Origin of the sequence: Pseudoxanthomonas gei, from assembly GCF_010119615.1 — a bacterium.
GTDB lineage: Bacteria > Pseudomonadota > Gammaproteobacteria > Xanthomonadales > Xanthomonadaceae > Pseudoxanthomonas_A > Pseudoxanthomonas_A gei.
The window spans coordinates 1-56,081 of record NZ_QOVG01000003.1 but is presented as its reverse complement, the minus strand read 5'-3'; the positions used below and the strand labels follow the sequence as shown (position 1 = coordinate 56,081).

General features: G+C 65.0%; 54 protein-coding genes and 1 riboswitch (1 of these 55 running past the window's edge). Of the genes, 35 read left to right on the top strand and 19 right to left on the bottom strand.

Annotated elements, in window-relative coordinates:
- Together DT603_RS05280 and DT603_RS05275 are read left to right on the top strand one after the other, a co-directional pair.
- A protein-coding gene (locus tag DT603_RS05280; RefSeq protein WP_162348824.1) for a M48 family metallopeptidase crosses the window boundary here: on the top strand, window positions 1–1,440 show its 3' portion. 471 nt of this gene lie to the left of the window's left edge; the window shows 1,440 of its 1,911 coding nt (coding positions 472–1,911); its start codon lies beyond the left edge, outside the window; its stop codon occupies window positions 1,438–1,440.
- Between the two features lie 62 nt (window positions 1,441–1,502).
- On the top strand, window positions 1,503–2,417 hold the full coding sequence (locus DT603_RS05275; protein WP_246191592.1) for a DMT family transporter: 915 nt from the start codon (window positions 1,503–1,505) through the stop codon (window positions 2,415–2,417).
- Here DT603_RS05275 and DT603_RS05270 read toward each other — a convergent pair whose 3' ends face one another.
- Window positions 2,418–4,025: a choline dehydrogenase gene (locus tag DT603_RS05270; RefSeq protein WP_162348823.1), complete on the bottom strand. Its 1,608-nt coding sequence runs from the start codon at window positions 4,023–4,025 to the stop codon at window positions 2,418–2,420.
- Between the two features lie 214 nt (window positions 4,026–4,239).
- On the opposite strand from DT603_RS05270, the gene DT603_RS05265 reads away from it, so the two are divergent.
- The 3 genes from DT603_RS05265 to DT603_RS05255 all read left to right on the top strand — a co-directional run bounded on the left by DT603_RS05265 (window position 4,240) and on the right by DT603_RS05255 (window position 6,710).
- Window positions 4,240–5,577 (top strand): MFS transporter, encoded by a 1,338-nt coding sequence (locus DT603_RS05265; RefSeq protein ID WP_162349111.1) that lies wholly within the window; start codon window positions 4,240–4,242, stop codon window positions 5,575–5,577.
- Window positions 5,578–5,594: 17 nt separating this feature from the next.
- On the top strand, window positions 5,595–5,975 hold the full coding sequence (locus DT603_RS05260; protein WP_162348822.1) for a DUF1761 domain-containing protein: 381 nt from the start codon (window positions 5,595–5,597) through the stop codon (window positions 5,973–5,975).
- 381 nt (window positions 5,976–6,356) lie between these two features.
- The gene (locus DT603_RS05255; protein WP_162348821.1) at window positions 6,357–6,710 is read left to right on the top strand and encodes a DUF1304 domain-containing protein; all 354 of its coding nucleotides are present in this window, start codon (window positions 6,357–6,359) and stop codon (window positions 6,708–6,710) included.
- A gap of 182 nt (window positions 6,711–6,892) precedes the next feature.
- Here the strand turns inward: DT603_RS05255 and DT603_RS05250 are convergent, their stop codons facing one another.
- From DT603_RS05250 to DT603_RS05240, 3 genes are all read right to left on the bottom strand, one after another.
- Window positions 6,893–7,369 (bottom strand): hotdog fold domain-containing protein, encoded by a 477-nt coding sequence (locus tag DT603_RS05250; RefSeq protein ID WP_162348820.1) that lies wholly within the window; start codon window positions 7,367–7,369, stop codon window positions 6,893–6,895.
- Window positions 7,370–7,557: 188 nt separating this feature from the next.
- Window positions 7,558–10,038 (bottom strand): acyl-CoA dehydrogenase, encoded by a 2,481-nt coding sequence (locus DT603_RS05245; RefSeq protein WP_162348819.1) that lies wholly within the window; start codon window positions 10,036–10,038, stop codon window positions 7,558–7,560.
- Entirely contained in the window at window positions 10,035–11,027 is a 993-nt protein-coding gene (locus DT603_RS05240) for an alpha/beta fold hydrolase (RefSeq protein ID WP_162348818.1), read from the bottom strand. The genes DT603_RS05245 and DT603_RS05240 overlap by 4 nt, the downstream gene beginning before the upstream one ends.
- A gap of 152 nt (window positions 11,028–11,179) precedes the next feature.
- Here DT603_RS05240 and DT603_RS05235 point away from each other — a divergent pair, with 152 nt between their 5' ends.
- The 7 genes from DT603_RS05235 (at window position 11,180) to DT603_RS05205 (ending at window position 19,921) form a co-directional block, all read left to right on the top strand.
- Window positions 11,180–11,788 carry a TetR/AcrR family transcriptional regulator gene (locus DT603_RS05235; RefSeq protein ID WP_162348817.1) on the top strand — a complete coding sequence of 203 codons (609 nt, stop codon included), beginning with the start codon at window positions 11,180–11,182 and terminating at the stop codon, window positions 11,786–11,788.
- A gap of 130 nt (window positions 11,789–11,918) precedes the next feature.
- Window positions 11,919–12,497 (top strand): RNA polymerase sigma factor, encoded by a 579-nt coding sequence (locus tag DT603_RS05230; RefSeq protein WP_162349110.1) that lies wholly within the window; start codon window positions 11,919–11,921, stop codon window positions 12,495–12,497.
- A complete protein-coding gene (locus DT603_RS05225) occupies window positions 12,494–12,982 on the top strand; it encodes a hypothetical protein (RefSeq protein ID WP_162348816.1) in 489 nt (162 codons plus the stop codon). Before DT603_RS05230 ends, DT603_RS05225 begins: the two co-directional genes overlap by 4 nt.
- 10 nt (window positions 12,983–12,992) lie before the next feature.
- Window positions 12,993–13,898: a DUF4097 family beta strand repeat-containing protein gene (locus tag DT603_RS05220; RefSeq protein ID WP_162348815.1), complete on the top strand. Its 906-nt coding sequence runs from the start codon at window positions 12,993–12,995 to the stop codon at window positions 13,896–13,898.
- Between the two features lie 374 nt (window positions 13,899–14,272).
- Window positions 14,273–16,057 (top strand): phosphoenolpyruvate carboxykinase (GTP), encoded by a 1,785-nt coding sequence (locus DT603_RS05215; RefSeq protein WP_162348814.1) that lies wholly within the window; start codon window positions 14,273–14,275, stop codon window positions 16,055–16,057.
- Between the two features lie 289 nt (window positions 16,058–16,346).
- The gene (locus DT603_RS05210) at window positions 16,347–18,854 is read left to right on the top strand and encodes a TonB-dependent receptor plug domain-containing protein (RefSeq protein WP_162348813.1); all 2,508 of its coding nucleotides are present in this window, start codon (window positions 16,347–16,349) and stop codon (window positions 18,852–18,854) included.
- Between the two features lie 83 nt (window positions 18,855–18,937).
- Window positions 18,938–19,921 (top strand): class I SAM-dependent methyltransferase, encoded by a 984-nt coding sequence (locus DT603_RS05205; protein WP_162348812.1) that lies wholly within the window; start codon window positions 18,938–18,940, stop codon window positions 19,919–19,921.
- Window positions 19,922–19,937: 16 nt separating this feature from the next.
- Here DT603_RS05205 and DT603_RS05200 read toward each other — a convergent pair whose 3' ends face one another.
- The 4 genes from DT603_RS05200 to DT603_RS05185 form a co-directional block, all read right to left on the bottom strand.
- The gene (locus DT603_RS05200; RefSeq protein WP_162348811.1) at window positions 19,938–21,710 is read right to left on the bottom strand and encodes a tetratricopeptide repeat-containing sulfotransferase family protein; all 1,773 of its coding nucleotides are present in this window, start codon (window positions 21,708–21,710) and stop codon (window positions 19,938–19,940) included.
- Window positions 21,711–21,880: 170 nt separating this feature from the next.
- On the bottom strand, window positions 21,881–22,738 hold the full coding sequence (locus DT603_RS05195; RefSeq protein WP_162348810.1) for an XOO1806 family protein: 858 nt from the start codon (window positions 22,736–22,738) through the stop codon (window positions 21,881–21,883).
- Between the two features lie 102 nt (window positions 22,739–22,840).
- Window positions 22,841–23,731 (bottom strand): Hsp33 family molecular chaperone HslO, encoded by an 891-nt coding sequence (hslO, locus tag DT603_RS05190; protein WP_162348809.1) that lies wholly within the window; start codon window positions 23,729–23,731, stop codon window positions 22,841–22,843.
- Window positions 23,728–25,098, bottom strand: a complete 1,371-nt coding sequence (locus tag DT603_RS05185; RefSeq protein ID WP_162348808.1) for an aspartyl/asparaginyl beta-hydroxylase domain-containing protein — start codon at window positions 25,096–25,098, stop codon at window positions 23,728–23,730. The genes hslO and DT603_RS05185 overlap by 4 nt, the downstream gene beginning before the upstream one ends.
- 6 nt (window positions 25,099–25,104) lie before the next feature.
- Here DT603_RS05185 and mtgA point away from each other — a divergent pair, with 6 nt between their 5' ends.
- From mtgA to DT603_RS05170, 3 genes are read left to right on the top strand one after another with little or no spacing between them, the layout of a single operon-like run.
- On the top strand, window positions 25,105–25,833 hold the full coding sequence (mtgA, locus tag DT603_RS05180; RefSeq protein WP_246191622.1) for a monofunctional biosynthetic peptidoglycan transglycosylase: 729 nt from the start codon (window positions 25,105–25,107) through the stop codon (window positions 25,831–25,833).
- A 2-nt stretch (window positions 25,834–25,835) separates the two neighbouring features.
- Window positions 25,836–26,864, top strand: a complete 1,029-nt coding sequence (locus DT603_RS05175) for a glycosyltransferase family 2 protein (RefSeq protein ID WP_162348807.1) — start codon at window positions 25,836–25,838, stop codon at window positions 26,862–26,864.
- Entirely contained in the window at window positions 26,824–27,252 is a 429-nt protein-coding gene (locus DT603_RS05170) for a CBS domain-containing protein (RefSeq protein ID WP_162348806.1), read from the top strand. Before DT603_RS05175 ends, DT603_RS05170 begins: the two co-directional genes overlap by 41 nt.
- Before the next feature lie 96 nt (window positions 27,253–27,348).
- Here DT603_RS05170 and DT603_RS05165 read toward each other — a convergent pair whose 3' ends face one another.
- Together DT603_RS05165 and trhA are read right to left on the bottom strand one after the other, a co-directional pair.
- Complete coding sequence (locus tag DT603_RS05165; RefSeq protein ID WP_162348805.1) at window positions 27,349–29,313, bottom strand: AsmA family protein; 1,965 nt, start codon at window positions 29,311–29,313, stop codon at window positions 27,349–27,351.
- Window positions 29,314–29,381: 68 nt separating this feature from the next.
- Window positions 29,382–30,023, bottom strand: a complete 642-nt coding sequence (trhA, locus tag DT603_RS05160; protein WP_162348804.1) for a PAQR family membrane homeostasis protein TrhA — start codon at window positions 30,021–30,023, stop codon at window positions 29,382–29,384.
- Window positions 30,024–30,123: 100 nt separating this feature from the next.
- Between trhA and DT603_RS05155 the strand changes: the two genes are divergently transcribed.
- Window positions 30,124–30,750 carry a sulfotransferase family 2 domain-containing protein gene (locus tag DT603_RS05155; RefSeq protein ID WP_162348803.1) on the top strand — a complete coding sequence of 209 codons (627 nt, stop codon included), beginning with the start codon at window positions 30,124–30,126 and terminating at the stop codon, window positions 30,748–30,750.
- A gap of 1 nt (window position 30,751) precedes the next feature.
- Entirely contained in the window at window positions 30,752–31,321 is a 570-nt protein-coding gene (locus DT603_RS05150; protein WP_162348802.1) for an aspartyl/asparaginyl beta-hydroxylase domain-containing protein, read from the top strand.
- Here DT603_RS05150 and DT603_RS05145 read toward each other — a convergent pair.
- The 4 genes from DT603_RS05145 to DT603_RS05130 form a co-directional block, all read right to left on the bottom strand.
- Complete coding sequence (locus DT603_RS05145; RefSeq protein ID WP_343037722.1) at window positions 31,306–32,226, bottom strand: CPBP family intramembrane glutamic endopeptidase; 921 nt, start codon at window positions 32,224–32,226, stop codon at window positions 31,306–31,308. The genes DT603_RS05150 and DT603_RS05145 overlap by 16 nt on opposite strands.
- Window positions 32,227–32,229: 3 nt before the next feature.
- The gene (locus DT603_RS05140) at window positions 32,230–33,834 is read right to left on the bottom strand and encodes a peptide chain release factor 3 (RefSeq protein WP_162348801.1); all 1,605 of its coding nucleotides are present in this window, start codon (window positions 33,832–33,834) and stop codon (window positions 32,230–32,232) included.
- Window positions 33,835–33,915: 81 nt separating this feature from the next.
- Complete coding sequence (locus tag DT603_RS05135; RefSeq protein WP_162348800.1) at window positions 33,916–34,842, bottom strand: peptidoglycan DD-metalloendopeptidase family protein; 927 nt, start codon at window positions 34,840–34,842, stop codon at window positions 33,916–33,918.
- Window positions 34,839–35,933: an NHL repeat-containing protein gene (locus DT603_RS05130; RefSeq protein WP_162348799.1), complete on the bottom strand. Its 1,095-nt coding sequence runs from the start codon at window positions 35,931–35,933 to the stop codon at window positions 34,839–34,841. Before DT603_RS05130 ends, DT603_RS05135 begins: the two co-directional genes overlap by 4 nt.
- A gap of 110 nt (window positions 35,934–36,043) precedes the next feature.
- Window positions 36,044–36,160, top strand: a riboswitch (SAM riboswitch).
- An 82-nt stretch (window positions 36,161–36,242) separates the two neighbouring features.
- Here DT603_RS05130 and metX point away from each other — a divergent pair.
- The 3 genes from metX to DT603_RS05115 are packed head-to-tail and all read left to right on the top strand — an operon-like array spanning window position 36,243 to window position 39,621.
- The gene (metX, locus tag DT603_RS05125; RefSeq protein WP_162349107.1) at window positions 36,243–37,310 is read left to right on the top strand and encodes a homoserine O-succinyltransferase MetX; all 1,068 of its coding nucleotides are present in this window, start codon (window positions 36,243–36,245) and stop codon (window positions 37,308–37,310) included.
- Window positions 37,307–38,536 (top strand): O-succinylhomoserine (thiol)-lyase, encoded by a 1,230-nt coding sequence (locus DT603_RS05120; RefSeq protein ID WP_162348798.1) that lies wholly within the window; start codon window positions 37,307–37,309, stop codon window positions 38,534–38,536. The genes metX and DT603_RS05120 overlap by 4 nt, the downstream gene beginning before the upstream one ends.
- Window positions 38,533–39,621, top strand: coding sequence for a homoserine dehydrogenase family protein (locus tag DT603_RS05115; RefSeq protein ID WP_162348797.1), 1,089 nt, complete (start codon window positions 38,533–38,535; stop codon window positions 39,619–39,621). The genes DT603_RS05120 and DT603_RS05115 overlap by 4 nt, the downstream gene beginning before the upstream one ends.
- Before the next feature lie 27 nt (window positions 39,622–39,648).
- Here DT603_RS05115 and DT603_RS05110 read toward each other — a convergent pair whose 3' ends face one another.
- Window positions 39,649–40,383 carry a 16S rRNA (uracil(1498)-N(3))-methyltransferase gene (locus tag DT603_RS05110; protein ID WP_162348796.1) on the bottom strand — a complete coding sequence of 245 codons (735 nt, stop codon included), beginning with the start codon at window positions 40,381–40,383 and terminating at the stop codon, window positions 39,649–39,651.
- Window positions 40,380–41,774: an adenosylmethionine--8-amino-7-oxononanoate transaminase gene (gene bioA, locus DT603_RS05105; protein WP_162348795.1), complete on the bottom strand. Its 1,395-nt coding sequence runs from the start codon at window positions 41,772–41,774 to the stop codon at window positions 40,380–40,382. The genes DT603_RS05110 and bioA overlap by 4 nt, the downstream gene beginning before the upstream one ends.
- 47 nt (window positions 41,775–41,821) lie before the next feature.
- Between bioA and nudE the strand changes: the two genes are divergently transcribed.
- From nudE to DT603_RS05080, 5 genes are all read left to right on the top strand, one after another.
- Window positions 41,822–42,376: an ADP compounds hydrolase NudE gene (nudE, locus tag DT603_RS05100; RefSeq protein ID WP_162348794.1), complete on the top strand. Its 555-nt coding sequence runs from the start codon at window positions 41,822–41,824 to the stop codon at window positions 42,374–42,376.
- The gene (gene cysQ / locus DT603_RS05095; protein ID WP_162348793.1) at window positions 42,373–43,179 is read left to right on the top strand and encodes a 3'(2'),5'-bisphosphate nucleotidase CysQ; all 807 of its coding nucleotides are present in this window, start codon (window positions 42,373–42,375) and stop codon (window positions 43,177–43,179) included. The genes nudE and cysQ overlap by 4 nt, the downstream gene beginning before the upstream one ends.
- A 141-nt stretch (window positions 43,180–43,320) precedes the next feature.
- Window positions 43,321–44,097, top strand: a complete 777-nt coding sequence (mazG, locus tag DT603_RS05090; RefSeq protein WP_246191616.1) for a nucleoside triphosphate pyrophosphohydrolase — start codon at window positions 43,321–43,323, stop codon at window positions 44,095–44,097.
- The gene (locus DT603_RS05085; protein ID WP_162348792.1) at window positions 44,094–44,417 is read left to right on the top strand and encodes a YnfA family protein; all 324 of its coding nucleotides are present in this window, start codon (window positions 44,094–44,096) and stop codon (window positions 44,415–44,417) included. The genes mazG and DT603_RS05085 overlap by 4 nt, the downstream gene beginning before the upstream one ends.
- 18 nt (window positions 44,418–44,435) lie before the next feature.
- Window positions 44,436–44,738 (top strand): Mpo1-like protein, encoded by a 303-nt coding sequence (locus tag DT603_RS05080; protein WP_162348791.1) that lies wholly within the window; start codon window positions 44,436–44,438, stop codon window positions 44,736–44,738.
- Here DT603_RS05080 and DT603_RS05075 read toward each other — a convergent pair.
- Window positions 44,728–45,087, bottom strand: a complete 360-nt coding sequence (locus tag DT603_RS05075) for a DMT family protein (RefSeq protein ID WP_162348790.1) — start codon at window positions 45,085–45,087, stop codon at window positions 44,728–44,730. The two genes, DT603_RS05080 and DT603_RS05075, sit on opposite strands and share 11 nt — an antisense overlap.
- Before the next feature lie 124 nt (window positions 45,088–45,211).
- On the opposite strand from DT603_RS05075, the gene DT603_RS05070 reads away from it, so the two are divergent.
- The 6 genes from DT603_RS05070 (at window position 45,212) to DT603_RS05045 (ending at window position 51,911) form a co-directional block, all read left to right on the top strand.
- Window positions 45,212–45,913, top strand: coding sequence for a response regulator transcription factor (locus DT603_RS05070; protein ID WP_162348789.1), 702 nt, complete (start codon window positions 45,212–45,214; stop codon window positions 45,911–45,913).
- Window positions 45,914–45,958: 45 nt separating this feature from the next.
- Entirely contained in the window at window positions 45,959–47,227 is a 1,269-nt protein-coding gene (locus DT603_RS05065) for a sensor histidine kinase (protein WP_162348788.1), read from the top strand.
- Window positions 47,228–47,340: 113 nt separating this feature from the next.
- Complete coding sequence (locus tag DT603_RS05060; RefSeq protein ID WP_162348787.1) at window positions 47,341–48,873, top strand: efflux RND transporter periplasmic adaptor subunit; 1,533 nt, start codon at window positions 47,341–47,343, stop codon at window positions 48,871–48,873.
- Window positions 48,874–48,896: 23 nt separating this feature from the next.
- Window positions 48,897–49,592, top strand: a complete 696-nt coding sequence (locus tag DT603_RS05055) for an ABC transporter ATP-binding protein (RefSeq protein WP_343037721.1) — start codon at window positions 48,897–48,899, stop codon at window positions 49,590–49,592.
- Window positions 49,589–50,824, top strand: coding sequence for an ABC transporter permease (locus tag DT603_RS05050; protein ID WP_162348785.1), 1,236 nt, complete (start codon window positions 49,589–49,591; stop codon window positions 50,822–50,824). The genes DT603_RS05055 and DT603_RS05050 overlap by 4 nt, the downstream gene beginning before the upstream one ends.
- Window positions 50,825–50,954: 130 nt before the next feature.
- Window positions 50,955–51,911 (top strand): isoaspartyl peptidase/L-asparaginase family protein, encoded by a 957-nt coding sequence (locus tag DT603_RS05045; protein ID WP_162348784.1) that lies wholly within the window; start codon window positions 50,955–50,957, stop codon window positions 51,909–51,911.
- 56 nt (window positions 51,912–51,967) lie between these two features.
- On the opposite strand, the gene DT603_RS05040 is transcribed toward DT603_RS05045, so the two are convergent.
- On the bottom strand, window positions 51,968–52,432 hold the full coding sequence (locus DT603_RS05040; RefSeq protein ID WP_162348783.1) for a VOC family protein: 465 nt from the start codon (window positions 52,430–52,432) through the stop codon (window positions 51,968–51,970).
- 71 nt (window positions 52,433–52,503) lie between these two features.
- A complete protein-coding gene (locus DT603_RS05035; RefSeq protein ID WP_170295406.1) occupies window positions 52,504–53,214 on the bottom strand; it encodes an SGNH/GDSL hydrolase family protein in 711 nt (236 codons plus the stop codon).
- Between the two features lie 152 nt (window positions 53,215–53,366).
- On the opposite strand from DT603_RS05035, the gene DT603_RS05030 reads away from it, so the two are divergent.
- From DT603_RS05030 to DT603_RS05015, 4 genes are all read left to right on the top strand, one after another.
- Window positions 53,367–53,753: a diacylglycerol kinase gene (locus DT603_RS05030; protein ID WP_162348782.1), complete on the top strand. Its 387-nt coding sequence runs from the start codon at window positions 53,367–53,369 to the stop codon at window positions 53,751–53,753.
- Between the two features lie 14 nt (window positions 53,754–53,767).
- Complete coding sequence (locus tag DT603_RS05025; RefSeq protein ID WP_162348781.1) at window positions 53,768–54,511, top strand: TerC family protein; 744 nt, start codon at window positions 53,768–53,770, stop codon at window positions 54,509–54,511.
- Between the two features lie 117 nt (window positions 54,512–54,628).
- Complete coding sequence (locus DT603_RS05020; RefSeq protein WP_162348780.1) at window positions 54,629–55,282, top strand: LemA family protein; 654 nt, start codon at window positions 54,629–54,631, stop codon at window positions 55,280–55,282.
- Window positions 55,283–55,307: 25 nt separating this feature from the next.
- The coding region (locus DT603_RS05015) for a TPM domain-containing protein (RefSeq protein WP_162349104.1) at window positions 55,308–56,081 on the top strand (774 nt) is incomplete at its 3' end.

Here is a 56,081-nt window from a genome sequence, read left to right as displayed (position 1 = left end):
GACGAGCTGCAGGGCGTGATCGCCCACGAGTTCAGCCACATCCTCAATGGCGACATGCGTCTCAACATCCGCCTGATGGGCACCCTGTTCGGGATCATGATGCTGAGCATCATCGGCCAGCGCGTGCTGATGTACGGGCGCGGCGGCGGCAGAAACGGCGGCGCCATCCTGGGCGTGGCCCTGGTGGCGTTGGTAGTGGGCAGCATCGGAGCTTTCTTCGGCCGCATGATCAAGGCCGGTGTCAGCCGCCAGCGCGAATTGCTGGCCGATGCCTCGGCGGTGCAGTTCACACGCCAGACCACCGGCCTGGCCGGCGCGCTGAAGAAGATCGGCGGCCTGCATGAAGGCTCGCTGCTGACCGACAAGGGCAAGGCCGAGGAAGTGAGCCACATGCTGTTCGGCGAAGGCCTGTCGATGGCGGGCCTGTTCGCCACCCACCCGCCGTTGCTCGAACGCATCCGCCTGCTCGAGCCGTCCTTCAACGCCCAGAAACTGCAGCAACTGTCGGCGCGCTGGCTGGCGTCGCCGCCCGATGGCGCGCAGGAAGACCTGGCGTTGGGGCTGGCGGCAACGGATTCCATGCCGCCGCCGCTGCCACTGCCCGCGCGCGAGTTCAACGTCAGCCCGCCGATGGTCGTAGCCCAGGTCGGCGCGCCGGCCGAAGACGACTACCGCCGCGCCGGCAGCATCGTCGAATCAATGCCGCCGGAAGTGCGCGCGCTGGCCACCCAGCGCGACACGGTGATGCCGCTGCTGCTGGCCTTGCTGGTCGACGGCGATGCGGCCATCGCCTCCAACCAGCGCATCGAAGTGAGCGCGCGGCTGGGCGAGGCAGTGGCGGCACAGGCCTGGTCCTTGCGTGAAGGAACACTGGTCTCGCTGCATCCCATGCTGCGACTGCCGCTGGCTTCGCTCGCGTTCCCGGTGCTGCGCCTGCGCCCGCGCCCGGAGCTCGAAGTCTTCCTGGCCGCCGTGCATGCCATGGTCCATGCCGATGGCAAGGTCTCGCTGTTCGAATACTGCCTGGCCAAGCTGCTGGAAGTGCAGGTGCGCGAATCCCTTGACCCGGCGCGTTACGCGCGCTTCGGGCGGCGCAAGCCTGGCAATGTGAGGCAGGAGTTCGCGACCCTGCTGGCGGTCGTGGCGCGATCGGGCAACGACGATCCGGGGGCCGCGCAGCATGCCTACCTGAGTGGCCTGCAGCGCGTGCTGCCGCGCGATCACCTGGCCTACGCGCCGCCGCCCGAGGGCGTGCTGGCACTGGAGGGCGTGTGGGAAGGCCTGGACGCGCTGGATCCAATGGCCAAGCAGGTGATGGTGGAAGCGCTGACCGCTGCCATCAGCCACGATGGACGCGTGAGCGTGTCCGAGTCCGAACTGCTGCGCACGATCTGCGGGGTGCTGCACTGCCCCTTGCCGGCGATGCTGGAACGCCAGTGAGCCGGGCCCGTCGACCAGGGTCGCGATGACGCGCACCTGCGGCCTGCCGATCATGTACGGCCATGCGCGCCCGTGACGCAATGAAGCCAGCACGCGTGTTGCCCCGGGCCGGCGGTGGTTTGACGGTGCTCGGGCTTTCATTCGTGATGGTGTGGTGCACGGGATACATCGCCGGCCGGATGATGCTGGACCACGCCGCGCCTTTCACCGCGCTGGTCTGGCGTTTCGCCGGGGCTGCGATGGTGTTCGCCGTGCTGGCGCTGGCGGTGCGTGCGCGCGCCAGTCGCCGGGATGTGCTGCACAGCGCGGTCGCCGGCGTGCTGATGCTGTCGATGCAGTTCGGTGGCGTGTACCTGGCCATGGCCTGGGGTGCCAGCGCCGGCGTGGCCGCGCTGGTGATCGGCGCCATGCCCTTGCTGGTCGCATTGCTGGCCTTCTTCGCCGGAACCGAGCGGCCGCATCGGGCCCAGTGGTGCGGACTGCTGCTGGGCTTCGCCGGCGTGGTGCTGGTGGTGGTGGACCGCGTGGATGGTGCCACTTCAGCGCGGGCCTGGATTGGGTTGCTGGTGGGGTTGCTGGGCATCAGCCTGGGCACGCTTTACCAGAAGCGCTATTCCTCGAAAATCGACCTGCGTATTGGCCTGGCGGTCCAGAACCTGTCGGCGACCCTGGTCCTGTTGCCGCTGGCGCTGGCCGAAGGCTTCCGCTTCGAATCCGCAGCGGGTTTCTACCAGCCGCTGGCGTGGACGGTGCTGGTCAATTCGGTGGGCGGCTTTGCCCTGCTGTTCGTACTGGTTCGGCGCGACGCAGCCACGGCGGTGGCCTCGCTGTTCTTCCTCATGCCACCGGTGACCGCCCTGTTCGGCCACTGGCTGCTGGGCGAACACCTGACCGTATTGAAAGGCGCAGGGTTCGTGCTGGCGGCAGCCGGCGTCTGGCTGGCCACGCGCACGCCGCGCCGAGCCGCTGAGGACTGATCAGGCAAGCAGGGGTTTGCCCAGGACGGCCTTGCCCAGGATCAGATCGGACGCGCGCTCGGCAATCATCATGGTCGGCGCATTGGTGTTGCCGCCGATCAGGGTCGGCATCACCGAGGCATCGACCACGCGCAGTCCTTCCACGCCGTTGACCCGCAACTGGCTGTCGACCACCGCGGTGTCGTCGCTGCCCATGCGACAACTGCCGACCGGGTGGTAGACGGTCTCGGCCTTGGCCCGGATGAAGGCGACCAGCTCGCTGTCGCTCAGGTCGCTTCGTGGCGGCTGGATCGGCGCGCCGCGATAGGCGTCGAAAGCCTGCTGGGCGAACAGTTCGCGGGACAGCTTGGCGCACTCCAGCATCATCTTCAGGTCGAAGCCTTCGGCATCGCTCAGGTAGTTGCCCTCGATGCGCGCATCGGCGCGCGGGTCGGCGCTGGCCAGGCTGATGCGGCCGCGGCTGCGCGGGCGCAGGAAGCAGGCGTGCAGAGTGTAGCCATCGCCCTTGAGGCGGTTGCGGCCGTGGTCGTCGAGCATCGCCGGCACGAAATGCAGCTGGATGTCGGCGCGATCGTCAGGCGCCAGCGGCGAACGCAGGAAGCCGCCGGCCTCGGCGATGTTGCTGGTGCCCGGGCCGCTGTGGTTCCTGAAGTAATAGTTCCACGCAATGGCCACATCGCCGACGCGGTCGTAGGTCACGCGCTGGGTGGAATGCTGCAGCGTGCACACGTCCAGGTGGTCCTGCAGGTTGCGGCCCACATAAGCCGAATCCACCGCCACCGGGATGCCGTGTTCGCGCAGGTGGTCGGCCGGGCCGATGCCCGACAGCATCAGCAGTTGCGGTGAATTGATCGCGCCGCCACTCAGCAGTACTTCGCGTTCGGCGCGCACCTGCACTTCCTGGCCGCCGCTGGCATAGGCCACGCCGATGGCGCGTCCGTTTTCCAGCACGATGCGGCGCACCAGTGCGCCGGTGATCACGTCAAGGTTGGGGCGCGACTTCACCGGCTGCAGGTAGGCCACCGCCGACGAGCAGCGCGCGCCGTTCTTCTGAGTGACCTGGTACAGGCCCACGCCCGATTGCGAGGGTCCGTTGAAGTCGTCGTTGCGGGCGAAGCCAGCTTGCTGCGCTGCATCGATGAACACCGACGACAGCGGATTGGTATAGCGCAGGTCCGACACATACAACGGGCCGTCGCCGCCATGCAGGGCGTCGCCGCCGCGGGAGTTGTGTTCGGAACGCTTGAAATAGGGCAGGGCGCTGTTCCAGTCCCAGCCTGCGGCGCCACCGGCGGCCCACTCGTCGTAGTCGGCGGCCACGCCGCGGATGTAGCACATGGCATTGATGGAACTGGAACCACCGAGCACCTTGCCGCGTGGCCACCACAGGCGGCGTCCGTCCAGGTGCGGCTCGGGCGCGGTGTCGTAGTTCCAGTTCACGCCTTTCTGCCCGACCAGCTTGGCCAGCCCTGCGGGCATGTGGATGAAGGGATGCCAGTCGCGGGGACCGGCTTCCAGCAACAGCACCTTGATCGCGGGGTCTTCGGACAACCGGTTGGCCAGCACGCAACCGGCGGAGCCGGCGCCAATGATGATGTAGTCGTACACGCGCAAGCCTGTAACAGGAGTCCGGCGAAGCTAGCCGCCGGGGCTAGAGCAAATGCTCTGCGCGCGATCGCGCCGGCTAAGCAACTGAAAGCTGGTGCGCAATGCGGGCAAAAGCGCTGGAGATGTTGCAGTGCATCGGATACCGTGCGCGCTGGTGGCCTGCGAGTCCGGCATCGATGCCCGCATTGCGAAATCAGAACAGGGCCGTCCCGCGGTGAGCCAGGCATCGGCCCGCGTGGGCGCAATCACCCGTTTCCGCACTGCGCTCGGCGACTCGCCGCCGCTGGCCTGGGCCTTCCTCTATTTCTTCTGCCTGCTCAGCGGCTATTACGTGCTGCGCCCGGTGCGCGAGGCAATGGCCGCCTCCAGCGACATCGAAGCGGTGTTTCCTCCGGCGATGATCGGTTTTTTCCTGGATCGCGGTGTGGCGCTGAACGAGTTCACCCTGCAGGTGATCTTCACCCTGGTATTCGTGATCATGCTGCTGCTGCAGCCGGTCTACGGCTGGCTGGTCAGCCGCTTCCCGCGACGCGTGTTCCTGCCGGTGATCTACCTGTTTTTCATCGCCACGCTGCTGCTGTTCTATTGCATGTTCGACAGCGGCATCGCCGGTCGTGGCCTGGCCTTCATCCTCTGGATCACGGTCTTCAACCTGTTTGCCGTGGCGGTGTTCTGGAGCTTCATGGCCGACATCTTCAGCAACCTGGAAGCGCGCAACTACTACGGCTACATCGGCGCGGCCGGCACCATCGGCGCCTTCGTCGGCCCGGCGCTGACCAAGACCCTGGTCGAACGGCTGGGCATCGCCAACATGATGCTGGTCTCGGCCGCGCTGTTCTCGGTGTGCGTGCTGTGCATCCTCAAGCTGCGAAAGTGGGCGGTATTGCGCGAGGCCCAGCGCCAGCAGGCCAGTGGCGAAATCCCGATGGGTGGCAGCGTATGGGCCGGCCTCAAGCTGATCGCGCGCGAACCGCTGCTGCGCTGGCTGGCCTTGATGGTCGTGCTGGGGGTGGGTGTGGGCACGCTGCTCTACAACGAACAGAACGCGATCGCCCGCAGCCTGTTCACCACTTCCGAAGCGCGTGCCAACTACTTCGCCAGCATCGACCTGGCGGTCAATTCGCTGACCCTGGTGGTGCAGTTGCTGGTGACCCGCGGCCTGCTGTCGCGCTTCGGCATCGCCCCGGCGCTGCTGATCCCGGGCGCGGCGATCATCCTCGGCTTCTCGATCCTGTCGGCCTCGCCGCTGCCGTTGATGATCGCCCTCGTCCAGGTGGTCACCCGCGCCAGCGAATTTTCGCTGGCCAAGCCGGCGCGGGAAACGATCTATACCCGGGTCGACCGGCAATGGCGCTACAAGGCGGGTGCGGCCATCGACACGGTGATCTACCGCGGCGGCGACTTGACCTTCGTGTGGGTGCACAAGCTGCTCTCGGCCTTCGGCTCCAGCGTGGTGTTCGGCGCCGGACTGCTGGTGGCCTCTGCCATGACCTTCAGCGCCTGGCGGCTGTTGCGCGAAGCGGCGCGGCTGCCGGCCGAGCGCAAAGTCTGACCTTAAAGGAGTAATGCATGAATTACTGGGCAGTGCTGGTTGCGGCCGTATCCAGTTTCCTGGTCGGCGGCCTGTGGTATTCACCGGCACTGTTCGGCAAGGCCTGGGTGCGGGAAAACGGCGGGGCCATGCAGCAGGGCCACCCGGCAAAGGTGTTTGGCCTCAGTTTCCTGTTCTCGCTTTTGGCCGCGGCGTGTTTCGCCTGGTGGGTCGAGCCGGCGCCGGAACTGGACGCGGCGGTGAAAGCCGGCGCGGTGGCCGGATTGGGATTCGTGGCCGCCAGCTTCGGCATCAACTACCAGTTCGCCCAGCGCAGCTTCAGGCTGTGGCTGATCGACGGTGGCTACCACGCGCTGCAGTTCCTGCTGTTCGGGCTGATTTTGGGGGCCTGGCACTAGGCCAGACATCGCTCGCCGCCGGACATTGGTGCCGGATGCGCCGGCCGAACCCCACGCGCAAGCAAAAAAGACCCGGCCGCAACCCCTGAAGACTTGCGCGCGAGCCTGCAGAACCCTGCGTGCGAGCCAAAAAGCCTTGCGAATGGGAATGCCGATAGCCGCGCCAAGCCTTGTAGAGCAGAGCTTGCTCGGCTGCCCTTCGCGACCAACGCTCCGTGCTTCCTCAATCGGAGTGCGGCAGCAACAGGGCGCAAGTCGCAGGGCAGGAGCCGCCGAGCAAGCTCGGCTCCAGGGTGCGACCCGTCAGACACGGGTGGCCTGGCCGCTGCGATCGGCGGCGCTTGGGTATGCTGGGCACTGCTCCCGCTGGCGGACCCTCCAATGCTGATCCTCGCGAACGTCCTGGTGGTACTGGTCGCACTTCTGCACGTCTATTTCCTGGTCCTGGAGATGTTCCTCTGGACCCGGCCCCTGGGCCTGAAGACCTTCCGCAACTCGCCGGAAAAAGCCGAGACGACACGCGTGTTGGCCGCCAATCAGGGCCTTTACAACGGCTTCCTGGCTGCCGGGTTGCTGTACTACCTGTACCTAGGGGAATGGCAGGTAGTGATGTTCTTCCTGCACTGCGTGCTGGTGGCCGCGGTGTACGGCGCCTGGAGCGTCAACAGGCGCATCTTCTTCGTGCAGGGCATCCCGGCCATCGCCGCCATTGCGGTCATCTGGCTGGGACAATGAGACCGGCAGGAGCGACGTGCAGGTGCGCCATGCAGGTTGAAAATGTAGGAGCGACGCGAGTCGCGAAGCACGTAGCAGCTGACCTGTCCCCAGCTTCGCGACTTGCGTCGCTCCTACAACAGGTCGACGGCCGTCAGCCGTCAGCCGTCAGCGCTCAGGATTGAAGCGTGAGGCGTGAGCCCTCAGCTCCTGGCGGGTTTGGGCGAGACCCACATCGAGATGCGCGCCTTGAACACGGCCTCGCCCTGTGGATCGGTCACCACCACGTTGACCGGCAGCTCATAGCCTTCGGCTGATTGGCGCGGCGGGAATTCCGGCGTGGCCACGCCACGCTGGGTGCCCACGGCCTTCTTCAGGTATTCCACCTGCATGCCCTTTGGGATCCAGCGCATCGAGGCGGGAATGCTGACGTCGGTCATCAGCCCGCCGGTGAACTCGGCCAGGTTGCACAGCGCAATCGCATGCACCGTGCCGAGATGATTGGTGATGCTGCGACGGTGGGCGATGGTAGCCTCGGCGCGGTTGGGTTCCAGCACCGTCATGCGCGGCTTGATGCTGCCGAAGTAGGGTGCCTTGAAGCAGACTGCGCGCGAGAACAGCCAGTGGCCGAAGGGCAGGCGCGTGAGCTTGTCGTAGAGCTGCAGGACGGAGGCGCTCATCAGGTATCAGGCCTGGCTTTTTTCCCCCTCCCTTGCGAAGCAGGGGAGGGCTGGGGAGGGGTTGCTTTTGATCTTGTTGTAAAAGATCGAAGATCTGGGAGTCAGCGCCAAGAGCACCCCCTCCCAGCCTCCCCCTGCGCCGCGCAGCAAGTCCCCTTGGGGGCTGCGCAAGGGGAGGGGCAACGCCATCACGCCGCTTCGCGCGACTGCCCTTCCTGCGGACGCTGCTTGTCGTAGTAGGCCGCCGAGCGCAGCTCGTGCACGTCGAAGTCGTCCACGGTGATCGTCTCCAGGGTGATCTCGCGCAGTTCTTCCAACTGCCTGCGCTCCTCAGTGGTGATCCAGTTCTCGCGCACGCCTTCGTCCAGCTGCGAGGCGAAATCCAGGGCCTGGATGTCGCTGTTCTTCAGCGCCTTGATGAACTTGCGCTCGACCGGCTCGGCCAGGATGGCCTTGGCCAGGTAGCTGTTGATGCGGCCGCCGGGGTTGTTGGCGCACGGGGTCAGGAACACGCCCTCGGCCAGGCGGTCGCGCGCCTCGTTCGGCGTCATCAGCAGGGCAGCAACGCGGTGGCCCAGGCGATCGCTCGGCGCTTCGGCGCGGCGGCCCCACGGGAACACCAGCGCCCACAGCAGCCAGCCGACCGGGCGGATCGGGAAGTTGCGCAGTGCACCCGACAGGGCCAGTTCGATCTTGTGCACGCTGTCGTGGAAGGCCCAGGCCAGAAGCGGCTGGTCGGCGACCGGTGCGCCTTCGTCGTGGTAGCGCTTCAGCATCGCGCTGGTCATGTACACGTGGCTGAGCACGTCGCCCAGGCGGCCCGACAGCGATTCCTTGAATTTCAGCTTGCCGCCCAGCAGCAGCATGGACACGTCGGCCATCAATGCCAGGTTGGCCGAATAACGGTCGAGCTTGCGGAAGTAGCGACGGGTATAGGCGTCGCCAGGCGCCGCGCCGATCCTGGCGCCGGTCAGGCCGAACCAGAACGAGCGCACCGCGTTGGAAATGGCGAAGCCCATGTGCCCGAACAGGTTGCGGTCGAATTCCTCCAGCCCCGCCGCGTGGTCGGGATTGCCGGCCGCCTTCATTTCCTTCATCACCCACGGATGGCACAGGATCGCGCCCTGGCCGAAGATGAGCAGGCTGCGGGTCATGATGTTGGCGCCTTCCACGGTGATCGCGATGGGCGCGGCCTGGTAGGCGCGGCCGGCGAAGTTGCGCGGCCCCAGGATGATGCCCTTGCCGCCGATCACGTCCATGACGTCGCGCGAGACTTCGCGGCCCATCTCGGTGCAGTGGTACTTGGCGATGGCCGACGGCACCGACGGCACGTCGCCGCGGTCCACCGCCGCGGCGGTGGCCTGCGACAGCGCGCTGATCATGTAGGCCTTGCCGCCGATGCGGGCCAGTGCTTCTTCCACGCCTTCGAAGCGGCCGACCGACAGGCCGAACTGCTTGCGGATGCGCGCATAGGCGCCGGTCACCACGGCACCGGCCTTGGCCCCGCCACTGCCGGTGGAAGGCAGGGTGATGGAACGGCCAACGGCCAGGCATTCATTGAGCATGTTCCAGCCCAGGCCGGCCTTCTCCACGCCACCGATGAGCTGGCTGAGCGGGATGAAGACGTCCTTGCCACGGATGGGACCGTTCTGGAAGGTCGAGTTGAGCGGGAAGTGGCGACGGCCGATTTCCACGCCATCCGTATCGCGCGGCAGCAGTGCCAGGGTGATGCCGATGTCGCGGGTGTCGCCGATCAGGCCGTCCGGGTCGTACATGCGGAAGGCCAGGCCGATCAATGTGGCGACCGGGGCCAGGGTGATGTAGCGCTTGTCGAAGGTCAGCTTCAGGCCAAGCACATGCGCGCCATTCCACTCGCCCTTGCAGACGATGCCGTAGTCGGGGATGGAAGTGGCGTCGGAGCCTGCGAACGGGCCGGTCAGGCCGAAGCAGGGCACTTCCTCGCCCACGGCCAGGCGCGGCAGGTAGTAGTCCTTCTGTTCCTGGGTGCCGTAGTGGTTGAGCAGTTCACCCGGGCCCAGCGAGTTGGGCACGCCGACGGTGGAACTGACCACGCTGGAGATCGAGGCGATCTTCTGGATCACCTTGTGGTGGGCGAGCGCCGAGAAGCCCAGGCCGCCATATTCCTTGGGGATGATCATGCCGAAGAAGCGGTTCTTCTTGATGAAGGCCCACAGCTCCGGTGGCAGGTCGGCCTGGACGTGGGTGATTTCCCAGTCGTTGGTCATGCGGCACAGTTCTTCCACCGGGCCATCCAGGAACGCCTGTTCCTCGGCGGTCAACTGCGGCCTGGGCTGGTCCAGCAACTGGCTCCAGTCCGGGTCGCCGGTGAATAGCTGGCCTTCGAAGCCGACCGAGCCGGTTTCCAGAGCAATGCGTTCGGTCTGCGACAGCGGCGGCAGCACCTTGCGGAAGAACTTCAGCAGCGGCGAGGTCAGCAGCGGCTTGCGGATGCCGGGGATCAGCAGCGGCACGGCGATCAGCGCGACCAGCACGGCGGCCACGAGGGTGGCGGTGGGGTTGGCGCCCAGCAGCCAGCACGCCACCAGCAGGCTGGCGGTGATCGCGGCCCAGTAGGCGAGCCGGATGCGGTGGTAGGCGGCAAACGCACCCGCCAGCAGGAAGGCGAGGAAGGGGGCGACGATGCTCATGCGATGACTCCGGGTACGGATGTGGTGACGGCAGGTTCGCCCACGGCAGGCGTGCCGTCTGCGGGCAGTGGGGTGGCGGGAAAGGTTTCGGCGTGTTGCGCTGGCAGATCGGCAAGATATTCGAGCACGGTCTGGGTAAATGTGTCGTTGTCGTCGCCGGCCAGCATATGCGTTGCGTCAGGCAGATGCGCGTGCCTGGCGTGCGGGACCAGCGCCTGGAATTCCTCGACCGTGCGGGCCGAGACCAGGTCGCTGCGCCCCCCACTGATCAGCAGCACCGGGCAGCGCAGTGCGCGTGCGGCTTCGGCCAGGTCGTCCTGGTGCTGGGTGCAGTCGCGCACCAGTTCGACCAGGCGCGCGTCCCAGTGCCAGCGCCAGCGGCCGTCCTCGCCCTGTCGAAGCAGTTCGCGCAACTCGCCGGCATTCTTGCGCGTGCGCCGGTGCGGAAGGTAGGCGGCGATGATGTCGGCGGCGTGTTCCAGCGAATCGAAGCCCTGGGGAAACGCGGTGATGAAACCAAGGATGCGTTGCAGGCCGGCTTCTTCCCAGCGTGGGGTGATGTCGACCAGGATCATGGCGCGGAACAGACCGGGCCAGCGTGCTTCGGCGATCATGCCGAACAGCCCGCCCATGGATGCGCCAACCAGTACAGGCGGCTGCACCATTTCGCCGGCGACGATGATCAGGTCATCGGCGAACTGCGCGCCCACGTAAGGCAGGTCGATGTGATTGCGCTGCGACTCGCCATGGCCGCGCGCATCGTAGGACACCCCCGCGTAGCCTTCCGCTGCAAGGGCGACGCCGCTGCGTTGCCAGGCACCCCGGGTCTGTCCGAAGCCATGGGCATAGACCAGCGTTTCGGAACCCTGCAGCGCTGCGGAAGTAGGGAAGGCCGTGGAGGCCAGCTCCAGGCCGCCGGCACCCACCAGCATCCTTGCCTGGGGGGGCAGTGCGGAAGCAGGCGATTGCAGGGGTGCAGGAAATACCATACGGGCTAGTATGGATCGATGGATTTAGAGTAGTCAATCGGTTCGGGGACGACGTCGGCCGATATTCATCACCTCAGCGGGGAAGTTCGTCGGGGCGGCATTGCCGCATGAAACATACCGCAACAAACTCCTGCGTATGGTTAAATGCAGCCATGACCACATCGCACCCCCCCTCCCCCGTGCCTGCCCCGCCTGCTTCGCCGCGCGCCGCGCGTCTCAGCGCCGAAGATTGGGCCCAGGCAGCGCTGGACCTGATCGCCGAGCAGGGCGTGGCCGCGGTGGCGGTCGAGCCCCTGGCCCGCAGGCTGGGTGTCACCAAGGGCAGTTTCTACTGGCATTTCCCGTCCCGTGACGCGCTCCTGCAGGCGGCACTGGAACGCTGGGAAGCGATCGAGCAGGAGAGCGTGTTCGGCAGCCTGGAGGCCGTGCCCGATCCACGGGCGCGCCTGCGCGAGCTGTTCCTGCTGGTCGCCCATGAGGTCAAGCCGCATGTCATCTACAGTGAACTGCTGAAGGCGCTGGACCATCCGGCCGTGCAGCCGGTGATCAACCGTGTCTCCCAGCGCCGCCTGGAATACCTGGTGGCCTCGTTCCGCCAGGCGGGACTGGCCCGCACCGAGGCCCAGCACCGCGCCCGCCTGGCCTATTCGGCTTACCTGGGTTTCCTGCAGCTGGCCCTGCAGTTGCAGCAGCCGCGCCTGCACCTGGAAGAATTCGAAGCCTACGTCGAACACGTGATCACCACGCTGATCCCCGACTAGGCACTCGGACCAGTCGCTCGGCCAGGCGTTCCCCGGACCAGCACCGCCGTGACTTGCGGGCCGCGATCGGCGTAGCGCTTTAAACCCTGCCGCAGCCTGCGGCATCCCAGTGTCCATGTTGACCACCGCCATGACCGACGTGATCACCGATTCGACTGCCGCAGAGGTGGCCGCGGCCTGCGACGCCGAACTGGCCCGATCGGCCGCCGCCGGTGATACCGGTGCCTTCGAATCGATCTATCGCCGTCATGCCGGTCGCGTGCATGGCGTCATCGTGCGCCTGGTCGGGGTGCACGGGGTGCGTGCCGAGGACCTGACCCAGGAAGCCTTCGTCCGCGCCTGGCAGGCGTTGCCCGGATTCCGTTTCGAAAGCGCCGTCTCCACCTGGCTGCATCGGCTGGCGGTCACGACCGCATTGATGGAATTGCGCAGCCGCCGCAGCGGTCCGCGATTCGACGAAGACCAGGACGTCTTCGACAACCTGGGCCTGGCCGACTCCGCCGGCCATGGCACCGCGCTGTCCATGGACCTGGAGCGCGCCGTCGCCACGTTGCCGCCACGGGCGCGCGCGGTGCTGGTGCTGCACGACGTGGAAGGATGGAAACACGAGGAGATCGCCCGAGAGCTGGGCATGGCGGTCGGCAGTTCCAAGGCACAGCTGCATCGCGCGCGGCAGTTGCTGCGCGGACGTCTGGGAGGTGAGGCATGAACACGCACGATGACGAAGCGCTCCGCTGGCGCCTGCGTGAATTGCGCAGGGAGCAGCAACCGGGCAGCGACCTGTGGCCGGGCATCGCCACGCGCCTTGCCGAGGTGTCGCAGGCGCCCGTGGTAACGCCGCGCCGTGACAGCCCACGCAGGTTCGCGCCGTGGGCAATGGCTGCGTCTTTGCTGCTGGCAGTGGTCGTGGCCTCGCAGATGCTGCCCCAGGCCAACCGCGCCGGCCGCGATGGCAGCCCGGTCGTGCGCCAGCAGGCCGTCTCCATGAGCCTGGCCTACGAGAATGCGATAGCGCGCCTGCAGCAGGCCGATACCCGGCCCGAAATGCATGGCGCTTTCGATGAGCTTGATCGCAGTGCCGCGCAGATCCTTGCGGCCATCGATCGCGACCCCCACGCCACCTTCCTGCTTGAACAACTTCGCCGCACCTACGCACGCCGCCTGCAGTTGACGCAGCGCGCGGTCATTACCTGAGGAGATTCGCATGCGCCACCTGGCCTTTTCATCGTTGTTCCTGCTTCCGTTGGCGGCATTGTCGGTTGCCGCGGGCGCCACCACGCCGATCAACCAGACCCGTCCGCTGGACAGCCAGGGCAGCATCGAGGTGGAAAACATCAAGGGCCGGATCCAGGTCCGTGCCTGGGACCGGCCCGAGGTGAAGATTGCCGGCACGCTCGGCGACGGCGTCGAGAAGCTGGTGATCGAGGGCGATGCCAGGCACCTGGTGATCAAGGTCAAGTATCCGAGCAGCGGTGGCTGGGGGAGCAGAAGATCCGGACCCACCGACCTGCAGCTGACCGTCCCGGTGCGCGCCGATCTCGACCTGGATTCAGTCTCGGCCAATGTCGACGTGTCCGGCGTGGCGCCGGCCAGGCTGTCCATTGAAAGCGTGAGCGGCGATGTCCAGGTCGCGGCGGCGCCGGGCGAGGTTGACGTGGAGAGCGTCAGTGGCCAGCTGCGCCTCACCGTCAACAGCGCCAGCGTGGACGTCCAGACGGTGAGCGGCGACGTGCAATTGCGCGGACGCATGAATGGAGAGATCAAGGCCGAAACGGTCTCGGGCAATATCGACGTATCGGTCAATGGGGAACGCGTGCGCGAACTCTCCGCCAGCACCGTCAGTGGCAATGCCCGGCTGCGTGCCGGGCTGGCAGCGAAGGGCGAGATCAATCTGGAAAGCGTGAGCGGGGACCTGCTGCTGGTCCTGCCCCGGACGCTTTCGGCCCAGGTCTCAGGGGAAAGCTTCAGCGGCGACCTGAAGGCGCCGGGCGCGAAGATCGAGAAGCCACAACACGGGCCGGGCTCCAGCTTCAACGCGCGCTACGGCAAGGGAGAGGGCGAGATCCGCATCGAAACCTTTTCGGGCGACGGCGAGCTCAGGCTGGAATAACGGCACGGCCGACCGCCTGCACCGAGAGTCGCCCGTCCGCTGCCGCCGGACCACGCTGCGTCGATGCGCATCCGAGGCGCAGGAAGACAAGCCGGCGATGGATGGCGAGCGAGTGTGTCTTCCCTGAAGCGCTTCCGCGGATGTGATGTGCCTGTTTTTCTGTGCGAACGCAACGTTGGCTGCGCGGCATGTCGCGCGCGTCTGACTCATATGTGTACATCGCAGACCTTCCTGCTCCTGTCCTTGCGTCCACCCAGGGATTGATAACGTTTCCACAAGCATCCGGCAGGTACTGCGGTCCCACCCCGCCTACCGCCCCGCGTAAACTGTCGCCCGCATTCGTCAAGACACAGGTCGGCCTGGGAGGGCAATCAATGAACGCAGCGATTTCATCCGTGGATGAAAATAAAACAGCGCGCAGCCGCCTCGCCCGCTTGAATGACTGGGTCGCGCAAACCGCAGCCCTGACCCGGCCCGATGCAGTGCAATGGTGCGATGGCAGCGACGCCGAGTACGCGGCGCTGCTGGAGTTGATGCAGAAGGACGGCAGCCTGCTGCCGCTCAACCCCGATACCCACCCGCGCAGCTGGCTGCATCGCTCCGATCCGCGCGACGTGGCGCGCGTGGAGCATCTGACCTTCGTGTGCACCAGCGAGAAGGACGCGGCCGGGCCCAACAATCACTGGATGGCGCCTGCCGACGGTCACCGCAAGATGGATGAGTTGTTCGCCGGCTGCATGCGCGGGCGCACCTTGTACGTCATCCCGTACTGCATGGGTCCCATCGATTCCCCGCTGGCGCGCTGCGGCGTGGAGATCACCGACTCGCCCTACGTGGTGGTCAACATGCGCATGATGACCCGCATGGGCGCCGCCGCGCTAACGCGCATTGAAACCGAAGGCAGCTTCGTCAAAGGACTGCATTCGACCGGAGAGCTGGATCCGGACCGCCGCTTCATCATGCATTTCCCGGAAGAGCTGAGCATCAAGAGTTATGGCTCCGGCTACGGCGGCAACGCCCTGCTGGGCAAGAAATGCCACGCGCTGCGCATTGCATCCTGGCAGGCGCGGCAGGAAGGCTGGCTGGCCGAGCACATGCTCATCGTCGGCATCGAGAACCCGCGCGGCGAAACCCATTACATCGCCGCCGCTTTTCCTTCCGCGTGCGGCAAGACCAACCTGGCCATGCTGATCCCACCCGAAAGCTATCGCGACGCCGGCTGGAAGGTATGGACGGTGGGCGACGACATCTGCTGGATGCGGCCGGGTGCCGATGGCCGCCTGTATGCCATCAATCCGGAGGCCGGCTTCTTTGGCGTGGCACCGGGCACCTCCGCCAATTCCAACCCCAATGCGCTGGCCTGCATCAGCCACGACACCATCTTCACCAATGTCGCCCTGACCCAGGACAACCAGCCCTGGTGGGAAGGCCTGGAAGGAACGCCGGCGCTGGATTGGCAGGGCCGCGCGTACGACCCTGCCAACGGGCCGGCTGCACACCCCAACTCACGCTTCACTGTGTCGGCCCGGCAGTGCCCCAGCTATTCGCCACGTGCGGAAGATCCGCAGGGCGTGCCGATCTCGGCGATCGTGTTCGGCGGCCGCCGTCCATCGCTCGTGCCGCTGGTGTTCGAAGCGCGCGACTGGACCCACGGTGTCCTGGTTGGTGCCAGCATGGGCTCGGAGACCACCGCGGCCGCCACCGGCGCGGTCGGCGTCATGCGCCGCGATCCTATGGCCATGAAGCCGTTCTGCGGCTACAACTTCGCCGACTACTTCACCCACTGGCTGGGTTTCGAGAAGCCAGGCGCGCAGTTGCCCAAGGTCTTTCACGTCAACTGGTTCCGCAAAGGCGCCGATGGCCAGTTCCTGTGGCCGGGGTTTGGCGAGAACCTGCGCGTGCTCGAGTGGATGATCGAGCGGGTGGAGGGCAGGGTAGGCGCCGAAGAAACTGCCGTGGGAAGGTTTCCCGCCAAGGCCGACTTCAACCTTGAAGGCCTGGCGCTTTCTGCGGAAGCAGCAGAGGAACTGTTTGCCTTCCATCCGGGAGAATGGAAGGCCGAGCTCCTGGAAATCGGGGATTACCTGGCCAGTTATGGCGACGGCATGCCGCCGCGACTGCAGCAGGAAGCAAGTCATATCCTTTCAATTCTCGAATAACCCACGTCCGGACCGGTTATCCGAAGTTGGCGGTACATTCAGCCCGGATTGCGCCCCGCATATAGATGAATAGGCCAAAGCACTATCGCATCACAAAAAAGTAACAAGGTAAGTCATTGTTTTAAATGGGGTATAGCGCTAAAAAGCACGCGCTTGGCGCCACGGTATCCATCGGCGTAAAAATTGCGTTATCCTTCGGCCACCAGACGCAGCACCGTTTCGCGTCTGTTTATTTGGCTTGGGTCCCTAGCGACCTGGTCTTCAACTCGACCTTGAGAGAGAGCATCAAATGACCAACCTTAAGAAGCTGCCAGGCGCGATCCAGTTCGCGTTGTTCGCCAGCGTGGCGACGCTGGTTTCCGGAAATGTAGTTGCACAGGAAACCGAAACCAACGAAGCCAAGACCCTTGACCGCGTTGAAGTAACCGGTTCGCGCCTGAAGCGCGCTGAAATCGAAGGTGCCTTGCCGGTCGTCGTAATCGACCGCGCCACCATCGACGCCAGCGGCGACGTGTCCGTTGCCGACGTGCTGCGTGACAGCACCTTTGCTTCGTTCGGCAATTTCAAGCCCCAGTCCGGCAGCTCCGCACAGTCGCTGGCTTCGGTCGACCTGCGTGGTCTTGGTTCGGGCCGTACCCTGGTCCTGATCGACGGCCGCCGCGCCCCGACCAACCCGATGTCCGCTTCCAGCGGCACCGACCTGAACGCCATCCCGCTTGCAGCGGTTGAGCGCATCGAGATCCTGTCCGATGGCGCGTCCGCCATCTATGGTTCCGACGCGATCGGCGGCGTGGTCAACATCATCCTGCGCAAGGACTTCAACGGCGCCGAACTGCGTTACGGCGTTGGCCAGACCAAGGTCACCGGCGGCGATCTGGAAGATGGCGCCGTCACCTTCGGCATCTCCGGCGACCGTGGCAGCCTGATCGGCGGCGCATCGTTCTCGAGCCGCGGCATGGTCTTCACCCGCGACCAGATCGGTGGCGGTTCGCGCGGCGTCTCCATCTACGGCAACAACTTCTACGACAGCGCCATTGGCCGTGCACGCGCGGTTCCGGGCTTTGCTTGCAACAGCGATGGCTTCTACATGCTGGCAAACGGTCGCTGCTCGTTCGACTTCAACAGCGTCGCAGCCAACGAAGCCTCGGTGAAGAACAAGTCGGTGTTCACCCGTGGCGAGTACGAGATCAATGATGACTGGTCGGTCTACATGACCGCCAATGTCACCAAGGTCAACACCTTCGGCCGCTATGCTCCGGTTCCGGGCATCGTGCGCGTGGAAGATGGCAGCCCGCAGGACATCTACAAGGGCGACGGCGCACCGACCTATTTCTACCACCGCTTCGCCGCCGCGGGTAACCGCGATGGCCTGACCGACACCACCAACACCGATTTCCTGGTGGGCTTCCAGGGTCAGCTGAACGACAAGGTCAGCGTCGACTTCGGCATCCGTCGTACCGACTACAAGTACGGCGACGTCGGCCGTGGTTACGTGCTGGGCAGCCTGGCCAATGCGGCTGCCAACAATGGTTCCTACAACCTGAGCGATCCGTTCGGAGCCGATCCGGCCGTGCTGCAGGGCTTCACCGTCACCATCAGCCGTGATTCGCGCTTCAAGACCGAAGAAATCTTCGGCTCCGTGAATTTCGACCTGTTCGAGATGGGCGGTGGCGTGTCCAACGCCGTGGTCGGCGCGGAATATCGCGACGAGCTGTTCTACGACAAGTACGACTCCCTGTCCGAGTCGGGCACCGTGCTGGGTTCGGCCGGTAACTCGTCCGGTGGCACGCGCAACGTCTATGCCGCGTACTTCGAGTGGCTGTTCCCGTTCACCAGCAGCTTCGACATCACGCTTGCAGGTCGCTATGACAAGTACAGCGACTACGGCGCCGATTTCTCGCCGAAGATCGCTGCGCGCTGGCAGCCGCTGGACAACCTGACCTTCCGTGCTTCCTACGGCCAGGGCTTCCGTGCCCCGCAGCTCGACATCCTGACCCAGAAGCTGACCTTCTCGGCCGAACCGGTCACCGACGACATCTCTTGCGTTGCTGGTGGTGATGTTCCGGGTTGCTCGATCCAGGTCGACAGCTTCTCGATCGCGAACCCGAGCCTGTCCTCGGAGCAGTCCAAGCAGTACGGTTTCGGCGTGGTCTACGACCCGACCGATTGGCTGGACATGTCGCTGGACTACTACAACATCGAGGTCGAGGATTCCATCTCCCAGTACACCGCACAGAACATCGTCGACTGTACGCGTGACCCCGCTACCTACGGTGCATGCCCGGCTGGCCTGGGCGCGACCCTGCGTCCCGATGGCTCGCTTGATGAAATCACGACTGGCTATGCCAACCGTGGTCTGCTCAAGACCTCGGGCCTCGATTTCCGCCTGAACACGGACTTCGATTTCGGTGGCATGGGCAAGATGCGCAACAACTTGATGGTTTCCTACATCAAGAACTTCGAGGTGTCCGACCTCACCGGTCGCCTGGTTGAGCAGACTGACCTGGGTGGCGCACCGGATCTCCGTATCAACCTGGCTAACACCTGGGAATACGGTGATTTCTCGGTGGGTTTCAACACCAACTTCATCGGCTCCAACGGTGACTATGCTGGTTACGCCACCAATGACGTGCAGTTCTCGTACAAGACCCCGTGGAATGCCCGCATCTCGGTCGGCGCCAACAACGTGGGTGATCGTTACCCCGAGTTGATCGCCTACTCGGGTCGTCCGTGGAACTTCTACCTGTATGACGCCTACGGCCGCACCACGTACTTCCGTTACGTGCAGACGTTCTAAGCAACAACAGGCAAGTGTTTGAAATCGAAGGGCCCCGGTAACGGGGCCCTTCTTTTTTTTGTCTGCGACGGCACAATGTCGCCATGAACAACTCCGTTGAAATCGCACGCCAGAGGGCGTGGTCCACCTACTGGAGCGCAGGTGCCCTGCATTCCTGCGCCGACAGTTTTGAGCGCAACTATTCAGGCGTGATTGGCGAATTCTGGCGCTCGAGATTCCAATCATTGCCGCGTGAGTGCCGGGTACTGGACCTGGCGACGGGCAACGGTGCCTTGCCCCTGTTGTTGTGGGAGCTCACGCACGGCCAGAACGACGTCCGGATCGATGCGGTCGACTTCGCGCAAGTGGCGCCCAGCTGGTATCAGCCAACCCTGCATCCTGCTATCGCATTCCACCCGGGCGTGGCAATGGAGCAATTGCCTTTCGCCGATTCCACGTTTGACTTTGTCGTCAGTCAATTCGGCCTGGAGTACGCACGGTGGCCCCAGGCTCTGCACGAGATATCAAGAGTGTCCAAGCCAGGCGCGGGCGCGGCATTCGTAATGCATCATCCGGATTCGGTCATCGTTCGGGTGGGCCGCGAAGAGCTCAGGCATCTTGCATTGTTGCTGAGCACCGAAGGCTTGCTCGATTCGGCCCGGCTCGTGATGCCATGGATTGCACATGCTCGCGCTGGCAGGATTGATCTGGCGCAGGGTGATGAGGCTGCTAGGAGCAAGCAGGCGTACAACCGTGCCGCAGGCCACATCAGCGGATTGATAGACGCCAGTCCTGCGCCTGATTTGCTGATAGAGATGCGTGCATCCGTGCATTCGCTGTTGGCTGGCATCGGTGCCGGTGGTGCAGGTCCGCAACTGGCGCAGCTAGAAGAACTCCGGCAGGGGCTTTGCGCTGCAGAGCTGCGTGCCGCAGAGCTGGTCGAACACGCGGTGGACAGTCAGCGGCTCAAAGAGCTGATGGAGGTGTTCCAGGTTGCAAGGCCAGACCACAGCATCGCTTGCGAGCCGATAGCGCAAGCGGAAGGAACACTGGGCTGGGCCGTATCACTGCAGCCGTTGAATCCTTGAAGCACGGTTGCCGGGATCAGGCAGGAGGGTTGTCAAGGACGTCCAACAGCGGTGCGAGCTCTGCCTCATAGTTGCGCCAGCGCCCCACCGAACGGGTATGCATGGGTTGCTTGACCTGCCATCGACTTGGAGTCTGTACCCCGCGTCCGCTCAGGTGGAAGTCAAGACATGCTGCATCCCACTCCAGCCCTGTGAAATCAATGATCCTCCGCGCCTGTTCTTCAGGCGAAGAAACCAGGGATTCATAGCTGGATTCCAGAATGGGCAAGGGGAGGACGGCTTGCCAATGCCGCATCAGTCTTTCCTGCAGGTTGATGTAGTGCCCGATACCGGACCAGCTGGTCGCGATCTTTTCTTCCAGCGCAAAATTCTCGCCATAGATCGACACCGCGACGTCGCGGGGATCCCGCCGGCACCAGATAATCCTTGCCTGCGGGAACATCATTGCCACCAAGCCAAGGTAGTAAAAATTCAGTGGCGCCTTGTCCACCAGGCGAAGCGCAGCGGCAGGTGCATGGCGCGTGGCGGCCTGTGTGTAGCGCGCTATCGACTCCTGCAGGGTGGATTCCGTCATCGATGTCACGAACTCGGGCCATCCCGCGCGTATACCCAGTTGCACGGGGATGTTCCGGACGATCAGGGCAAGGTCTGGCAATTCGCCGCATCCATGCGCTTGTGGATGGCTTGCGATTATCTGCTCGGTAAGGGTGGTTCCACTCCGCGGCATTCCGACAATGAACACCATGCGCTGGTCCTGGCTGCCGCTCAGGCCGTGATTTGCGAAGAACTCCCGGCGGAAGAGCTCCACGGTGCGATCGACACTTGAATAAAGATGCGGGAGATCTGGTTCGCCGATCAGGCGCTTGCGTGCCGCATTGGCGTCATCCCAGCTGGCCATTGCCATGGCATGCTGGCTTCGGCCATCAAATACCTTGCCGAGCTCGTACCCGATCAACGCGCGATCCGGATCCGGGAGCATCGGGTCAGCCTGCATCTCCACCGCTCGCCGGACCAGTGCTTCGGAAGCGCCGCCGCGTTTGAGGCCCAGCAAGCCACTGACTGGAAACGCCCAGCCAGGCTTCAATTCGAGGGCACGCGAGTAGGCCTGTTCGGCTGCTTCGCGGTCATCGTTGTCTTCCTCGGCCTGGGCCAGTGCCATCCACAGGTCCGCTACCGCAGGCTGCCTTCGTAGCGCTGCCTGATATAGGGCGATTGCCTGGTCGTGAAAACCCAGGCGGCTCAAGGTCTCGCTGTTCTTGAGGCAGGCGTCGATGTCATCGGGATCGAGGCGCATCAGCTCACGGAACAAGGGCAGCGCGTCGACTGGGTAACCTATGCGGAACTCGAGGTCGGCCAACGCACGCAGCGCCTTGGGGTGGCTTGGATCGACGCGATGCGCATTGCGCAAGGCGGACAAGGCTTCCATATCCCGTTTCAATCGCAACAGCGTTATGCCCAGGAAGTACCAGCTATCGGCATGCAAGGGCATGAGCGCCGTGGTCTTCTGGAATAGCTCCAGGGCCTCCGGGTACTTGCCCGCATGGGCCCGCAGGCAGCCAAGCTGAAATTGGAGATCCGCTGAATCAGGCGCCAGGCGCAAAGCGACTTCCATATGCTCGAGGGCAAGTGCTGCCTGACCCGAGCCGGACGCATGCAGCGCCATCGCGCGGCGAATGGATGGATTCACTGGAAATTCGGCAATCATCCCGTCTAGCTGGCGACGGGCTTCCGCCCACTTTCCGTCCTGTTGAAGGATCCTTATTTGCTGGAGGCGCCGCTCAATCAACATGCATCCACGTTCCTTGATGGTTGGGCTCGCATTCCAGGCGCGCGCGAGCTGGAACGAAGGTTCCGGGGCGCCTGGGTGACTTACATCGAGTGATAGGAATGCCCACTATCTGGATACGGAAAGCAGCTTGAAAACACATCCGGGTCGAATGCAGCTCGATCGGGTCGGTGCTACAGGTCCTGCTCATAGCGGACATAAGGCACGGTGCCTTCATCGCTGTTTTCATTTGCGGGCGAGAACGGATTCTTGCCACGAGTTACGACATTCTCGGCGCCGACGGTCAGCTGGCCGCTCCATGGCGTACGCCAGGTCAGGCCCAGGCCGACGCCTTCCCATTTGCCCGGCTGGCCCGGAACGTCGACTACACGGCCAACGATATTGGCGCTGAAGGCTCCAAAACCGCCTCCGAGGCTCAAGGTCTTGCTGTTCCAGCGGTCGGCCATGGCCGGAACGTCGGCAATTGGTACCAGTCGTGCACGGGCCACTGCGCCGCCTATTCTTACGAAGCCCTCACGACCGATGTTCTTCTGGCCGAAGACCGCAAGGTCATTCTGTTCTACGCGCGCGCCGGGATTGTTGGACAGCCAGGCAGGCAGGGTGTCACGGCCTGTTCCGGCCGATACGCCGAGTTTGCCGCCGGGACGGATGAGCGAGGCAGCGGCACTGATGCGCTGGCTGCCCCCATCGTTGTCGTCGGTAAGTTCGGCTACCGCACAGTTGCTGATCAGGTTGCCGATGCTGCTCACTGCGCCATTCTGGCGATTGCAAACCAGGCCAAGCGAGTCGCCGGCTTCCAGGCCAAAAGCCGCGCCAAGCGTGTTGTTGCCCAATTTCCAGCGAGCGCCAGCGGAAGCTTCGCCGGTGGGCTCGAGAAGAAGTACGGCCTCTACCTTGCCGCTGGTGTTGTTCCACACCGGCAAGACCGTTGAATCCCGCTTGGAGGGCTGCGTCCTGGCCTGCGCATGCGCTTCGCCGGCCACGCCAAAGGCGAGCAGCAGGGCAAACGGCAGGTGAGGACGCAGTTTCATGGCTCGGTAAGACTCCCAACTCCGCTGTGGAGTTCCCCTCCCAAGGGGGTCTGATGCTATTCGGTTTATGTTTATTTAACAAGTCCAGCTAACCCAACGGGGCTACTGGAGGCGTTCTGGAGCGACCAATCCGACCAGAGGCAGGGCAAAGAGTTCCTCAATCTCCTCCTTGCTGAACAGGTAACGCCGCCCACAGAACTCACAACGCACTTCGGCCCGCTCACCGACCACCGCTGCCCGGGCTTCGGTGGGTCCAAGGGAATGCAACATGGAGCCGACCCGCTCACGTGAGCATGAACAGGCGAATTGAAGGGTGCGCCGGGCCAGGAGGCTGGGTTCTTCCTGGTGGAAGAGGCGATACAGCAGGTCTTCCGCAGGAGTGTCCAGCAGCTCCCCCGCGCCCAGGGTGTCAAATAGGGCACCGGCACGGTTCCACCCATCCCGGTCGCCTTCGTCACCTGGCAGCTTCTGCAGCATCAACCCGGCGGCGCGGTCGCCATTGGCAGCCAGCATCAGGCGGGTCGGCAGCTGTTCGGACTGGCGGAAATAGTCGGCGAATGCCTCCGAAAGCGTCGCCGCCTCCAGCGCGACCAGACTCTGGTATCGCTGCGGTGCCGACGGATCCAGCCCCGGATTCTCGATAGTGATGGCCAGCAACGCGTCGCTGCCGAGCGCTTGCAGGTCCGGCGGCGCGTCCTGGCCCTCTTCCAGCTGGGCGATGCCGCGCAAGGTACCTTGCGCAGTGCATTCGGCAAACAACGTTCGCAGGGCACGGCGGCTTCGCAGTTGCAAGGACAGGCGTCCGTTGACCTTGGCGTGGCCGGTAAACAGTGCCGCCGCTGCGCAGGCCTGGCCAAGCAGCCCGAGGGCGGTGGCAGGATAATCGGCATGAGCCAGGATGTCGCGCCAGGTGTCTTCCAGCTGCACGCAAACGCCGCGTACCCCAGCCCGTGGCAGCAGGAATCGCGTCTGGTGGTCGTAGGTGTCGCTCACAGTTCTCCCAGATCGGCGCCGTCGTCATAAAAGGCGACCATGCTCTCAACTGTATGGGCCACCAGCTCGCGTTCAAGGGGAGTAAGCATCGGGTGCCAGATGTCGAAGATCAGCACCACGCGGAGCTCGTCACTACGATTCCAGGCTTCGTGGGTGATGGTGTCATCGAATACGACAAGCTTCCCCGGCTTCCATACATGGGTTTCGCCGCCCACGCGTAGCCCGCAGTCACGAGGGACAATCAATGGCAGATGCACGGTCAGCCGGGTGTTGGTCGCGCCGTTGTGCGGCTGGATATGGGTTCCCGGCTTGAGCGCCGAGAAGAAAACGACCGGTGCGCGGTTGGCTATCGTGTTCTGCGGCGCAAGGCCCACGGCCGCCTCCGTGCGTGGGCACAGGTCGGCGTTGGCATCCAGTCGCTTTCCGTTCTTCCACAGGAAAAGCGCGCCCCAGTCCATGCTGCGATCGAGGGCGTCAAACTGGCCGGTAGGCTCACCTGGCTGGGTCTGGACGTAGGGAACGAAACGCTGGGGCTGTTCAAGCAGGACGCCCAGCTCGCGCAGGATGTCGGGGAACGCAGCCTCTACCGCAGGGGCCCATTCGAATTGGGAAGTGTCGAAGTAGGGGATGGCCGGCAGTCTTGGATAAGGCAGCACCAGCGGCCTTGCGGTGACGAACTCGCGCCTCCCGGTGACGATGTCCAGGCAATGCTGGAATCGCTCCAGCTCCTGATGGTTGCCCCTGCCTGCCGCCCCATGCAGACGATCTTCGATGAACTCCCGAAGCATGGCCTGGTTATGCATGACAGCCTTGCGGGCCTGCAGGAACATCGGCTGCAGTTGCGGTGACTGGGCGACTGCTTCCGGGACATAGGAAAGCCCGCGCGCCCAGGAGGCCGCCGCATCCCGGGTCCTGCCCAGGCCTTCCAGCAGCCTCGCCCTTTCCATATGGGCGCCCCATGCGGTGGGATCGGCCACGATCGCCGCGTTGATCGAAGCCAGCGATGCGGCGGTATCACCGCGCGCGCCGTGTACCCGCGACAGGTTCGCATGGGCCATGGCGAACCCCGGGGCCGCTGAAACCGCGCGCTGCAGGTACTCGAGCGCGACCGCCAGGTCGCCGCGCAACATGCTGTTGACCCCGATGAAATTGAGGGCTGGCGGGTAGTCCGGCTCCAGTTCAAGGACGCGCATCCAGCGGCTGACCGCGGCTTCGTGCTGGCCACGCTGTGACAGCTGGTCGGCCTGGGTCATAAGGGCGGCAATTTGATCCTGTTCTTTCATTCGCGCCTCTGCCGCTGTGCTGTCGCGGATGTGTGAAAGGTTAACATTGGGCCAGATCAAGATCGCCCACGGGTGGTCGTCCACGGGAGCCTGCATATCGAAACCGCCCTGCCAGCACGCAAAAGAAGGCGGTGGCTGCGCTGGCTGCTCGCGCTTCCATTCTTAATCGCCGCGGCCAGCATCCTGCAGGTGGCAGCCCTGCGCTTCATCGATCCCCCCTTCTCGGCTTTCATGGCGGCGCGCCAGTTCGAAGCGTGGGCTGCCGGCGACATGAAGTTCCGGATTGCCTACGACTGGCGGGACATGGATGAAATTTCCGCCAATCTGCCGGTGGCCATGGTGGCCGCCGAAGACCAGAACTTCGCGACCCATCGCGGATTCGATTTCAAGGCCATCGAAAAGGCCCGCGTGAACAATGCCAAGGGCCGCAAGGTCAGGGGCGCCAGCACGGCCAGCCAGCAGGTCGCCAAGAACCTGTTCCTCTGGCAGGGACGAAGCTGGCTGCGCAAGGGCGTCGAGGCCTGGTACACCCTGCTCATCGAGCTGCTGTGGCCCAAGACCCGCATCCTGGAGGTCTATGCCAACATCGCCGAATTCGGTGATGGCATCTACGGTGCCCAGGCGGCCGCGCGCAGTTATTGGGGCAAGGATGCACGGCAGTTGTCGCTGGCCGAGAGTGCACGCCTGGCCGCCGTGCTTCCGGCGCCGCGCCGCTACAGCGTGGCCCGTCCGGGTCCGTTCGTGCAGCGTCGCGCGAACTGGATCCAACGCCAGGTCCGCCAGATCGGCGGGCCTGCCTACCTGCAGACACTGGACTGAGCATGCCCGAGCCTTCGCAACGCCTGACGGTCATCGTGGCAGCCCGCAACGAGGCCGAAAGCCTGCCCACGCTCCATGTCCGCATTGCAGAGGTGCTGCAACGGCTGGATGGCATCGACGGCCGCGTGCTCTACGTGGACGATGGCAGCAGCGACGATACCTGGCACGCCATGCAACGGCTGGCCCGCCAGGATCCAAGCGTGTCGCTGTTGCGCCTGTCACGGAACTTCGGCAAGGAGCTTGCGCTTACCGCGGGACTGGACCAGGTGGACGAGGGCGCGGTGCTGATCCTGGATGCGGACGGGCAGGACCCGCCGGAACTGATCCCGCAGTTCGTCTCCAAGTGGCGTGAAGGCTATGACGACGTGCACGGCACGCGCATCCAGCGCCAGGGCGAGAGCTGGCTGAAGCGCGCGACGGCCGCGGCCTTCTACCGCGTGATCGGCAAGTTGTCGAAAACCCCGATTCCCGCCGATACGGGGGATTTCCGCCTGCTGTCGGAGCGCGCGGTTGCCGCGCTGCGGCAGATCAGGGAGCGCCATCGTTTCATGAAGGGTCTGTTCGGCTGGGTCGGCTTCAGGCAGGTCGCGATCCCTTACCGGCGCGATCCGCGCGTGGCCGGCCACAGCAACTTCGGCTTCTGGAAGCTCTGGAATTTCGCGCTGGAAGGCATCACCAGTTTTTCAACCGCGCCGCTTCGCGTCGCCACCTACTTCGGCCTGCTGACCGCATTCGCCGCGTTCGTCTTCGCAGTGTGGATCATCGTGAAGGCAGCGCTGTACGGAGACCCGGTGGCCGGCTGGCCCACGATGATGGTGGTTATCCTTTTCATGGGCGGCATACAGCTGATGGCCCTTGGCCTGATCGGTGAATACCTGGGTCGCCTCTATGACGAATCCAAGCAGCGGCCGCTGTACCTGGTGGACGTCTGGCAACCGGGTGCGGGAGGAGTATTCTCTACCCTGCATCCCGGCGCGAAAGGAGATACTGATGCACACGCTACGACAGTTGTTGGAAAGCAAGGCGCCTGAGATCCACGCCGTCGCCCCAGGCGATTCTGTCTTCGATGCAATCAGGTTGATGGCCGAGAAGGGCGTAGGGGCGGTGCTGGTGATGGACGGCTCCCGGCTGGCCGGCATCATTTCCGAACGCGATTACGCGCGCAAGGTCGTATTGCACGGGCGCTCGTCGTCGGACACTTCTGTACGCGAGATCATGACCGCCGAGGTCATCACCGTGGGGCCACGGCACACCGTCGAGCAGTGCATGCAGCTGGTGACCGAAAACCGCATTCGCCACCTGCCGGTCGTGGACGGCGGCGAAGTTATCGGCGTGATCTCGATCGGCGACCTGGTCAAAGCGGTGATCGAGGACCAGAAGACCCAGCTCGATCAGCTGCAGCGTTATATCGCCAGTTGAGCCGGCCTAAGGCGCGCAGAGGGAACAGCAAGTCCCGCCAGCGGTGACGACTGCACCCGGCAAAATTGCTTACTGGGCTTGCCTATTGCGTTGAGCCTACTTGGCGTATTTCCCGCCACAGCCGCTGTCCTTGCCCGGACCCAGCTCCAGTGTTGCCAGCAATGCGGCCGGTGGCGCGATGCTGCCCAACGCCAGGGCCAGTGCACCTCGTAACCCAAGTCGCTTGAAGTCGGGCCGGAAGGAGGGGTCCTTGAACGTGCCGCCAAGCACCAGCGGCGAACGCAGCGCCAGGATGCTGCGATCCTTGGGCCGCGGACGCAGTTCAAGGTCCAGGGTTTCATTCTTCAGGCTGACCTGTCCACTGCCCACGATGATCGTGTCGGCGGTATCGAAAGCAAGCGCCCGCGACTGCATCAGGCCGTCACGCACCGAGAAGTCACCGAATGCGCAGCGGATCGGCACCTTGCGGTCCTTGGTGATCAGGAACTTCAACGCTTCGGCGATATCGATGCCGGCGAGTTCCATCAGCAGATTGCTGATCTGGCCCTTGCCCATGCCCAGGGCGATGTCGCCGTCGGCGCTGCCGAGCATGGCCGCGATGGAGTTGCCGGTACCGGTCACCGCAATATCGCCACCCACCCGGCCAACGGCATCCCGGGTCAGTTTCACGTCCGGGAACAGCCTGGACAGGTCAAGCCGGCGCGCGGAGATCTGCGCCTTGGTGCGGATCGTCGATTCGCGCGCATCCATGCGGATGGTGGAGCGGATATCGCCTCCTGCCACGCCGAAATTGAGCGGCACCAGCTGCAATATCCCGGCCTCGAGCTTGAGATGTGCATCCATGTCATCGATGGGCAGGCTGGGCGCATTGATACGGTGGGCCTTGAGCCGCACGTCGGCATCCATGGTCCGCAGCTTGGTCAGGTTGTACGGCGCATCAGGCAGCACGCGTGGATCGGCCGCCAGCTTCACCGACTGCGCCTTCAGTTCCGGATTGGTCGCTTCGCTGCCGCCGGTTTGCGGAGGAGCGCCGATGAAACCGGCCAGGTCGTCGAAATCGAGTCGCTGCGAGACCAGGTTCGCCACCAGCAAGGGTCGCTCGCGACCGGTGGTCACCGCTGCGGAACCAGCCAGGTCGCTGTCACCGACGATGCCCTTGAAGCGGTCGTAGTGCCAGGTGTTCTTCTCGCGCGTCAGTTGTCCATCGAACTTGTAGGGCGGCGTAGCCGGGGTGGCGATGCCGATAAGGGGATAGAGGTCTTCCAGGTTCTTGCCCGAGAGGGCAAGACGCAGGTCGAAATCGCGCAGGCGGAACGGATCGATCAGCGTTCCACGGGCATGGGCATTGGTGGCGCCCGCGCTGGCTTTGAGATCGATGCTGAAAGGTTCGGTGTTGTTGCTCAGTTCGAGCGGCGATTCGGCCCGGCCTGACAAGGTGAACGGGTTGCCGGTCCAACGACCCTTGCCCTTGATGTCGATAGGCGGGGAGGTGTTCTTCGCGGTACCCGGGGCGCTGTTAACCGAGATATCGATGTCGGTTTTCTTTGCCGCATTGAGGAATCGCAGGCGTCCCTGCTCGATCCATATCCGCCGGAACTGCATTGGGTTGTCGCCGGACTGGTCGCCGAACACCCAGTTGCCCACGCCCTTGGGACCGGTTTCCAGGCGCACGTCCGGGGACGACAGGCGGATTTCGGGGATGCGGGCCTGGCGCTTGAAGACCAGCGGCCACAGTTCGAAATCGATCTCGGCGCGGTCGGCGACCGCCATGGCCGGTTGCTTGGACCAGGAGGCATTTCCAAACCGTACCTTGTCGGCGGTTACCGTCGTGATCCGGCCCAGGTCCACATCCAGGTCGCCCCCGATCCTGAACTCACGGCCGGTGCGCGACTGGACCGTTCTCTCCAGCGGCCCCTTTAGCCAGTTCCAGTCGAAGAGGATGACCAGCACTACAACTGCGGCCAGAAGTACGCCAAGCACCGTCAGTGCGCGCCGTGAGGGCCTGCGGTCAATGAGCCGCTTGTGCTGGACGGAAGACTGTGGCGCGGAAGATTGATTCATCCCCTGAATATCAGGGTTGCGGTGTTCACGTTCCGCGAAAGGCCGGGTGACCGTTCATGTACGGGCCATCAGCCAGGGCGGGGCAGCACCTGCGCAGTGACGGCGATGAAGTGGCATACGCTGCCGCCAATCACGAACAGATGCCATATGGCGTGCGAAAACCGGATCGATTCCCGATGGTAGAAATAGGTGCCCAGGGTATAGGACACGCCACCCATCACCAGCCAGCCCAGGGTCCAGCCATCCAGCACTTGCAGCATCGGCTTGATGGCCACGATCACCAGCCAGCCCATCGCCACGTAGATGATGGTCGACAGCAGCTTGAAACGGCCTGTGTAGAACAGCTTGAAAACCACCCCGGACACGGCCAGCGTCCAGATGGCGATGAACAGGCCCCAGCCCCACGGTCCGCGCAGCCCGATCAGGGTGAACGGGGTGTAGGTGCCGGCGATCAACAGGTAGATCGCGCAATGATCGAAGACCTTGAGGCGACCCTTGGCCACGGGGTGCTGGATGCTGTGATAAAGCGTCGAGGCCACGTAGAGCAGCAGCAGGGTGACGCCAAAGACGATGGATGCGCCCAGCTGCCAGGCATCGCCATGTGTGGCGGCCAGTGTGATCAGCACCGATCCACCGGCGAGCGCGGCCACCGCGCCGAGTCCGTGGGTCAGGGCGCTGGCGATTTCGTCGCGGATTTCGTGCTTGTCCATCACTGCAGCCTTCTGGTCCTGTGCCCGGAAGATGTCCCGAACTGTCCGCGCGGGCCACGGATTGCCTATCATAACCACCTCTCCATCCACGCCCGTATGCATGATAATTTCGCGCCGCCACCGTTACATCTTCGTGGCCATCCCGAAAACGGGTACGCACTCGGTCCGGCAGGCGCTGCGCCAACACCTGGCCGACGACGACCTTGAACAGGTGGGGCTGTTCGTCAACCGGCGGTTTCCGTTCGCCGACCTTGCCGCGATCCGGCACGGTCACCTCAGTCTCCAGCAGGTGAGGCCAAGCCTGGAGCCGGGAGAGTTCGAATCCTATTTCAAGTTCGCGTTCGTACGGAACCCGTTCGACCGCTTCGTTTCGTATTGCGCCTTCATGAGCCGCGAGAATGGGCAATTCGCGGCCGACCCGACCGGCTTCATGAAGCACGTGCTGTTCGAAATGCGTCCTGAGCAGCACATCCTGTTCCAGCCGCAGCATCTGCTGCTGACCGGCGCCGACGGCGCCCTGTTGACGGACCACGTGGGCAGGGTCGAGGAATTGCAGGCCAGCTATGACCATGTATGCGCCAGGCTGGGCTTCGAAAGCACCGCCCTGGGTCGGGTCAACAGCTCGCAGCGCGGTGATTACAGGCAGTACTATGATGCCGAGCTGGTGGCGGGCATCAGCGACTACTATCAACGCGATCTCGAACTCTTCGGCTACTCCTTCGACTGACATGCACGCCAATCCGCGCAAAACCGCCTCCATTCGCCATCTCGGCCCCGTAGCGTCGGCCAGCCTGCGCGAAGCGGTGCTGGCGATCCCCGAATCTGTCTGGGACGAAGAGAACGCGGCCAAGCCGAACAAGTTCGACGCGCTCTCCAGCACCCGGCACATCGTGTTCCGCTTCGTCAGCAGTCCGTTGCATTGGGGCCTGTCCTACGATCGGCCGCTGTGGAGCCAATGGCAGCAACGGTTGCTGCCGGTGATGGAGGAGGCGACGAAATCCTACGGGTATGCGCGGCATGCCTATCCACGGGTGATGCTGGCGCGCATGGCGCCAGGGGGTGTCATCCATCCCCATGTCGATGCCAATCCGGCGGCGTTGTGGCCGCACAAGATCCATGTGCCGATCACCACCAACGACAGGGTCACCTTCTTCCTAGGCGATGAAGGCCACAAGCTGGAAGTGGACAAGGCCTACGAGGTGAACAACCTGGGCAAGCATGCGGTGACCAACGAAGGTGGCACTGACCGCATCCACCTGATATTCGAGTACTACGACCTGGATCAGCCGGAAGAGTGAGGTTGCGGCAAGGCTGCAGGTGGCCGCTTCCAGAACGGCGGCACCGTGCTGTGCGCACGCATGATCCGGCGCGCCAGCAGCAGGCTGATGATGCCGCAGGTCAATACCGTCAGCGCCGAAGCTTCGGCGCCGAAGCCGCCGCCGTCCAGCCAGTCGGGCCCTTGCAAGGTCGATTCCAGCACTCCGTCCACGCCGATGCCCGAGACCGGAATGCCGAACAGGGCGCCCTGCACGAAATTCCATCCCGCATGCAGGCCGATGCACCACCACAGTGAGCGGGTCACGTGGTACAGCAGGCCGAACAGCACGCCTGCTTCCAGAGCGATGGCCGTCGAACTCCAGGCCGATGCTCCCGGGTTGGAGGAATGGGCGAAGCCAAAGAAAAGCGCGGAGACGGCCACTGCGATCCAGGTGCCGAGCCCTTCCTCGGTCAGCCGGAACAGGATGCCGCGGCTGACAATTTCCTCGGTGATGCCAGGGACCACCGCGGTCAGCAGGAACAGTGTCCACAGCGGCGCGTCGCCGACACCGACAACCGCATAAGCGCCGGCGGCCCACAGTTCAAGGACCAGCAGGCCGAACAGCAGCAGCGCCGCCAGCATGCCCCACAGCAGCTGAGGTGACTTGCGCCAGGCAAGGTCGTGCAAGGGGCGGCGTTCAATCAGCCTGGCGAGCACGACATGGGCCAACACGAACGGCAGCACGACAAGCAGCGTCGACGCGGGATTGGCGCTCATTGCCTTGAGGTCGTTGGCCGGTATGCCCACTTTCCGGCCGACCCATGTGGAAGCCAGCGCGAACACCGCCAGCAGCAAGGCGAAATACAGCATCCGCATCAACGGAGAGCGCAGCACCCGCAGGGTCAATACGACAGGCGCACCCGACCAGGCCTTGGCGTGGTCCACAGGTCAGTCAATGCCCACGCTGTGCGCATGCTCGCGCGTGGCCAGGAATTCGACGCCGGGCGCGCGTTCCTGCGCCAACTGCAGGTTGACCCGGGTCGGCGCCAGATAGACCAGCGCGCCGGCGGCATCCAGGGCCAGGTTCATCGCGTTCTTGTCGCGGAACTCTTCCAGCTTCTTCGCATCGTCGCAGCGGATCCAGCGCGCGGTTACCACGCCGATCGGTTCGAAGCTGGAATCGACGCTGTATTCGTCCTTCAACCGGTAGGCCACCACGTCGAACTGAAGCGTTCCCACCGCGCCCAGGATCAGGTCGTTGCTCATCAGCGGCCGGAAGAACTGGGTGGCGCCTTCCTCGCTCAGCTGGGCCAGGCCTTTCTGCAACTGCTTGAGCTTGAGCGGATCACGCAGGCGCGCGCGGCGGAACAGCTCGGGCGCGAAATTGGGGATGCCGGTGAAGCTGATGGCCTCACCCTCGGTGAAGGTATCGCCGATGGAAATGGTGCCGTGGTTGTGGATGCCGATCACGTCGCCCGGCCAGGCCTCGACCGCGATCTCGCGGTCGCTGGCCATGAAGGTCAGCGCGTTGGCCAGTTTCATTTCCTTGCCGGTGCGCACGTGGAAACTCTTCATGCCCGCCGAGAAGCGTCCCGAGCACACCCGCATGAAAGCCACGCGGTCGCGGTGCATGGGGTCCATGTTGGCCTGGATCTTGAAAACGAAGCCGCTGAGCTTGTTCTCCGAAGGATCCACCTTGCGCGTGGTGGTTGCATGCGGCTGCGGCGACGGCGCATGTTCGACGAAGAAGTCGAGCAGGGGCTGCACGCCGAAATTGTTGACCGCCGAGCCGAAGAAGACCGGGGTCTGCTTGCCCGCGTGGTAAGCATCCACATCGAAGGAATGCGAGGCGCCCTGCACCAGCTCCAGCTCATCGCGCAGTTCGGCCAGCAGTTGCGCGCCCAGTCGATCCACCAGTTGCGGATCGTCCAGCGAAGCGAAGATGGTGGAATCCTGGCGGGTGAAGTTGCGGCCCTGTTCGTAAAGATGCACTTCGCCGCTGACCAGGTGCACCACGCCTTTCAGGCGCGAGCCCATGCCGATCGGCCAGGTGACCGGTGCGCACTGGATGCCGAGCACGCTTTCCACTTCGTCCAGCAGGTCGATCGGGTCGCGGCCTTCGCGGTCCAGCTTGTTGATGAAGGTCATGATGGGCGTGTCGCGCAGGCGGCAGACTTCCATCAGCTTGATGGTGCGTTCCTCCACGCCCTTGGCCACGTCGATGACCATCAGCGCCGAGTCCACCGCGGTGAGCACGCGGTAGGTGTCCTCGCCGAAGTCGGCGTGCCCGGGCGTGTCCAGCAGGTTGACCATGCGGCCTTCGTAGGGGAACTGCATCACCGACGAGGTCACCGAGATGCCGCGCTCCTTTTCCAGCGCCATCCAGTCGGAAGTGGCGTGGCGGGCAGCCTTGCGGCCCTTCACCGAACCGGCCATCTGGATCGCGCCGCCGAACAGCAGCAGCTTTTCGGTCAGCGTGGTCTTGCCGGCGTCGGGATGGGAAATGATGGCGAAGGTGCGGCGGCGCGCGGCTTCGGTGGCGACTTCAGACATGGCGATAGCGCCCGCGCGGGCGCGTTCATTGGGACAGGAAGGCGCGAATTATAGCCCTTGGGTGGGTTGACCCGCGCCGGATCAGTGGACGCTGGGGAACTTCAGCTCGCCCAGCGGTCCGAACATGCGCAGCGGGATCGACTCCAGGCGCATGCCGCGGTTGACCTGCAGGACGAAATGCAGGTGCGGGGCGGTACTGAAGCCGGTGTTGCCGGAGAGGCCGATGCGCTGGCCCAGGCGCACGCGCTGCCCGGTCCGCACCTGCACGCCTTCGGGCTTGAGGTGCGCGTAGACGGCCATGCTGCCGTCGTCGTGCAGGATGCGGATGAAGTTCGCCCTGCCGCCATATTTCTCGCGGTTCAGCCCGGCCTTGTCGAAATCGTATTCGACCTGCATGACCACGCCTTCGCGCACCGCCACGATGGGTGTGCCTTCGGCCAGCGCGAAGTCGATCGCGTACCGGTTCTGTGGATCGCTGTGGCTGAAGCTGCCTCCTGGACCCTGGTCGACGCGCACGCGCGCGTAGTCGAACGGCAGCCGGTAGTCGTAGCTTCGCGGCTGCGCGGCAGGGTCTCCGGGCAGGCCATCGAGCAGTAGTTCGAAGTCATTGCCGCGCAGCGGATCGGTGGTGGAAATGGTCGCCACCAGCACGCTGCTGCGGGCGGGCACGATGGCGCTCGCCGGCAGCGCGGGCAAGCCGTAGACGTTGCGGTCGCGCTTGAAGCGCAGCATCACCTGCACCGGTCCGTACATCAGGTTGTCCGCCCACGCCTGGTAATCGCCCGACCGGCTCTCCAGGCGCAGGCGTACCAGCGCGCCGGGCGGGTTGCGGAAGCGGACTACGTCGACATCGCTGGCAGGCAGTTCGTCTGCCGCAGGCGGCTGGTCTCGGTACTGGCTGACACCGTGGCGGTCCTTCCAGCGATACAGCCGCGCCGCATCGGCGTCCGGCGCGCACCACAGTGCGACGCAGGCGATCAGGCTCGCAGCGGCCAGCCTGCGCTTCATTGCATGCAGCGGTCCGACAGGCCCAGCGCGCGCGCGATGTCGCGCAGGTCGAAGGCGGCCACGGCCTTGTCGTCATGCAGCGCGAACAGGGCGCCGGCCGGAAAACGCGGAGTGCCTGCGGCGTACAGGACCTGGCCGTCGGTGTTGGCGACCACCTTGCCGGAAAACGTCTTCAGGGGCTGCAGGCTGGAACGGTCGAATATCCGGAAGATGGTCGGCCGCAACTGGTCGACCGCAATCCAGTACCCCTGGCCCGCATCGCACGCCCATAACGCAATGCCTTCGGCGTCGGCGTCGAACAGCGGCAGGCTGTGGCTGCGGTACATGCCTTCCAGCGTGTACTCGCGCAACGTGGAACCCACGCGGCGGTCTTCCTCGGCAATCAGCAGGCGGTCGTTGACCGAGTCGCCGGCGATGGATTCGACCATGCGCAGCGCACCAGCTTCGGTGGTGTCGCCAAAAGCGCCCAGGTAGCGCGACTGCAACCTGCCATCGGCGTCCAGTCGCACCTCGAAACGTTTGACGCGCTGGTCAAGCTCGCCCATCGGCGGCAATTCACGGGTCGCGTAGTCGGCCATGAAGCTGTCGGTAACCAGCAACTCCAGGTCATCCGGTCTGGTCTCGCGCACCCACAGGCCATAAGGAACACGCAACACGTCCTGCCCGATCATGCCCAGCGGGGTGAAGTCGGGCAGGCGCAACACCTGCACGCGATGGTTGTCGCGCTCGGCAACGAACAGCAGGTCTCCATGCACGGCGATGCCGTTGGGCCGGTTGAACTGCGATGGTCCCTCGCCGGGTCCGCCCACGGCACGCAGGCGTTGCCCGGTCTCGGCGTCGTAGACCACCAGCCGATGGCTGGACTTGGCCGTGGCGATCAGCCAGGTGTGGCCATCCTCGGTGGGCCACACGGCCAGTGAATCCAGCTCGTCTTCGGGGCTTTCCGTCGATATCCAGGCTTCCGGGACCACCGCATCCACCGCCGTGGCCCCCTTCGGTACCTGCGCAGAGGAAGCAGGCGCAACAGGGGTGGTGCGACATGCGACAAGCAGTGCCAGCAACAGCACGCCGAGGTAGGGACGAAGATTCATATGCTAATTATGCGTTAAGGCCTGCGCAGGCCGCGAGCATTATCCCGTCCATTCATCGCTCTATCCGAATAAAGCGATTGACAAGCCGGAAAATCGCGGGCAACCTTCCCCCACCATCGAGACCGGCAGAGGGACAGGCCCTTTGAAGCCGGGGCAGCCAGGCCACGCGAAAGCGCCGCCCAGGTGCCAAATCCTGCGGAGACCCAGCGTCTACCGGAAGATGGTTCGTTCCCCGCCTCGTGCGGGGTCGAACGCCGAGCTCCGCGAAGCTCGATGGCAGTAGTCCATGTTCCCTTCCTGGATACCGCCATGAGCTTCGTCAACGCCGCCTTCCATGCCGTTCCTTCCGTGCAGTCCCTGCCGGCTTACGAGTCGTCAGTGGATTTGGCGCGCGAACTGCGCGGCGAAATCGATATCCGTCTCGACCTGCGCCATGCCGGTATCCGCCAGGTGACTCTGCGTTACGAGCTGCTGGGCGATGCGGGCCTGCCGGTCGTGCTCGTGGCAGGTGGCATTTCCGCCCATCGCCACGTGGTGGCCAGCGCGACCTTCCCGGAAAACGGGTGGGCCAATGCACTGGCCCAGCCGGGCCGCGCCCTGGATCCGGCCCATCGCCGCCTGCTGGCCATCGACTACGTCGGCGCCGACGGCAAGCTGGATGTGCCGCTGGAAACGGCCGACCAGGCCGATGCCATCGTGCAGCTGCTCGATGCGTTGGGGATCGCAAGGCTGCACGCCTTCGTCGGTTATTCGTATGGCGCGCTGGTCGGCCTGCAACTGGCCGCACGTCATCCCGACCGCCTGCGCAGGCTGGTCGCAGTCAGTGGCGCCCATCGCGCGCATCCGTATGCATCAGCGTGGCGCGCGCTGCAGCGCAAGGCCGTGGCCCTGGGCCAACTGCAATGCGCCGATGCCCAGGGTCTGTCGCTGGCACGCCAGTTCGCGATGCTGAGCTACCGCACGCCGGAGGAATTCGACGAGCGTTTCGACGCGGCGCCCGAGATCATCAACGGTCGCGTCCGCTGCGCCGCCGAGGACTACCTGGATGCCGCCGGCGCGCAGTATGTCGCGCGCACCCCCGTCAACGCCTACCTGCGCCTGTCCGAATCGATCGACCTGCACCGTCTCGATCCCGCGCGGGTGGGGGTGCCCACCACTGTCGTGGCGGTGGAAGGCGACCGGCTGGTGCCGCTGGCCGACTCGGTGGCGCTGGTGGAAGGGCTGAACGCCCCGGGTGCCAGCGGGCGCGGCCAGCTCCGGGTGCTGCGTTCGCCCTATGGCCATGACGCTTTCCTGAAGGAAACCGATCGCATCGACAACATCCTGGTGGCCGCATTGCGCGATGCCGACCGCAACGAGAATGGAGTTTCCGCATGAGCAGCCCTGACAACCGCAATGAAATTTCCTGTAGTGCGGCGACGTCCGCAGTGCGTGCGGGTATCGACCGTGACGCCGCCTACGGCGCGGTCACTCCGCCCATCGTGCTGTCCTCCAATTTCAGCTTCGACGGCTTCGGCAACAAGCGCCAGTACGACTACACGCGCAGCGGCAATCCGACCCGTGACCTGCTGGGCGAAGCACTGGCCGAGCTGGAAGGCGGCGCCGGCGCCGTGGTCACCTCCACCGGCATGTCGGCGATCACCCTGGTGCTGAACGCCTTGCTGGAGCCAGGCGATCGCCTGGTGGTCCCGCATGATGCTTACGGCGGCAGCTGGCGGCTGTTCAATGCGCTGGCGAAGAAAGGTCATTTCGAGCTGATCACGGCCGACCTGACCGATCCGGGCTCGCTGGCCGACGCGCTGGCGCAGTCACCGAAGCTGGTGCTGATCGAGACGCCTTCCAACCCCTTGCTGCGCATCACCGACCTGCGCTTCGTCATCGATGCGGCTAGGAAAGCCGGCGCACTCACCGTTGTCGACAACACCTTCCTGTCGCCGGCCTTGCAGAAGCCCATCGACTTCGGCGCCGATGTCGTATTGCATTCCACCACCAAGTACATCAACGGCCACAGCGACGTGGTTGGCGGCGCCGTCATCGCGCGCGAAGCGGAAACCCTCGAAAAACTCGTGTGGTGGGCCAATGCGCTGGGCCTGACCGGATCTCCGTTCGACAGTTTCCTGACCCTGCGCGGCCTGCGCACGCTGGACGCGCGCCTGCGCGTGCACCAGGAGAACGCCACGGCCATTGCCACGCTGCTGGATGGGCATCCGGTCGTGTCCAGGGTCTATTTCCCGGGGCTGGCCTCGCATCCGGGGCATGCCGTTGCGGTACGCCAGCAGAAGGGGTTCGGGGCCATGCTCAGCGTGGAGCTGCATGGCGGCGAAGCGGCAGTGCGCGCCTTCGTCGATGGCTTGCAGTACTTCACCCTGGCCGAATCGCTGGGCGGCGTGGAAAGCCTGATCGCGCACCCGGCGACGATGACCCATGCGGCCATGACGCCCGAGGCACGCGCCAAGGCGGGTATTTCCGACGGCCTGCTGCGACTTTCAGTGGGTATCGAATCCAGTGAAGACCTGCTTGCCGATCTGTCGCTGGCCCTGCGCCGGGCCGAACGCGTCGCGGCCGGCCAGTCCCAGGAACAGCGCGTGCTCGTCGACGCATGAGCCGCGTCATACGCCTGGCAACCGCCTACCGTGCGGTGCCGACGCCCCGGCTGGCCTTGTTGGGCACCGGGCAGGTGGGCGGCGCCTTCGTTGCCCGCTACCAGAGCCTGCTGGAACGCGGCAGTGCCTTGCCCGAGTTCGCCTGGCTGGCCAACTCGCGCGCCCTGCAGCATTGCAATGAGTTGCCCGGCGCGGCGCTTGATGCGGCTCGCGGGTCGCCTCTCAGTCTCGATCCCCTGCAACCGTGGGCAGAGGCCGACGCGTTGCGTCGCGGCGACGTGGTGGTCGATGCCACCGCCAGCGAGTCGGTGGCCGACTGGCACGCCGAATGGATCGCGCGCGGCGTAAACGTGGTGACCGCCAACAAGCTTGGCCAGGGCGGGGCGCTGGCACGTGCGCGCGACATCGACGATGCAGGCCGCGCGACCGGCGCATCCTATGGCGACAGTGCCACGGTGGGCGCGGGACTGCCGCTCTTGCGCAGCCTGCGTGAACTGGTCGCCGGCGGCGATCGCATCCATCGCGTCGAAGGCGTGTTGTCCGGTTCGCTGGCCTGGCTGTTCCATCATTACGACGGCGTGCAGACGTTCTCCAACCTGGTGCGTGAAGCGCGCCGCCTGGGCTTTACCGAGCCTGATCCCAGACTGGATCTCTCAGGCGAGGACGTGCGCCGCAAGCTACTGATCCTGGCGCGGGCGGCCGGGCACGCATTGCACCGGGAACAGGTGGAGGTCGAGTCGCTGGTGCCTCCGGCGCTGGCTGCGCTGACCGTGGGCGAGCTGGACGCACAGCTGCCCTTGCTGGATGAGCCGCTCGCCGGGCGACTCGAGGATGCGCACGACAATGGCCGCAAGCTATGTTTCGTCGGGCGCTTCGATGACGAAGGCGCGCGGGTCGGCTTGCAGGCGCTGGCGCCGGCTCATCCGTTGTGCGGTGGCAGTGGAACAGACAACCGTGTCGCGATTTTCAGCGACCGTTATTGCAGGCAGCCACTTCTGATCCAGGGGCCGGGGGCGGGTGCGGAAATCACCGCCGCCGCCTTGCTGGACGATGTGATGCGGATCGCGGCAGCGCGGACCCGCTGATTGCGGTGGCCCTGGCGAAAGGAAGTGCTACAGGTCCCCGAAACGCGATTGCAACGCCGCAATAGCGGCCAGCCCCGCGGTCTCCGTGCGCAGGATGCGTGGACCCAGGCGCAGGCCAGTGAAGCCGGCGATTCGCAGCAACTCGCGGTCGCGCGGCGACCAGCCGCCTTCGGGTCCGATGGCGATGGCAAGGTGATGGTCCCCGGGTGCGGCCAGGCCGGAAAGCGCATGCTCGCCCACCGGGTCCAGGATCAGCTTCAGTCCGATGCCGTCCAGGGTGGCTGCCGCGGGCGCGAGCCCCGCCGGCGTTGCAAGCCCTGGAATTCGCGCGCGTCCCGATTGTTCGCAGGCCGAGACCATCACGCTGCGCCAGTGCGCCATGCGCTTTTCGGTGCGGTCGGCATCCAGCTTCACTTCGGTGCGTTCGGCCAGCACCGGCAGCACGCGGGCTACGCCGAGTTCCGTGGCCTTCTGCAGGATCAGGTCCATCTTCTCGCCGCGCGCGATTCCCTGCAGCAGGGTGATGTGAAGCGGTGATTCGTTCTCCACGGCCTGGCAAGCATGCAGGTCGACGGTGACCTCGCGTTTGCCGGCCGTTGCGATGCGAGCCGCGTGGTCGTTGCCGTCGCCATTGAACAGGATGCACTCGTCGCCTTCACGCAAACGCAGCACGCGGACCAGATGCGTGGCGGCGGACTCGGGCAGGACCACCCTGGCACCAGTGGCAAGGGCGACATCGACATGGCAGCGGGTCAGCCTCATGCGACCGCCTCGTCGATCGCGCTGCGGGTGGTCTCGGCCAACAGCTGCAACTGCGCGTCATCGATGCAGTACGGGGGCATCCAGTACAACACGTCGCCCAGCGGACGCAGGACCACGCCTCGTGCCAGCGCTGCGCGATAGGCTTTCAGCCCGATCTTCTGCGCCGTGGGGAAAGGCGTTCGCCCGCGACCATCGCGCGACAGTTCGAAGGCCACGATCATCCCCGCCTGGCGCACGTCGGCCACGTGGGGATGGGAGGCGAATGGTGCGGCCAGCACTGCCATCTTCGCGGCCGTCTCGCGGTTGCGTGCCAGCACGCCATCGGTTTCGAAGATGTCCAGCGTCGCCAGGGCGGCGGCGCAGGCCAGTGGATTGCCGGTGTAGCTGTGCGAATGCAGGAAGGCGCGCTCGCGCGAATCGTCCAGGAACGCGTCATAGATTTCCTGCGTCGCCAGCACCGCGGCCAGTGGCAGGAAACCACCGGTCAGCCCCTTCGACAGGCACATCAGGTCCGGCATGACGCCGCTGTCCTGGCTGGCGAACATCGGCCCGGTGCGTCCGAAGCCCACCGCGATCTCGTCGGCGATCAGGAATATGCCATGGGCATCGCAGAGCTGGCGCGCGCGCGCCAGGTAGGCCGGATCGTGCATGCGCATGCCGCCGGCGCACTGCACGCGCGGCTCGATGATCAGGGCGCAGATCTCGCCCGGATGGCGGTCAAGCAGATTGGCCAGGCCGTCGGCGGCACGCAGCGCGCAATCGGCCGCCGATTCGCCGGGCAGGGCCAGGTAGGCGTCGGGTGATGGCGCGAACAGCGCCTCGCTGAGCAGCGGCGCATACACGCGCCGGTAGAGCGGTATGTCGCCGACGGCCAGCGCGCCGATGGTTTCGCCGTGGTAGCCATTCTCAAGCGCGACGAACTTGGTGCGCCGGTGCTCACCGCGATTGTGGAAATAGTGGAACGCCATCTTCAGCGCGACCTCCACGCCGGCCGAGCCATTGTCGGCATAGAAGACCTTGGCCAGCGGCTTGCGGCCGGGCTGGCGTGGAGCCATCGCCAGCAGGCGTTCGGCCAGGCGCACCGCCGGGGCGTGCGAGAAGCCCGCCAGCATCACCTGTTCCAGCGTCTGCGCCTGGCGCGAGATCGCCGCGGCGATGCGCGGCTCGCTGTGGCCGAACAGGTTGGTCCACCAGCTGCTTACCGCATCCAGGTAGCGGCGCCCGTCATAGCCGACCAGCCAGGCGCCTTCGCCGCGCTCGATGGGCACCAGCGGCAGCGTGTCCGGGTGCTCGCGCATCTGCGTGCACGGGTGCCACAGCACGGCCAGGTCGCGTGACCGCCAGTCGCCGGCCTCTGTTAGCATTTGTGGTTCATGGTCTTTTTCCTGCATTCGCCCATCATATCGGCCGCCACCGGCCATCGCACCGGTGCGTGTCGATGAGCCGGCGCCTGCCCGTTATCCATCGCATCACCGAAAGGCCGGAAGGGCCCTCGGAGCGCAAGGTGGAAGAGCTGGACCTTGAATTCAGCAACGGCGAGCGCCGCCGCTTCTACAGGCAGAAGCCCACCGGGCACGGCGCGGTGGTGGTCGTGCCCATGCTGGACGAGGAAACCGTGTTGCTGGTGCGCGAATACGCAGCCGGTGTGCATCGTTACGAACTGGGGCTGGTCAAGGGCCGCATCGATGCGGGCGAAAGCCCCGCGCAGGCCGCCGACCGCGAATTGAAGGAAGAGGCCGGCTATGGCGCGCGCAGGATCGACGTGCTGCGTGCGATGAGCCTGGCGCCCACCTACATGAGCCACCAGTCGTGGCTGGTCCTTGCACGCGACCTGTATCCCGAGCGCCTGCCCGGCGATGAGCCCGAGGAGCTGGAAGTGGTGCCGTGGAAGCTTGATGCGCTGGACCAGCTGATGATGCGCGAGGATTTTTCGGAGGGGCGTTCCCTGGCCGCATTGTTCATCGCCCGCGAATGGCTGGGGAAATCCGCATGAGCCTGGTGACCGCTGATCTGCAGGAAGCAGTGATAGCCATTGCGCGCGAAGCGGCGGCCGCGATCCTCGAGGTGTACGAACACGCCTTCGAGGTGGAACGCAAGTCCGATGCAAGCCCGCTCACTGCGGCCGACCTTGCGGCCCACCACATCATCGTCGAGGGCCTGCAAAGGCTGACCCCGGAATGGCCGGTGCTGTCGGAAGAATCGGCCACCGTGCCCTGGGAAGTACGCCGCCACTGGACGCGTTACTGGCTGGTCGACCCACTGGACGGGACCCGCGAATTCGTCAAGCGCAACGGTGAGTTCACCGTCAACATCGCGCTGATAGATGATGGCGCCAGCGTATTTGGCGTAGTGCTGGCGCCCGTGGGCGGTGTGGTGTGGCATGGCGTGCGCGGGCAGGACGCCTATCGTCGCGAAGGCGAAACCGATGTGCTGCTGCGTACGCGCCGACCAGCTACCGGCGCATTGCGCGTCGCCGCCAGCCGCTCGCACCGGGATGCGCGCACCGAGGCCCTGCTGGCCCGGATCGGTGAGACCGAAACCATCGGCCTGGGCTCTTCGCTCAAGTTCTGCCGCATCGCCGAAGGTGGCATGGACGTGTACCCGCGTTTTGGTCCCACCTCCGAGTGGGACACCGCCGCGGCGCAGTGCGTGCTGGAAGCGGCGGGCGGCGCAGTGATTGCCCCGGACGGACGCGCCTTCCGCTACAACCAGCGTCCGACGCTCCTGAATGGCGATTTCCTCGCCCTGGGCGATCCGCAGCTGCCCTGGAAAACCTGGCTCACCGCGTCCCCGTAGAGCCGCCCCAGCCCCACTGCACTAGTAGTCGGGGGAGGGCAGCAGGGCAAGCCCGGCTCTGCCGGGGGACTTATTGCAACCTTCATTCACAGGGCACTGACCGTGACCGCTCCGCATAACGTCGATGAACTGCTTGCCATCATGGCCCGCCTGCGGGACCGCGACAGCGGATGCCCGTGGGACCTGGAACAGGACTTCGCCAGCATCGCGCCTTACACCATCGAGGAGGCCTACGAAGTTGCCGATGCGATCGATCGCAATGACCTGGGCGACCTGAAGGACGAGCTCGGCGACCTGCTGTTGCAGGTGGTCTTCCATGCGCAGATGGCCAAGGAGCAGGGCGCATTCGATTTCGGTGACGTGGTGGCAGCCATCTGCGACAAGATGCTGCGCCGGCATCCGCATGTCTTTGCCGGGGCCACGGTCGAGGATGCGGAGGCACAGACGCGGGAATGGGAAGCTCAGAAGACACGCGAGCGGCAGGCTGCCGGCGATGCCGATACTTCGGCGCTCGCGGGCATCGCCCGCGGCATGCCGGAATGGCAGAAGGCGGTGAAGCTGCAGTCGCGCGCTGCGCGCGTGGGCTTCGACTGGCCCGGGCCCGCGCCGGTGATCGCCAAGCTGCACGAGGAAATAGAGGAAGTGCGCGTTGAATTCGCCCAGGCCGCGACAGCCGACAACCGTGAGCGGCTGCAGGATGAGATTGGCGACGTGCTGTTCGTGTGTGCCAACCTGGCCCGCCATGCCAAGGTCGACGTCGGCGCTGCCTTGCGCCACGCCAACCTGAAGTTCGAGCGCCGTTTCCGCAGCATGGAGGCGATGGCTGCTGACGACGGAACAGCGCTGCAGGGCATGACACTGGAGCAGCAGGACGAGTACTGGAACCGTGCAAAAGGTCTGGAGCGCGTGAGCCGGTGAAAACGCTGCTGCTTTTCGTGCTCACCGCCATAGCGGAGATCGTGGGCTGCTACCTGCCGTATATCTGGCTGCGCAAGGGCGGAAGCGCGTGGCTGCTGCTGCCGGCCGCCGCCAGCCTGGCCTTGTTCGCCTGGCTCCTGACCTTGCACCCGACCGCTGCAGGACGGATCTACGCAGCCTACGGCGGTGTCTACGTGACCGTAGCGATGGGATGGCTCTGGTGGGTGGATGCGGTCAAGCCGACGCGGTGGGACCTGCTGGGTGCCACGTTGTGCCTGCTGGGCATGGGCGTCATCATGTTCGCGCCGCGCACCGCCTGAGCCATACGGAGACGACACATGAGCCGCTTCGCCAGCTTCCGCGAGTTCTACCCGTTCTACCTGCAGGAACACAGCAACCGCGTATCGCGCCGGCTGCATTTCATCGGTAGTTGCGGCGTGCTGGCCCTGCTGGCGGCCGCGCTGGTGACGGCCAATGGATGGTGGGCCCTGGGCGCGTTGTTCTGCGGCTATGGATTCGCCTGGGTAGGGCACTTCTTCTTTGAAAAGAACCGCCCGGCCACCTTCAAGCATCCGCTTTATTCGTTCGCCGGCGACTGGGTGATGTTCAAGGACATCCTGACCGGCAAGGTCAGGCTGTAACCGGCGACGCCGGTTCGTAGAACATCAGGAAGGCGGCACCGACGATCAGCCCGAAGGCTGCGTAATGGTTCCACTTCAGCGGCTGGCCCAGGTACCAGGTCGAGAACCCCGCGAACACCACCAGGGTCAGGATTTCCTGGATGGTCTTGAGCTGGACCACCGAATACACGTTGCTGCCCAGGCGGTTGGCCGGGACCATCAGGGAGTACTCGAAGAAGGCGATTCCCCAGCTGGCCACGATGGCCAGCAGCAGCGGCGAGCCCTTGTATTTAAGGTGCCCGTACCAGGCGAAGGTCATGAAGATGTTCGAGCCCAGCAGCAGGAGCAGGGGCAGAAATCGTTCGATCATGGTGACAGGCGGCAGAGGGACGGGCTGCAAGATTAACGCTTGGCCAGGCGCCCGGGCGGCCTTCACATGGCGTCAACTTCGAAGCAGGTAGCTTCACAAACCTGAAGCATCCAACGGAGGTCGCATGCGCCAAACACAGGAATCAGCCGGACTCGTGCTGGTGGTCGAAGACAATCGAAATATCTCGGAAATGATCGGCGAATACCTTGAGGGCCGCGGCTTCGAGGTCGACTATGCGACTGATGGGCTGGACGGCTACCGCCTTGCGGTGGAGAACAGCTATGACGTGCTGGTCCTGGACCTGATGTTGCCGCGCATGGATGGCATGGAAGTGTGCCGGCGCCTGCGCAACGAGGCACGCAAGTCCACGCCCGTGCTGATGCTGACTGCGCGTGACACCCTGGACGACAAGCTGACCGGCCTGGGCTCGGGCGCGGACGACTACCTGACCAAGCCTTTCGCCATCCAGGAGCTTGAAGCACGCTTGCGCGCACTGATCCGCCGCGAGCGCAGGCAGGTAGGCGCCGAAGTGTTGAAGGTCGCTGACCTGGTCCTGGACCCGGTAAGCATGCGGGCAACCCGTGGCGGGGCCGAACTGATGCTGTCGCCGATCGGTTTGCGCCTGCTGACCATCCTGATGCGCGAATCGCCACGTGTGGTGACCCGACAGGAAATCGAACGCGAGATCTGGGGCAACGGCCTGCCCGATTCGGATACCCTGCGCAGCCACCTCTACAACCTGCGCAAGGTCATCGACAAGCCGTTCGACAAGCCGCTGCTGCACACCGTACAAAGCGCCGGTTACCGGATCGCCGACATCACCTGAGCCTGCCGGCTGGTATAGGCCGGCAACGGCACACGGAACGTAAACATGCCGCAAGGGTTATCGCGAAAGATCCGTATCGCCTTCATCATCCAGGTGGTACTGGCGAGCCTTGCCATCGTGCTGGGCGTGTTCCTGGTGTCGGCCGTGATCAAGCACAGCCTCATCAATACCGCCCTGCAGGAGGAAGCCGCGCACTACTGGGACCTGTATGGCGCGTCGGAATCGCAGCCGCCGCCCAACAGCTACAACATGCGTGGCTACCTGGTGCTGCGCGGCCGCTCCAACCTGGTGCTGCCGGAAAACCTTCGCGCGCTGAAGCCGGGCTTCTATGAGCTCAAGGCCGATGGCCTGCTGGTGCTGGTGGACGAAAAGCCCGCGGGCCGGCTTTACCTGGTGTTCCAGCGTTCGCAGGCCGAGCGCCTGGCGTTCTACTTCGGCACCCTTCCCATCATCCTGACCCTGGTCGCGGTGTACTTCGTTTCCTGGCTGACCTATCGCGCCTCCAAGCGGCTGGTGTCCCCGGTCAGCTGGCTTGCGCGGCAGGTCGCGCAATGGGACCCGCGCGGCCCGGATGTCACCGGCCTTGCGCCCGACAAGCTGCCTGCCGATGTGCAGGGCGAGGCACGCCAGCTTGCGTCGGCGCTGCATGGCCTGGCCCAGCGCGTGAGCACCCATGTCGAACGCGAACGTGATTTCACCCGCGACGCCAGCCACGAACTGCGCACCCCGCTGACCGTCATTCGCGTCGCCAGCGACATGGCCATGGCAGAGGAATCCTCCCCGCGCGTGACCCGCTCGCTGCAGCGCATCCAGCGTGCGGGGCGCGACATGGAAGCCGTCATCGATGCCTTCCTGATCCTGGCCCGCGAAGTGGACGTGGAGCCGCAGAGCGAGGATTTCGACCTGGCCGACATCGTCCTGGACGAAGCCGAGAATGCGCGCAGCCTGTTGATCGGCAAGCAGGTCGACCTCGAGGTGACCTGCAACGCCAAGCCGCGCCTGCATGCGCCGCCGCGGGTCATGCATGTAGTGGTCAGCAACCTGCTGCGCAATGCCTGCAACTACACCGACGAGGGCCGCATCGAGGTGATCCTTGAGCAGGACCGGATCATCGTGCGCGACACCGGCGTGGGCATGAGCGAAGAATCCAGGGCGCATGCGTTCGAGCCCTTCTATCGCGCCGATCCGTCGCGTCCACAAGGGACCGGGCTGGGGCTTTCGATCGTGCGCAAGCTGTGCGAACGATTCAGCTGGAAAGTCGAACTGGAAAGCGAGCTTGGTCGCGGCACCGCGGCAACCATCCGGTTCGCGTGACCCGGCGCGTACCACCTCGCCACCGTGAACCGCGGGATATGGTCCGTTGTCAACGCCACGCGCGGTACATGCGTTAATGGCGCGAACCCCATTCTCCAGGATCCAGATTTCGCATGAGCCAGCCGCGCCGTAGTCCCCCGCCTTCCCGCACGCTGCTTGTCCGTCTGTCGATTGCCGTCACGGTGCTGGCGCTGTTGGGGGCAGGCTACTGGGCCTGGAGCCATCGCAACAGCGACCCGGCCGACGGCGCCTATCGCACGACTCCCGTGGAACGTGGTGACATCCGCGTTGCCATCTCGGCCACCGGCACGCTCAGTGCCATCTCCACGGTGACCGTGGGCAGCCAGATTTCCGGCCAGGTCACTGATGTGCTGGTCGATTTCAACAGCCGGGTCAGGAAGGGCGACGTGCTGGCGCGTATCGATCCAAGCAGCTATGAAGCGCAGATCGAGCAGGGCAACGCGCAGATTGCCAGCGCCAATGCGAACCTGGCCCAGGCTCGCGCCTCGCTGCGCAATGCCGAGCTGGACTATGCGCGCAAGGCCGACCTGGGCAAGCAGAAGCTGGTCGCGCAAAGCGACGTCGACCTGGCCCGCGCGACCCTGGACCAGGCACGTGCGCAGGTGAGCTCCTCGCAGGCCCAGATCCGCCAGCAGGCCGCCTCCACCCAGACCACCCGGGTCAACCTGCAGCGCACGGTGATCACCTCGCCGGTCGACGGCGTGGTGCTTACCCGCACCATCGAACCAGGCCAGACGGTGGCGGCCAACTTTTCGGCGCCGGAGTTGTTCACCATCGCCGAGGACCTCGGCAAGATGAAGATCGAACTGGCCGTCGACGAATCCGACATCGGCCAGGTCAAGGTGGGGCAGGTGGTCTCCTTCACGGCCGATGCCTTCGCCGACCGCCAGTTCAAGGGCACGGTCGAGCAGGTGCGCCTGGCCGCGACCACGACCAACAACGTGGTCACCTACCCGGTCGTGGTCACGGTGGACAACAGTGATGGCACGCTGTTACCAGGCCTGACCGTCAATGCGGAAATCGAAGTCAGCAAGCGCGACAAGGTACTCAAGGTTTCCAATGCCGCACTGCGTTACAAGCCCGCCGAAGGCGCGACTGCGGCACCGTCGCAACCTGCGCAGGGTGCGCAACGTGGTGGCGGCAGCGGTATCACCGACGATCTGGCACGCACTGTGGCCGACATGAAGGTCAGCGCCCCGCAACAGGCGGCGTTCGACGCTGCTGTGGCCGCGGTCCGGCAGCGCCAGGCTTCGCGCCAGGCGCAGTCGACCCAGGGAGGCAACAGCATGTTCGGGGGTGGCCGCGGCGGCCCGCCCGGGATATCGCTGGGTGGCACGGGATCGGGCGACATGCAGGCGCAGATCCGCCAGCGCATGAGCGAACGTTTCCAGCAGGACTTCGCCGCATTCCGTGCCAGCCTGGACGAGGCGCAAAGGCAACGCTGGGATACCGCCCTGGGCACGTTGCTCAACGCCAAGCGTGCCTCCATCTACCGGCTGGCAGACGGCAAGCCGGAGGCGGTGATGGTGCGCATCGGCGCCAGCGACGGCACGGCTACCGAAGTGTCCGGCGGCGGGCTGAAGGAAGGCGACCAGATCGTGACCGGCGAGCGCGCCAGCGAATGAGTGCGCAATCGCCAATCGGCAACGTGGCCGAGACGCCCGTCATCCTGACCCGCGCCCTTTCCAAAATCTATTCGGCCGGCACCGAAGCCGAGGTTGCGGCATTGCGAGGCGTGGACCTGCGCATCGAACGAGGGGACTTCGTGGCCATCATGGGGCCGTCCGGGTCGGGCAAGTCGACCCTGATGAACCTGATCGGGTGCCTGGATACGCCGACCGCAGGCAGCTACGAATGCGACGGCGTCGACGTTTCCACCCTGGACAAGGAGGCGCTGGCGGAATTGCGCCGCGACAAGATCGGCTTCGTGTTCCAGGGCTTCAACCTGCTGCCGCGCATGAGCGCGCTGGAAAACGTCGCCATGCCGTTGGGCTACGCGCAGGTGCCACCAGTCGAGCGCCTGCGTCGCGCGCAGGAGGCGCTGGCCGCGGTGGGCCTGGGCGAGCGTTCCTCGCATCGGCCCAGTGAACTTTCCGGCGGCCAGCAGCAGCGCGTGGCCATCGCACGCGCGCTGATCAACCAGCCGCCCATCCTGCTGGCCGACGAGCCCACCGGCGCGCTGGACAGCAAGACCGGCGAGGAGATCCTGGCCCTGTTCAAGCGCCTGCGCGACGCCGACCACACGGTGATCCTCATTACCCACGACGCCGAAGTGGCCGCACACGCCGATCGGATCTTCGTCATGCGCGATGGAGAGCTGCACGAAGAGAAGGTCGCGGCATGAACTTCACCGATATCCTGCGCACGGCCGTCCATGCGCTGCGCGGCAACTGGATGCGCAGCGCGCTGACGTCGCTCGGGGTGATCATAGGCATCGCCGCGGTGATCGTGATGGTGTCGGTGGGCCAGGGCACGCAGGCCGAGATCGACAAGATGGTCTCGGGGCTGGGTTCGCAACGACTGGACATATCCCCGGGTGCCGGGCGTGGAGGGGGCGGCGCGCGCATGAGCTCCAGCAGCTTCTTCACCCTCAGCGAGGCCGATGTCGAGGCGATACGCGCCGAAATACCGGAAGTCCAGTACGTCGCCGGTGCCTTGCGCGGCAGCACCCAGGCCGTGTATGCCGAAAACAACGCGTCGACCAGCTGGCAGGGCGTGCAGGCTGACTTCTTCGACATAAACGGCTGGACCATCGCCAGCGGCGAGGGCTTCCAGGCGCAGGACTACACCAGTGCCGACAAGGTCGCCATCCTGGGGGAAACCACCCGGCGCACGCTGTTCGGCGACGATCCCGGCATCGGCCAGACCATCCGCCTGGGGCGGGTGCCGTTCACCGTGGTCGGCACGCTCAAGTCCAAGGGCCAGGGCGGATTCGGTCAGGACCAGGATGACATCGTCATGGTCCCCCTGGAGACCGCGCGCCGGCGCCTGATGGGGGCGATGGGCCTGCCGTCCGGCGCCGTGATGCAGGTCGCGCTTACCGTGGCCAGCGCCAAGGACCTGAACTACGTGCAGGGCGAAGTCGAGGCGCTGTTGCGACAGAAGCACAAAATCGCGCCGGGCGGTGATGACGACTTCAACGTGCGCAATATTTCCGAAATCGTCGCCACGCGCACCGCCACCACCAACCTGATGTCGAAGCTGCTGGGCGCGGTGGCCACCATCTGCCTGATCATCGGTGGCATCGGCATCATGAACATCATGCTGGTGTCGGTGACCGAGCGCATCCGCGAGATTGGCCTGCGCATGGCCGTGGGGGCAGGGCCTTCCGACGTGCGCAGGCAGTTCCTGGCCGAGGCCATGCTTATTTCCCTGATCGGCGGGGTCATCGGCATTGCCATCGGCGTGGTGGGCGCCTTGCTGGTCGGCAAATTCAGCGACCTGCCGATCGTGCTGAACGGGCAGGTCGTGGCACTGGCGGCCGCCTTTTCCATCGCCACCGGCCTGTTCTTCGGCTATTACCCGGCGCGCAAGGCCTCGCAGCTGGATCCGATCGAGGCATTGCGACAGCAGTAGGCCTGCTTCCGTTGCCGCGCAGGCGACGGCGCAAGCAAGCTGCGAACAGGCGCTGTTCTGGTGACGCCCGGGACTGCGCGTTGACGGCCATCGGGTATCCTTCGCTCCACTTTCCCAGCCGAACTTCTTGATGACCCGTCCGCCCCTTCCTTTCGCCCTCGTCATCCATGGCGGGGCCGGCGTCATCGAGCGTGACCAGCTGTCGGAGAGCGAGGAGAAATCCATCCACGCTGACCTGGACGCAGCGCTCGAAGCGGGCCGCCGCGTGCTGGCCGACGGCGGTAGTGCCCTTGATGCGGTGCAGGCCGCAGTAGTGGCGCTGGAGGAATTGCCGCGATTCAATGCCGGAAAGGGCTCCGTCTATAACGCTGATGGCCGGCATGAGCTGGATGCCTCGCTCATGGAGGGACATACGCGGCGGGCCGGTGCGGTAGCCGGGGTGGAAACCATCCGCAACCCGGTGAAGCTGGCGCGCACGGTGATGGAAAATTCCCCTCACGTGATGATGATCAGTACCGGCGCGGAACTTTTCGCCGATACCCAGCCACAGATCGAACGCGTGCCCAACGACTGGTTCGACACCGGCACCCGCCGCGCCCAGCTCGAGCTGGAGCAGGCACGCGAAAGCGCAGCAGCCCACAGCGATGCAGTCGGCCTGCGCGGCAAGTATTTCGGCACGGTCGGCGCAGTGGCGCTGGATGTGCACGGCAATCTGGCCGCGGCCACGTCCACCGGCGGCATGACCAACAAACGCTACGGCCGCGTGGGCGATTCGCCGCTCATCGGCGCCGGCACCTGGGCGGACGAGCGCTGCGCGGTCTCGGGTACAGGCTGGGGCGAGTTTTTCATCCGCAACGTGGTCGCGCACGACATTGCCGCGCGCATGGCCTATCGCGGCGACAGCCTGGCGGTGGCGGCCGACGCGGTGATCATGGAGCGGGTGCCTGGACTGGGCGGAGACGGTGGCGCCATCGCGGTGGACCGCGACGGCAATATCGCGATGCCCTTCAGCACCACGGGCATGTACCGCGGCTGGATCCGGCCCGATGGCAGCCGCGGCACCGCGATTTTTGCTGAATCGGACTGATCGCACGCGCGATCGACGGGACCGATTGGGCCTCACGACCGCGTCGGGAAGCGATGTCATTGCGGTTGCGCACCCCACGCCTGCATGCGCTTCTGCATCTCCTCCGGCGCCACGTCCTCAATGTGGGTGGCAAGCGACCACCGGTGGCCGAACGGATCGATCACGCTGCCGATGCGGTCGCCCCAGAATTCGTTCCTCAACGGACGATCCGCCTTCGCGCCGGCCTCTACCGCGCGTACATACGCTGCGTCCGCATCGGCGACGTAGATCACGAAGCTGGCGGTCGGTCCGCCGCGCTTGTTGGGCGCCAGCGCACCCATGTCGGGGAATTCGTCGGCCAGCATCAGGTGGGTATCGCCAATCATTATTTCGGCATGGCCGATCTTGTCACCCATCGGCAGCCGGAACAGTTCGGTGCTGCCGAAGGCAGCGGCATAGAACGCCAGCGCGCGGGCTGCATCGTCCACCACTAGGTAGGCAGTGACGGTGTGATATCCCTCGGGAATGTAGTGGACGGGCATGGCGCGGCTCCGCTTGACCGGGGCGGAAAATCTAAGCCCGGGTGGGTTACGGATTCGTTACCCGAAACGGCTTATTTGGCCAGGTACGGCGCAATCGTCCGGCGCCACAGATCGTATCCGGTCCGATTCATGTGCAGGCGATCTGCAATGAAAAGGTCTTCGCGTGGCTTGCCTTCGGCGTCCAGCATGGGGGTGAATACGTCGATGTAGGCGACCTGCAGGCGGGTCGCCTCTTCCCTGATCAGCGCGTTGGCCTCGCGCTGCGGCGCAAGCAGGTGCACGCGCGACGGGCTGGGCTTGTTGGAGATGTAGGCGATGCCCACGCCCGGCAGGTCACGGCGCAGCCGCTGGACGAAGGCCCGGAAATCCTGCTGCAACTGCATCGGCGCGCGTCCGCTGAAAAGGTCGTTGTCGCCGGCGTACAGCAGGACCTGCCTGGGCGCATACGGAATCACGATGCGGTCCGCATACCAGGTGCTGTCGCGAAGCTCCGATCCGCCGAATCCGCGATTGATGACCGCCACGCCTGGAAAATCCGCTGCCAGCGTGTCCCACAGGCGGATCGACGAGCTGCCGATGAACACGATGGCATGCGCAGGGGGCGGCATGGCGGCATCTTCGGCGGCAAAACGCTGCATGTCCTCCTCCCAGGCGGCGCTGGACACCTGCCCCGGCACCTGCGGAAGGGCGTGCGGGTGCACGCCGGGCGGCCGGGCCAGGCTGGTGCAGGAGGCGAGCAGGAAGGCAAGCAGGCAAGCCTGCAACAGGCGCATCGAGTTCATGGAAGTCCCTGGCTTTTTCCCAAGTGGAACAGCCCCGGTGGCCTCGCGCAAACACTGCCACCGGGGGCGGGCGCTGCGGCTTGTGGCAAAATCAGGCTTTCCCGATCACAGAGACTGCCCGGCCATGTCCTATTTCGCCGAGTTTCGCCGACATGGCTGATGAAAAAGGGCACCTGCCGCGCGGGCCGGGCCGGATTCTGAAAGCCGCCGTCTGGTCCTGGCAGGGCCTGCGCGCCGCCTGGCTGCACGAATCCTCGTTTCGCCTGGAGTGCTACCTGCTGGTGGTCCTGTCGCCGCTCGCGCTATGGCTGGGGCAGGGCGGCATCGAGAAGGCGCTGCTGATCGGCAGTTGCCTGCTGGTGCTGGCCGCGGAGCTGCTGAATTCGGCGGTGGAAGCGGTGATCGAGCGCTACGGCCCTGAATTCCATGAGCTGGCCGGTCGCGCCAAGGACATGGGCTCGGCCGCGGTTTTCGTGCTGATGATGAATGTACTGCTGTGCTGGGGCCTGATCCTGGGCCCACGACTTTTTTCGCTTTGAAGGATTGAGTGCCGATGAGTTTTGAATTCCTTGCCGACCCCAACGTCTGGCTCACCCTGGTTACCCTGAGCGCGCTGGAGATCGTGCTGGGCATCGACAACCTGGTCTTCATTTCCATCGCGGTAGGCAAGCTGCCCGAGCACCAGCGCGACGTGGCGCGCAAGTTCGGCATCGCCGTGGCCTGCGTCACACGGATCGGGTTGCTGCTGACCCTGGCGTTCCTGGCGAGGATGCAGAACGACCTGTTCACGCTGTTCGGCATGGGGTTCTCGATACGCGACCTGGTGCTGGCCCTGGGCGGCTTGTTCCTGCTGGTGAAGGGAATCATGGAAATCAGGGAGCTGATCACCGGCGGCCACGATGAAGATCCCAACACCACCAAGACGTCAGCGGTGTTCGGCATGGTGATCCTGCAGATCGCGATCATCGACATCGTGTTCTCGCTGGATTCGGTCATCACCGCCGTGGGCATGGCCCAGCACATCCCGGTGATGGTGGCGGCGATCCTGTTGACCGTGGCGGTGATGCTGTTCGCAGCCAACCCGATGGGCCGTTTCATCGACGCCAACCCGACCATCAAGATGCTGGCACTGGCCTTCATCGTGCTGATCGGGGTGGTGCTGATCCTGGACGGCTTCGAGATCCACGTGCCGAAGCCCTACATCTACTTCGCCATGGCCTTCTCGGTGGCGGTGGAATGGCTGAACCTGCTGATGCGCCGTCGCGGCGCACAGCACCAGCACCCGATCGTGCCCTAGGGAGCAAGGGTCTCGGAGCCGGGCAAGCCCGGCTTTGCGGGGTGTCCCCGCCGGCTGGTTGCGCTGCGGGCGGCGCGGTGCTGCAATGCGCGCCATACCCCCGGAAGGATCTTCGTCATGCGCCTGATTTCGCGTACTTTCCTTGTTGCCCTGCTGGTGACCCTGTTGTCGGGCTGTGGCTACAACGCCATCCAGCAGAAGGATGAGGCGGTGAAGGCGGGCTGGTCCGAGGTGCTCAACCAGTACAAGCGGCGCGCCGACCTGATCCCCAACCTGGTCAAGACCGTGCAGGGTTACGCCCAGCAGGAACGCCAGGTACTGACCGACGTTACCAATGCGCGCGCGCGCGTCGGCCAGATCAACGTCAATGCCGACGACGCCGCCTCGCTGCAGCAGTTCCAGGCCGCGCAGGGCGAGTTGTCTTCGGCGCTGTCGCGCCTGCTGGTGGTGACCGAGAACTATCCCAACCTGAAGTCCGACCAGTCCTTCCGCGACCTGCAGGCGCAGCTGGAAGGCACCGAGAATCGCATCACCGTGGCGCGCGGCCGCTACATCGAAACCGTGCAGGGCTACAACACCTTCGTGCGCTCGTTCCCGCAGAACCTGACCGCCAAGATGTTCGGCTACAAGGAAAAGCCCAATTTCACGGTGGAAAACGAGGCGAAGATCTCCGAAGCGCCCGCAGTCGACTTCGGCACGCCATCACCGCCTGCGCCGACGCCTGCGCCAACGGCCCCGACGCCACCGCCCGCGCCTGCGCCCGGCAATTGACCGGCGCGGATAACTGACCGGCATGCTGCGACGCGCGCTCGCGCTCGCTTTCCTCCTGTTTGCCTGCCTGCCTGCATGGGCGCAGCAGGCTGCGGCGATTCCGGCACTGACTTCACCGGTGGTCGATACCACTGGGACACTCGGCGCCGCGCAGACCCAGCAGCTCGAGCAGCAGGCGCTGGCCCTGCAGCAGTCCAAGGGCAGCCAGTTGCAGGTGCTGCTGGTGCCCAGCACACAGCCGGAAACCATCGAGCAGTACACCCAGCGTGTTTTCGACCAGTGGAAGCTCGGGCGCAAGGGCGTCGACGACGCGGTGATGCTGGTGGTCGCCAAGGACGACCGGCGCGTGCGCATCCAGCCCGGCTACGGCCTGGAAGGGGCCATTCCCGACGCCATCGCCAATCGGGTCATCCAGGAATACCTGGTGCCCAAGTTCCGTGCCGGCGATTACGGCGGCGGCATCGTCGATGCGACCGCGCAGCTGGTCAAGCTCATCGAGGGCGAACCCCTGCCGCCCCCGGTCAGCGACAACCGCGTCCGTGAAAGCGATGGCAGCCCCGACTGGATGTTCGCCCTGTTCGCGGCCTTCATCGTGGCCACCATAGTTCGGGGAATGTTCGGCAAGGCGCCGAAAGGGTTGCGCAGCCTGTTCACCGGTGGCGCGGCCGGCAGCGTGGCCTGGCTGCTGTCGTCGTTGATCCCGCTGGCCGGCGTGGCCGGATTGATAGGCCTGATCTACGGCCTGACCTCCGCGTCATCCGGCCGATTTGCGCGCCACGGAGGCTGGGGTGGCTTCGGT

Bases quoted from the DNA above. Each gene is read 5' to 3' on its own strand.
- DT603_RS05275 (WP_246191592.1), top strand. From the start codon at position 1,503: ATGCGCGCCCGTGACGCAATGAAGCCAGCACGCGTGTTGCCCCGGGCC.
- DT603_RS05260 (WP_162348822.1), top strand. From the start codon at position 5,595: ATGAATTACTGGGCAGTGCTGGTTGCGGCCGTATCCAGTTTCCTGGTC.
- DT603_RS05255 (WP_162348821.1), top strand. From the start codon at position 6,357: ATGCTGATCCTCGCGAACGTCCTGGTGGTACTGGTCGCACTTCTGCAC.
- DT603_RS05250 (WP_162348820.1), bottom strand. From the start codon at position 7,369: ATGAGCGCCTCCGTCCTGCAGCTCTACGACAAGCTCACGCGCCTGCCC.
- DT603_RS05245 (WP_162348819.1), bottom strand. From the start codon at position 10,038: ATGAGCATCGTCGCCCCCTTCCTCGCCTTCCTGCTGGCGGGTGCGTTT.
- DT603_RS05240 (WP_162348818.1), bottom strand. From the start codon at position 11,027: ATGGTATTTCCTGCACCCCTGCAATCGCCTGCTTCCGCACTGCCCCCC.
- DT603_RS05235 (WP_162348817.1), top strand. From the start codon at position 11,180: ATGACCACATCGCACCCCCCCTCCCCCGTGCCTGCCCCGCCTGCTTCG.
- DT603_RS05230 (WP_162349110.1), top strand. From the start codon at position 11,919: ATGACCGACGTGATCACCGATTCGACTGCCGCAGAGGTGGCCGCGGCC.
- DT603_RS05225 (WP_162348816.1), top strand. From the start codon at position 12,494: ATGAACACGCACGATGACGAAGCGCTCCGCTGGCGCCTGCGTGAATTG.
- DT603_RS05220 (WP_162348815.1), top strand. From the start codon at position 12,993: ATGCGCCACCTGGCCTTTTCATCGTTGTTCCTGCTTCCGTTGGCGGCA.
- DT603_RS05215 (WP_162348814.1), top strand. From the start codon at position 14,273: ATGAACGCAGCGATTTCATCCGTGGATGAAAATAAAACAGCGCGCAGC.
- DT603_RS05210 (WP_162348813.1), top strand. From the start codon at position 16,347: ATGACCAACCTTAAGAAGCTGCCAGGCGCGATCCAGTTCGCGTTGTTC.
- DT603_RS05205 (WP_162348812.1), top strand. From the start codon at position 18,938: ATGAACAACTCCGTTGAAATCGCACGCCAGAGGGCGTGGTCCACCTAC.
- DT603_RS05200 (WP_162348811.1), bottom strand. From the start codon at position 21,710: ATGTTGATTGAGCGGCGCCTCCAGCAAATAAGGATCCTTCAACAGGAC.
- DT603_RS05195 (WP_162348810.1), bottom strand. From the start codon at position 22,738: ATGAAACTGCGTCCTCACCTGCCGTTTGCCCTGCTGCTCGCCTTTGGC.
- DT603_RS05175 (WP_162348807.1), top strand. From the start codon at position 25,836: ATGCCCGAGCCTTCGCAACGCCTGACGGTCATCGTGGCAGCCCGCAAC.
- DT603_RS05170 (WP_162348806.1), top strand. From the start codon at position 26,824: ATGCACACGCTACGACAGTTGTTGGAAAGCAAGGCGCCTGAGATCCAC.
- DT603_RS05165 (WP_162348805.1), bottom strand. From the start codon at position 29,313: ATGAATCAATCTTCCGCGCCACAGTCTTCCGTCCAGCACAAGCGGCTC.
- trhA (WP_162348804.1), bottom strand. From the start codon at position 30,023: ATGGACAAGCACGAAATCCGCGACGAAATCGCCAGCGCCCTGACCCAC.
- DT603_RS05155 (WP_162348803.1), top strand. From the start codon at position 30,124: ATGATAATTTCGCGCCGCCACCGTTACATCTTCGTGGCCATCCCGAAA.
- DT603_RS05150 (WP_162348802.1), top strand. From the start codon at position 30,752: ATGCACGCCAATCCGCGCAAAACCGCCTCCATTCGCCATCTCGGCCCC.
- DT603_RS05140 (WP_162348801.1), bottom strand. From the start codon at position 33,834: ATGTCTGAAGTCGCCACCGAAGCCGCGCGCCGCCGCACCTTCGCCATC.
- DT603_RS05135 (WP_162348800.1), bottom strand. From the start codon at position 34,842: ATGAAGCGCAGGCTGGCCGCTGCGAGCCTGATCGCCTGCGTCGCACTG.
- DT603_RS05130 (WP_162348799.1), bottom strand. From the start codon at position 35,933: ATGAATCTTCGTCCCTACCTCGGCGTGCTGTTGCTGGCACTGCTTGTC.
- metX (WP_162349107.1), top strand. From the start codon at position 36,243: ATGAGCTTCGTCAACGCCGCCTTCCATGCCGTTCCTTCCGTGCAGTCC.
- DT603_RS05120 (WP_162348798.1), top strand. From the start codon at position 37,307: ATGAGCAGCCCTGACAACCGCAATGAAATTTCCTGTAGTGCGGCGACG.
- DT603_RS05115 (WP_162348797.1), top strand. From the start codon at position 38,533: ATGAGCCGCGTCATACGCCTGGCAACCGCCTACCGTGCGGTGCCGACG.
- DT603_RS05110 (WP_162348796.1), bottom strand. From the start codon at position 40,383: ATGAGGCTGACCCGCTGCCATGTCGATGTCGCCCTTGCCACTGGTGCC.
- bioA (WP_162348795.1), bottom strand. From the start codon at position 41,774: ATGCAGGAAAAAGACCATGAACCACAAATGCTAACAGAGGCCGGCGAC.
- nudE (WP_162348794.1), top strand. From the start codon at position 41,822: ATGAGCCGGCGCCTGCCCGTTATCCATCGCATCACCGAAAGGCCGGAA.
- cysQ (WP_162348793.1), top strand. From the start codon at position 42,373: ATGAGCCTGGTGACCGCTGATCTGCAGGAAGCAGTGATAGCCATTGCG.
- mazG (WP_246191616.1), top strand. From the start codon at position 43,321: ATGGCCCGCCTGCGGGACCGCGACAGCGGATGCCCGTGGGACCTGGAA.
- DT603_RS05080 (WP_162348791.1), top strand. From the start codon at position 44,436: ATGAGCCGCTTCGCCAGCTTCCGCGAGTTCTACCCGTTCTACCTGCAG.
- DT603_RS05075 (WP_162348790.1), bottom strand. From the start codon at position 45,087: ATGATCGAACGATTTCTGCCCCTGCTCCTGCTGCTGGGCTCGAACATC.
- DT603_RS05070 (WP_162348789.1), top strand. From the start codon at position 45,212: ATGCGCCAAACACAGGAATCAGCCGGACTCGTGCTGGTGGTCGAAGAC.
- DT603_RS05065 (WP_162348788.1), top strand. From the start codon at position 45,959: ATGCCGCAAGGGTTATCGCGAAAGATCCGTATCGCCTTCATCATCCAG.
- DT603_RS05060 (WP_162348787.1), top strand. From the start codon at position 47,341: ATGAGCCAGCCGCGCCGTAGTCCCCCGCCTTCCCGCACGCTGCTTGTC.
- DT603_RS05050 (WP_162348785.1), top strand. From the start codon at position 49,589: ATGAACTTCACCGATATCCTGCGCACGGCCGTCCATGCGCTGCGCGGC.
- DT603_RS05045 (WP_162348784.1), top strand. From the start codon at position 50,955: ATGACCCGTCCGCCCCTTCCTTTCGCCCTCGTCATCCATGGCGGGGCC.
- DT603_RS05040 (WP_162348783.1), bottom strand. From the start codon at position 52,432: ATGCCCGTCCACTACATTCCCGAGGGATATCACACCGTCACTGCCTAC.
- DT603_RS05035 (WP_170295406.1), bottom strand. From the start codon at position 53,214: ATGAACTCGATGCGCCTGTTGCAGGCTTGCCTGCTTGCCTTCCTGCTC.
- DT603_RS05030 (WP_162348782.1), top strand. From the start codon at position 53,367: ATGGCTGATGAAAAAGGGCACCTGCCGCGCGGGCCGGGCCGGATTCTG.
- DT603_RS05025 (WP_162348781.1), top strand. From the start codon at position 53,768: ATGAGTTTTGAATTCCTTGCCGACCCCAACGTCTGGCTCACCCTGGTT.
- DT603_RS05020 (WP_162348780.1), top strand. From the start codon at position 54,629: ATGCGCCTGATTTCGCGTACTTTCCTTGTTGCCCTGCTGGTGACCCTG.